Source organism: Corynebacterium jeikeium (genome assembly GCF_000738175.1).
GTDB classification, from domain to species: domain Bacteria; phylum Actinomycetota; class Actinomycetes; order Mycobacteriales; family Mycobacteriaceae; genus Corynebacterium; species Corynebacterium jeikeium_C.
The window spans coordinates 1-41,412 of record NZ_JFCH01000033.1; the positions used below are offsets into that span (position 1 = coordinate 1).

37 protein-coding genes, 3 tRNA genes and 1 pseudogene are annotated in these 41,412 nt (G+C 61.5%); 7 read left to right on the forward strand and 34 right to left on the reverse strand.

The features are described 5' to 3' along the window. The first annotated feature begins 119 nt into the window (after window positions 1-119). Window positions 120-1,358, forward strand: coding sequence for an IS256-like element IS3506 family transposase (locus tag JQ46_RS05400; RefSeq protein WP_192817224.1), 1,239 nt, complete (start codon window positions 120-122; stop codon window positions 1,356-1,358). Between the two features lie 319 nt (window positions 1,359-1,677). On the opposite strand, the gene rpsQ is transcribed toward JQ46_RS05400, so the two are convergent. The 11 genes from rpsQ to rpsJ are packed head-to-tail and all read right to left on the reverse strand — an operon-like array spanning window position 1,678 to window position 6,867. Then, the gene (gene rpsQ, locus JQ46_RS05405) at window positions 1,678-1,971 is read right to left on the reverse strand and encodes a 30S ribosomal protein S17 (RefSeq protein WP_034971073.1); all 294 of its coding nucleotides are present in this window, start codon (window positions 1,969-1,971) and stop codon (window positions 1,678-1,680) included. Continuing rightward, the gene (gene rpmC / locus JQ46_RS05410) at window positions 1,968-2,201 is read right to left on the reverse strand and encodes a 50S ribosomal protein L29 (protein WP_005291954.1); all 234 of its coding nucleotides are present in this window, start codon (window positions 2,199-2,201) and stop codon (window positions 1,968-1,970) included. Before rpmC ends, rpsQ begins: the two co-directional genes overlap by 4 nt. After that, window positions 2,201-2,617 (reverse strand): 50S ribosomal protein L16, encoded by a 417-nt coding sequence (rplP, locus tag JQ46_RS05415; RefSeq protein WP_005291957.1) that lies wholly within the window; start codon window positions 2,615-2,617, stop codon window positions 2,201-2,203. Before rplP ends, rpmC begins: the two co-directional genes overlap by 1 nt. Before the next feature lie 5 nt (window positions 2,618-2,622). Beyond that, on the reverse strand, window positions 2,623-3,366 hold the full coding sequence (gene rpsC / locus JQ46_RS05420) for a 30S ribosomal protein S3 (protein WP_005291959.1): 744 nt from the start codon (window positions 3,364-3,366) through the stop codon (window positions 2,623-2,625). Then, window positions 3,366-3,728 (reverse strand): 50S ribosomal protein L22, encoded by a 363-nt coding sequence (gene rplV / locus JQ46_RS05425; RefSeq protein ID WP_005291960.1) that lies wholly within the window; start codon window positions 3,726-3,728, stop codon window positions 3,366-3,368. The genes rpsC and rplV overlap by 1 nt, the downstream gene beginning before the upstream one ends. A gap of 2 nt (window positions 3,729-3,730) precedes the next feature. Continuing rightward, window positions 3,731-4,009 carry a 30S ribosomal protein S19 gene (gene rpsS / locus JQ46_RS05430; RefSeq protein WP_005291963.1) on the reverse strand — a complete coding sequence of 93 codons (279 nt, stop codon included), beginning with the start codon at window positions 4,007-4,009 and terminating at the stop codon, window positions 3,731-3,733. Window positions 4,010-4,025: 16 nt separating this feature from the next. Continuing rightward, window positions 4,026-4,868, reverse strand: a complete 843-nt coding sequence (rplB, locus tag JQ46_RS05435; RefSeq protein WP_034986205.1) for a 50S ribosomal protein L2 — start codon at window positions 4,866-4,868, stop codon at window positions 4,026-4,028. 38 nt (window positions 4,869-4,906) lie between these two features. Further along, window positions 4,907-5,212, reverse strand: a complete 306-nt coding sequence (gene rplW / locus JQ46_RS05440) for a 50S ribosomal protein L23 (RefSeq protein WP_011274165.1) — start codon at window positions 5,210-5,212, stop codon at window positions 4,907-4,909. After that, complete coding sequence (gene rplD / locus JQ46_RS05445) at window positions 5,209-5,862, reverse strand: 50S ribosomal protein L4 (protein WP_011274166.1); 654 nt, start codon at window positions 5,860-5,862, stop codon at window positions 5,209-5,211. The genes rplW and rplD overlap by 4 nt, the downstream gene beginning before the upstream one ends. Continuing rightward, on the reverse strand, window positions 5,859-6,515 hold the full coding sequence (rplC, locus tag JQ46_RS05450) for a 50S ribosomal protein L3 (RefSeq protein ID WP_034986206.1): 657 nt from the start codon (window positions 6,513-6,515) through the stop codon (window positions 5,859-5,861). The genes rplD and rplC overlap by 4 nt, the downstream gene beginning before the upstream one ends. Window positions 6,516-6,561: 46 nt before the next feature. Further along, complete coding sequence (rpsJ, locus tag JQ46_RS05455; RefSeq protein WP_010120790.1) at window positions 6,562-6,867, reverse strand: 30S ribosomal protein S10; 306 nt, start codon at window positions 6,865-6,867, stop codon at window positions 6,562-6,564. Between the two features lie 122 nt (window positions 6,868-6,989). Here rpsJ and JQ46_RS11255 point away from each other — a divergent pair, with 122 nt between their 5' ends. The 3 genes from JQ46_RS11255 to JQ46_RS05465 all read left to right on the forward strand — a co-directional run bounded on the left by JQ46_RS11255 (window position 6,990) and on the right by JQ46_RS05465 (window position 8,730). Then, on the forward strand, window positions 6,990-7,505 hold the full coding sequence (locus JQ46_RS11255) for a hypothetical protein (RefSeq protein WP_155271104.1): 516 nt from the start codon (window positions 6,990-6,992) through the stop codon (window positions 7,503-7,505). 118 nt (window positions 7,506-7,623) lie between these two features. Next, a complete protein-coding gene (locus tag JQ46_RS05460; protein ID WP_034986208.1) occupies window positions 7,624-7,971 on the forward strand; it encodes a hypothetical protein in 348 nt (115 codons plus the stop codon). Further along, on the forward strand, window positions 7,972-8,730 hold the full coding sequence (locus JQ46_RS05465; RefSeq protein WP_034986210.1) for a GntR family transcriptional regulator: 759 nt from the start codon (window positions 7,972-7,974) through the stop codon (window positions 8,728-8,730). A gap of 127 nt (window positions 8,731-8,857) precedes the next feature. Here the strand turns inward: JQ46_RS05465 and tuf are convergent, their stop codons facing one another. From tuf to rpsL, 4 genes are all read right to left on the reverse strand, one after another. Further along, window positions 8,858-10,048, reverse strand: coding sequence for an elongation factor Tu (gene tuf, locus JQ46_RS05470; protein ID WP_034986213.1), 1,191 nt, complete (start codon window positions 10,046-10,048; stop codon window positions 8,858-8,860). Window positions 10,049-10,511: 463 nt separating this feature from the next. After that, window positions 10,512-12,626, reverse strand: a complete 2,115-nt coding sequence (gene fusA, locus JQ46_RS05475; RefSeq protein ID WP_034986215.1) for an elongation factor G — start codon at window positions 12,624-12,626, stop codon at window positions 10,512-10,514. Between the two features lie 245 nt (window positions 12,627-12,871). Continuing rightward, window positions 12,872-13,342 (reverse strand): 30S ribosomal protein S7, encoded by a 471-nt coding sequence (gene rpsG, locus JQ46_RS05480; RefSeq protein ID WP_005291999.1) that lies wholly within the window; start codon window positions 13,340-13,342, stop codon window positions 12,872-12,874. Between the two features lie 3 nt (window positions 13,343-13,345). Then, on the reverse strand, window positions 13,346-13,717 hold the full coding sequence (gene rpsL / locus JQ46_RS05485; protein WP_034986217.1) for a 30S ribosomal protein S12: 372 nt from the start codon (window positions 13,715-13,717) through the stop codon (window positions 13,346-13,348). Window positions 13,718-14,092: 375 nt separating this feature from the next. Between rpsL and JQ46_RS05490 the strand changes: the two genes are divergently transcribed. Then, window positions 14,093-16,528: an ATP-dependent RNA helicase gene (locus tag JQ46_RS05490; protein WP_034986218.1), complete on the forward strand. Its 2,436-nt coding sequence runs from the start codon at window positions 14,093-14,095 to the stop codon at window positions 16,526-16,528. Here JQ46_RS05490 and JQ46_RS05495 read toward each other — a convergent pair. The 6 genes from JQ46_RS05495 to rplJ all read right to left on the reverse strand — a co-directional run bounded on the left by JQ46_RS05495 (window position 16,525) and on the right by rplJ (window position 27,017). Then, the gene (locus tag JQ46_RS05495) at window positions 16,525-16,719 is read right to left on the reverse strand and encodes a DUF4236 domain-containing protein (RefSeq protein ID WP_034986220.1); all 195 of its coding nucleotides are present in this window, start codon (window positions 16,717-16,719) and stop codon (window positions 16,525-16,527) included. The two genes, JQ46_RS05490 and JQ46_RS05495, sit on opposite strands and share 4 nt — an antisense overlap. Before the next feature lie 143 nt (window positions 16,720-16,862). Further along, window positions 16,863-20,834 (reverse strand): DNA-directed RNA polymerase subunit beta', encoded by a 3,972-nt coding sequence (locus JQ46_RS05500; protein WP_034986222.1) that lies wholly within the window; start codon window positions 20,832-20,834, stop codon window positions 16,863-16,865. Between the two features lie 134 nt (window positions 20,835-20,968). Then, window positions 20,969-24,481, reverse strand: a complete 3,513-nt coding sequence (locus JQ46_RS05505; RefSeq protein WP_034986240.1) for a DNA-directed RNA polymerase subunit beta — start codon at window positions 24,479-24,481, stop codon at window positions 20,969-20,971. Between the two features lie 288 nt (window positions 24,482-24,769). Then, window positions 24,770-25,825, reverse strand: coding sequence for a DUF3068 domain-containing protein (locus JQ46_RS05510; RefSeq protein WP_034986224.1), 1,056 nt, complete (start codon window positions 25,823-25,825; stop codon window positions 24,770-24,772). A 195-nt stretch (window positions 25,826-26,020) separates the two neighbouring features. Beyond that, entirely contained in the window at window positions 26,021-26,407 is a 387-nt protein-coding gene (gene rplL, locus JQ46_RS05515; RefSeq protein ID WP_011274179.1) for a 50S ribosomal protein L7/L12, read from the reverse strand. A gap of 94 nt (window positions 26,408-26,501) precedes the next feature. Further along, window positions 26,502-27,017, reverse strand: coding sequence for a 50S ribosomal protein L10 (gene rplJ / locus JQ46_RS05520; protein WP_005292022.1), 516 nt, complete (start codon window positions 27,015-27,017; stop codon window positions 26,502-26,504). Window positions 27,018-27,484: 467 nt separating this feature from the next. Between rplJ and JQ46_RS05525 the strand changes: the two genes are divergently transcribed. Continuing rightward, window positions 27,485-28,408, forward strand: coding sequence for an esterase/lipase family protein (locus JQ46_RS05525; RefSeq protein WP_034986226.1), 924 nt, complete (start codon window positions 27,485-27,487; stop codon window positions 28,406-28,408). A 37-nt stretch (window positions 28,409-28,445) separates the two neighbouring features. Here JQ46_RS05525 and JQ46_RS05530 read toward each other — a convergent pair whose 3' ends face one another. The 13 genes from JQ46_RS05530 to JQ46_RS05590 form a co-directional block, all read right to left on the reverse strand. Beyond that, the gene (locus JQ46_RS05530; protein ID WP_034986228.1) at window positions 28,446-31,190 is read right to left on the reverse strand and encodes a choice-of-anchor M domain-containing protein; all 2,745 of its coding nucleotides are present in this window, start codon (window positions 31,188-31,190) and stop codon (window positions 28,446-28,448) included. Further along, complete coding sequence (locus JQ46_RS05535) at window positions 31,183-32,061, reverse strand: anchored repeat-type ABC transporter permease subunit (RefSeq protein WP_034986230.1); 879 nt, start codon at window positions 32,059-32,061, stop codon at window positions 31,183-31,185. The genes JQ46_RS05530 and JQ46_RS05535 overlap by 8 nt, the downstream gene beginning before the upstream one ends. Further along, window positions 32,058-32,792, reverse strand: coding sequence for an anchored repeat-type ABC transporter ATP-binding subunit (locus JQ46_RS05540; RefSeq protein WP_051876262.1), 735 nt, complete (start codon window positions 32,790-32,792; stop codon window positions 32,058-32,060). Before JQ46_RS05540 ends, JQ46_RS05535 begins: the two co-directional genes overlap by 4 nt. After that, complete coding sequence (locus JQ46_RS05545) at window positions 32,774-33,829, reverse strand: choice-of-anchor M domain-containing protein (protein ID WP_034986234.1); 1,056 nt, start codon at window positions 33,827-33,829, stop codon at window positions 32,774-32,776. Before JQ46_RS05545 ends, JQ46_RS05540 begins: the two co-directional genes overlap by 19 nt. 74 nt (window positions 33,830-33,903) lie before the next feature. Next, window positions 33,904-35,355 carry an anchored repeat ABC transporter, substrate-binding protein gene (locus JQ46_RS05550; RefSeq protein WP_034986235.1) on the reverse strand — a complete coding sequence of 484 codons (1,452 nt, stop codon included), beginning with the start codon at window positions 35,353-35,355 and terminating at the stop codon, window positions 33,904-33,906. Between the two features lie 116 nt (window positions 35,356-35,471). Then, window positions 35,472-37,241: a TIGR03773 family transporter-associated surface protein gene (locus JQ46_RS05555; protein ID WP_034986237.1), complete on the reverse strand. Its 1,770-nt coding sequence runs from the start codon at window positions 37,239-37,241 to the stop codon at window positions 35,472-35,474. Window positions 37,242-37,426: 185 nt separating this feature from the next. Continuing rightward, window positions 37,427-38,137: a 50S ribosomal protein L1 gene (gene rplA, locus JQ46_RS05560; RefSeq protein ID WP_005292043.1), complete on the reverse strand. Its 711-nt coding sequence runs from the start codon at window positions 38,135-38,137 to the stop codon at window positions 37,427-37,429. 85 nt (window positions 38,138-38,222) lie between these two features. Then, the gene (gene rplK, locus JQ46_RS05565; protein WP_034986238.1) at window positions 38,223-38,663 is read right to left on the reverse strand and encodes a 50S ribosomal protein L11; all 441 of its coding nucleotides are present in this window, start codon (window positions 38,661-38,663) and stop codon (window positions 38,223-38,225) included. 155 nt (window positions 38,664-38,818) lie between these two features. Further along, the gene (gene nusG / locus JQ46_RS05570) at window positions 38,819-39,772 is read right to left on the reverse strand and encodes a transcription termination/antitermination protein NusG (RefSeq protein WP_051876263.1); all 954 of its coding nucleotides are present in this window, start codon (window positions 39,770-39,772) and stop codon (window positions 38,819-38,821) included. Between the two features lie 85 nt (window positions 39,773-39,857). Then, complete coding sequence (secE, locus tag JQ46_RS05575) at window positions 39,858-40,202, reverse strand: preprotein translocase subunit SecE (protein ID WP_034986243.1); 345 nt, start codon at window positions 40,200-40,202, stop codon at window positions 39,858-39,860. Between the two features lie 40 nt (window positions 40,203-40,242). Next, window positions 40,243-40,315: transfer RNA gene (locus JQ46_RS05580), tRNA-Trp, on the reverse strand. A gap of 306 nt (window positions 40,316-40,621) precedes the next feature. Next, window positions 40,622-40,695 (reverse strand) — tRNA-Met (locus JQ46_RS05585). A 73-nt stretch (window positions 40,696-40,768) separates the two neighbouring features. Continuing rightward, window positions 40,769-40,841 (reverse strand) — tRNA-Thr (locus JQ46_RS05590). Window positions 40,842-41,263: 422 nt separating this feature from the next. On the opposite strand from JQ46_RS05590, the pseudogene JQ46_RS11585 reads away from it, so the two are divergent. Beyond that, a pseudogene (locus JQ46_RS11585) lies at window positions 41,264-41,412 on the forward strand (IS3 family transposase); the annotation flags it as partial.

The following is a 41,412-nucleotide window of genomic DNA, read 5'->3' on the forward strand; positions in this document are numbered from 1 at the left end:
GGTTGCGTCCCTTAGTGTGGTGTAACGCTTGCTGATGGTGGGTCCCGGAAAGTAGTGGGCGGCCACCGCCAGTTAGCCTTTCGACTCAACTACCACATCTCACCGAAAGGCCTATGACGATGACCGCTGCACCGTATTCTATCGACCCGACAACCTATCTGGATGATTTGCTGGCCCAAGCGTCTCCGGATTTGATGCGCCAGATGCTGCAAGGGTTTATCAACCAGATCCTCTCCGCCCAGGCTGACACCGTCTGCGGCGCCGAATACGGAGTTGTATCCACCGAGCGGGTCAACCACCGCAACGGGTATCGCCACCGCGACCTTGACACCCGTGTCGGCACGATCGACGTGGCGGTGCCGAAACTGCGCCACGGCGCGTTCTTCCCAGACTGGCTGTTAGAGCGCCGCTCACGAGCAGAACGAGCCTTATCGACTGTGATCGCCACGTGCTACCTTAAAGGGGTTTCCACCCGCAGGATGAATGATCTGGTGGCTACGCTTGGGATTTCCAGCATGTCGAAATCGCAAGTCTCACGCATGTCAGAAGAACTCGACGACATGGTCGCAGACTTCAAAAACCGCCCACTAGACCCCGGCGGGTACGCCTTTTTATCGTGCGATGCGCTCACGATCAAAGTCCGTGAAGGCGGCCGGGTGGTCAAATGCTCAGTGCTGCTTGCCACCGGAGTCAACGCCGACGGGTATCGCGAAATGCTCGGCATGCACGTCGCCACCGCGGAATCCAACGCGTCGTGGAAAGGCTTCTTCCAGGACTTAAAAGCCCGCGGACTTACTGGGGTATTCCTTATCACAAGTGATGCCCACGAAGGCATCCAGCACGCCATTTCCGAAGTGCTGCCCAATGCGTCGTGGCAGCGGTGCCGCACCCATTTCGCGAAGAACCTCTACGAAAAGGTCCCGAAAACACAATGGCCGATGGTCTCTGCGATGTTCCAGACAATCTTCCAGCAACCTGACGCCACATCCACTTGGGCTCAAGCCCGCGAAGTTGTCGACCTACTGGAGCCGAAATTCCCTCACGTCGCGGCGTATTTGGAGGAATCACTCGATGAAGTACTGGCGTTTACCGCAGCGCCGAAACCAGTCTGGACGAAGGTGTGGTCAAACAACCCCACAGAACGGTTAAACCGTGAGATCCGCCGGCGCACCGACGTCGTCGGCATTTTCCCAAACCGTGAATCCATCATCCGGCTTGTCGGTGCGGTCCTAGCCGAGCAACACGACGACTGGATCCAACAAAAACGCTACATGTCACTGACCGCACTCGAACACACCAAGCACCTCATGCACCACCCAGGAGAACATCGTGACGACCACCACCAGCTAACCGCCTAACCAAGCCCCGAACTTCATATCGAGCCGAAAGCACAAACGGCTACACCACTACACCGGACTTGACCGTATTTGGAGACACCAAGAGCATTGGCAGCGGCAGCACAGCCCATGCCTTGCTCGAAACACTCCACCAGCTGCTCACGCTGATGCTCACTCAGCGAACTTCGTGCTCTCAATGAAAACTACTCCCCACTAGTCGGTAACTGATTTCTCAGTCCAACTAATGGGGAGCAGTTCAAGTGCGGGAGGGGGTCTAGCGCTACAGCCGCCTAAGCAGCCGTAGCTGCCATAGCAGGCTGAGCTCTCAGAGCTGCAGGGACTAGCGAGCCTTCTCGATGATCTCGGTCAGGCGGAAGTGCTTGTCCTTGGACAGCGGGCGGGTCTCCTCGATGCGAACGCGGTCGCCTACGCCGGCGGTCTCGTTCTCATCGTGGACCTTCACGCGGGAGTTACGGCGCATGATCTTGCCGTACAGTGCGTGCTGCTTGCGGTCCTCAAGCTCGACCACAATGGTCTTGTTCATCTTGGTGGAAACAACGTATCCGGAGCGAACCTTGCGGGCGCCCTTCTCGTTCTTCACAGCTGCGTTGTCATTCACGGTTGCCTCACTCATGCTGCGTCACCACCCGGGTTGGTAGACAGCCCGAGCTCGCGCTCGCGCAGGACGGTGTAGATGCGGGCGATGTCGCGCTTGACAACACCCAGACGACGGTTGTTGGTCAGCTGGCCGGTCGCAGCCTGGAAGCGAAGGTTGAACAGCTCTTCCTTCGCCTCACGCAGGCGGGTGGTCAGCTCTTCGTTGTTGAGCTCGCGGAGCTCATGTGCCGGAGTTCCGGTAGCCATTAGAACTGATCCTCCTTCTTCACGATGCGAACCTTGCAGGGCAGCTTGTTACCAGCACGGCGCAGTGCCTCCAGGGCGACCTCTTCGTTCGGGTAAGAGGCCTCGAAGAGGATACGACCCGGCTTGATGTTGGCAACCCACTTCTCCACGGGGCCCTTACCGGAACCCATACGCACGCCAAGCGGCTTCTGGGTCAGCGGACGATCCGGGAAGATGTTGATCCACACCTTGCCACCACGCTTCATGTGGCGGTTAATGGCGATACGAGCGGACTCGATCTGACGGTTGGTGATGTAGGTCGGCTCCAGGGCCTGCAGGCCGTAGTCGCCGAACGTTACGCGGTTACCGCCCTTGGACACGCCACGACGGGTCGGGCGGTGCTGGCGACGGTACTTAACGCGCTTCGGGATAAGCATGTGTCTTAGCCCTCCTGCTTCTGCTCAGCGCGCTGGCGACGTGCGCCACCGCGACGTGGACGCTCACGACGACCGCGAGACGGGCGCTCGTCGCGTGCATTCATCAGGCTCTCGCGACGGCCGCCGACGACGTCACCCTTGTAGATCCACACCTTGACGCCAATGCGTCCGAAGGTGGTGTGGGCCTCGTAGGTGCCGTAGTCGATCTCAGCGCGGAGGGTGTGCAGCGGAACGCGACCCTCGTGGTAGCGCTCGGTGCGGCCCATCTCCGCGCCGCCCAGGCGACCGGAGCAAACAACCTTGATGCCCTTGACCTGCGGCTGGCGCATTGCGCCCTGGATTGCCTTGCGCATAGCGCGACGGAAGGCAACGCGGTTGGTCAGCTGCTCAGCGATGGACTGTGCTACCAGCTGTGCGTTGGCATCGATGTTCTTGACTTCGAGGATGTTCAGCTGAACCTGCTTGCCGGTGAGCTTCTCCAGCTGGCCGCGGATGCGGTCAGCCTCGGAGCCGCGGCGGCCAATCACGATGCCCGGGCGGGCAGTGTGGATGTCAACGCGAACCCGGTCGTGGGTGCGCTCGATGACAACGTTGGCAATGCCGGCGCGGTCAAGACCCTCGGACAGGAAGTCGCGGATCTTGATGTCCTCGGCGAGGTAGTCAGCGTACTGCTTGTCGGCGTACCAGCGGGAGCGCCACTCGGAAGTGATACCCAGCCGGAGGCCGTGGGGGTGGATTTTCTGGCCCACTACTGAGCACTTCCCTTCTGGCTCTCGACGACCACAGTGATGTGGCTGGTGCGCTTGCGGACGTGGAATGCACGACCCTGGGCGCGGGGGCGGAAACGGCGCATGGTCGGGCCCTCGTCGGCGTAAGCCTCAGAGACGACCAGCGTCTGCGGGTCCAAGCCGAAGTTGTTCTCGGCGTTGGCGGCGGCCGAAGCAACGACCTTCGCGACCGGCTCGGAAGCGGCCTGCGGAGCGTACTTCAGGATCGCCAGTGCGTCCTCGACGGACTTGCCACGGATCGTGTCGATCACGCGGCGTGCCTTCATCGGAGTGACGCGGACGAAACGCGCGGTAGCGCGTGCGGTGGTTACGGTGTCAGACATGATTATCGACGACCCTTCTTGTCGTCCTTGACGTGACCCTTGAAGGTCTTCGTAGGAGCGAACTCACCTAGCTTGTGACCGACCATGGAATCATCGATGAACACCGGCACGTGCTTGCGACCGTCGTGGACGGCGAAAGTGTGGCCGATGAAATCGGGGAGAATGGTCGAGCGACGGGACCACGTCTTGATGACGTTCTTGTTGCCCTTTTCGTTCTGAGCGTCCACCTTCGCAAGGAGGTGTTCGTCGACGAATGGGCCCTTCTTCAGGCTGCGTGGCATTCTCTACTACCTCCTCTTAGCGCTTCTTGTTCTTGTTGGAGCGACGACGGCGAACGATCATCCGGTCGCTGGGACGGTTCGGCTTGCGGGTGCGTCCCTCAGGCTGACCCCAAGGAGACACAGGGTGACGACCACCGGAGGTCTTACCCTCACCACCACCGTGCGGGTGGTCAACCGGGTTCATAACAACACCGCGGACGGTCGGGCGTACGCCCTTCCAGCGCATACGGCCGGCCTTGCCCCAGCGGATGTTGATCTGCTCCTGGTTGCCGACCTCGCCGATGGTGGCGCGGCAGCGAATGTCTACGCGACGGATCTCGGAAGACGGCATACGCAGAACTGCGTACTTGCCTTCCTTACCCAGCAGCTGGATGGAGGCACCAGCGGAACGAGCCATCTTGGCGCCGCCGCCCGGCTTCAGCTCCACAGCGTGGATGGTGGTACCGGTCGGGATGTTGCGCAGTGGCAGGTTGTTGCCAACCTTGATGTCGGCGTTCGGGCCGGACTCCAGCAGCGTGCCCTGCTTCAGGCCGCGGGGGGCGATGATGTAACGCTTCTCGCCATCGCGGTAGTGCAGCAGCGCAATGTTAGCGGTGCGGTTCGGGTCGTACTCGATGTGAGCGACCTTGGCGATCACGCCGTCCTTGTCGTTACGACGGAAGTCGATAACGCGGTAGCGGCGCTTGTGGCCGCCACCCTTGTGACGGGTCGTGATGTGGCCGTGAACGTTACGGCCACCGGTCTTCGACAGCGGGCGCAGCAGAGACTTCTCGGGAGTCGAACGGGTAATTTCCGCGAACTCGGAGACAGAACTCTGGCGGCGACCCGGCGTAGTCGGCTTGTACTTACGAATAGCCATACTTTTGCTTCCTCTTTACCTTTCGGTGTCCGGCCGCCTTAGGCGGTCGCACCACCGAAGATGTCGATCGGATCGCTGCCGGCGACCAGGGTCACCATGGCGCGCTTGGTTGCCTTGCGCTGGCCGTAGCCGGTGCGGGTGCGCTTACGCTTGCCCTCACGGTTAACGGTGTTAACGCTGGCGACCTTCACACCAAAGATCTGCTCGACGGCAATCTTGATTTGGGTCTTGTTAGAGCTGGGGTGAACCAGGAACGTGTAGACGTTCTGCTCCATCAGGCCGTAGGACTTCTCAGATACGACCGGGGCGATGATGATATCGCGAGGATCAGCTACAGTGCTCACTTTGCCTCCTCCTTGGTCTTATCAGCGGCGTTGATGAAAGCGTTCAGTGCCTCCACGGAGAACACAACGTCGTCCGCGTTCAGAACGTCGTAGGTGTTCAGCTGGTCGTTGACCAGGGTGTGCACCTGCGGCAGGTTGTTCACGGACTTCCATGCGGTGACGTCTTCGCGGGTCAGGACGACCAGCACGGACTTGCGGTCCGTCAGACGCTCGATGAAGGCGCGTGCAGCCTTGGTGGACGGGGTCTGGCCCGGGACCAGCTCCTCAACCACGTGGATACGGTCGTGACGCACGCGATCGGTCAGCGCGCCGCGCAGAGCAGCGGCCTTCATCTTCTTCGGAGTGCGCTGGGAGTAGTCACGCGGCTGCGGGCCGTGGACCGTGCCACCACCGGTGAAGTGGGGAGCGCGGATGGAGCCCTGACGTGCGCGACCGGTGCCCTTCTGGCGGAACGGCTTACGGCCACCGCCGGACACCATGCCACGAGTCTTCGTAGCGTGGGTACCCTGACGCTTTGCTGCGAGCTGAGCGGTAACAACCTGGTGCATCAGTGCGACGCTGGCCTCTGCATCGAAGATGGATGCGGGCAGCTCGACCGTGCCGTTGGTCTTACCGTCAGCGGTGTGGACATCAAGCTTTAGATTGCTCATGCGTGTGCACCGCCCTTCACTGCGGTCTTGACAACGACGAGGCCGCCGTTGACACCCGGAACTGCACCCTTGATCAGGAGCAGGTTGGACTCTGCGTCGACCTTGGCCAGCTTCAGGTTCTGCTGGGTAACGCGGTTGTTACCCATGCGGCCTGCCATGCGCTTGCCCTTGAACACGCGGCCGGGGGTGGCTGCCTGTCCGATGGAGCCCACGCGGCGGTGAGCGGCCTGGTTACCGTGAGCAGCACCCTGGCCGGCGAAGCCGTGGCGCTTCATGCCGCCGGCGTAGCCCTTGCCCTTGGTGGTGCCCGTCACGTCGACGAACTTGACATCGTTGAAGATGTCTACGGTGACGTCCTGGCCAACCTCGTAGCTGGATGCGTCTGCAACGCGGATCTCAGCAACGTGGCGGCGCGGAGTCACGCCAGCCTTCTTGAAGTGACCAGCTGCAGGCTTGTTTACCTTGCGCGGGTCGATCTCGCCGAAGGCGATCTGTACGGCCTCGTAGCCGTCGGTTTCCTTGGAACGCACCTGGGTTACGACACAGGGCCCAGCCTCGACGACGGTAACCGGTACAACACGGTTTTCCTCGTCGAAGATCTGAGTCATGCCGAGCTTCTTGCCCAGGATGCCCTTGATCTCAATATCACTCATAGTTTCTCTTCCGCTGCCGTTTCAGTAGTTCAGACTCGTTTGCCGCTTACTGAATGTTGACGTCGACGCTGGCCGGAAGATCGATGCGCATGAGGGCGTCAACGGTCTTCGGGGTTGGGTCGAGAATGTCGATCAGACGCTTGTGCGTACGCATCTCAAAGTGCTCGCGCGAGTCCTTGTACTTGTGCGGAGAGCGGATGACGCAGTACACGTTCTTTTCAGTTGGCAGTGGCACTGGGCCGACAACACGAGCGCCGGTACGGGTAACCGTCTCGACGATCTTCTTGGCAGAAGCGTCGATAGCCTCGTGATCGTAGGCCTTGAGCCTAATGCGGATCTTCTGTCCCGCCACGCTTGTCCTCTTCCTTCAAAGCGCTTCCCTGCTATTTAAAACAGCTGGTAGTCACGCTTCTTATCTGTCTTAGTCTTAACGCTGTCCGGCCTTGGGGCCTGGTCCAGTCGCCAGTGTCGCTTGTGTCTTACATTTACTTGTTTGTGCCATCGACGGATAGCGGGTCATTCGGTTTTAATGAACACACGCCATACGCACTTGGTTTATCAAGTGATGTAACAACACCCGGTTCCCGCCCCTTTAGCTTGCTCCATGGCCGGATTCGTTTTACCGAGGCCTTATATACGAAATATATGGAGTACAAGCTTGGAAACGTGTTCCGCGCCTTGTCGGAAGGGAATCCCTTCGCTTACTGCCGCTGTTCATTTACCATGCCCCATCCTCCGGCACCCGCGGTCGGGCGTGTCGCCTTTCCGCTTTTAAGTACCGCACAGCAAAGCAGCCCCGCTGTGACCTTTGCGGATCACTTTCGCGAGGTTCTTCACCGACGATGGATCATGCTCACTTCACCATCGACACCTTCTTGGTCCAGCCTCGCTGCTGCGCTGCTGGCCTCATGTGCCGTGTTAAAGCAACGTCAAGTATTCAACCACACCGGGCGCGCCGAAACCAAATCACTTCTGTCTTTTTCTTTTTGACGCCCCTACGCGCCGGTTACCTATTACTTCCGTAGCCCTTTGAGCACTAGAATCGCCACGTAAGTACAGACTTCACATGCATGGCCTTGAGGTGGCGTCACCTAAAGAAGGAACAGCAATGAGCGACTACCGCAACAATCCCGAGTACCAGCGGCAACGGCGCGCCCTGGTGCGGAAACACCACCCCGACGCGGGAGGGACGGACGCCGAGCTGATCGACGCTCTGCGCGCCCTAGACGAAGCCTGGGATCGGCGCGCTCGCCTGCGCCGCCAAGTCCGCGAGCACCGGCCTAGCTTCATCCCCGAGGACAAGGCCGAGCAGGCGATGGATGTCGCCGAGCAAGCCATGGGGGTGGCTGAGAACTTCGCCCGCAACGCCGGGCGCTTCGCCGGCAACCTACGCAACACGTTGCTCCATAAGTTGCCGCAAGAGTTTCGGCGAGGGTACCGCGAGGGAGACAAATAAATGTCCACCCGTTACGAGCAAATCGCCCGGCAACTGCGCGAGGACATTCGCAACGGGCGTTTCCAGGTTGGCGAGGCCATACCTAGCGAAAGGGTCCTGGCCGAACGCTTCGACGTCGCCCCCGGAACCATGCGACAGGCGCTCAATCAGCTGGTGGACGAAGGCACCTTAAGTTCCAAGCGGGGTGCGCGGAAGGTCGTGCTGCGCATGCCCGCCCGCTTCCCCGAGATCTCGAAGTTTCGCAGTTTCGCCCAGTGGGCCTACGGTCGCGGGCGTACCCCAGGCGGCCACGTGATCCACCAGGAATGGGTCGAGCAGACGGAGAAAGATGTCGAGCTGCTGCGCGTGCCCGCGGGAGAGAAAGTCCTGAAAGTGCTGCGCGTGCGCACCATCGACGGCTCCCCCATCATGCTGGAGCGCACCCGCTACCCCGCCTGGGTCGGCGCCAAGGTCCAGCCGATGGATCCCACCTGCCCGTCCGTGACCAACGAGCTGGCAGCCCGGCACCATATTCACTTCTTCGCCGCCGACAACGTGTTTTCCGCTGCGAAAGCCGGGGAGGTCGATGCGCGGTGGCTACCCCTCGAGACCGGCGACCCTGTTCTGGTGCACCGGCGCCTCTCGCGCGATGCGAAGGGCACGCCGTTGGAGATGAGTGAGGATCGCTATATTGCGGACGCCCTCAGTATCGCCGTGCCCACTTCTGGCAAGAACAACGTTCTCAGCTGGACTACGTTGAATCGCTTCCCCTGGGGATAGTTCCAGGACCAGTCCGGGGGCTAGCTCTCCAGGACATGCAGAAGGCCCCGGGCTCCTTGAAGGAACCCGGGGCCTTGAACCGTTTAGCGCCTAAAGCGCTAAGCGGTGATCATGTGAGTAGTTAAAACTACTTGTTGATCTTGGTAACGCGACCAGCGCCAACGGTGCGGCCACCCTCACGGATAGCGAAGCGCAGGCCCTCGTCCATAGCAACCGGCTGGATCAGGGTGACGGACATGTCAACGTTGTCGCCCGGCATAACCATCTCGGTGCCCTCCGGCAGCTTCACAACACCGGTAACGTCGGTGGTGCGGAAGTAGAACTGCGGACGGTAGTTGTCGAAGAACGGGGTGTGGCGGCCACCCTCGTCCTTGGACAGAACGTAGACGGAGCCCTCGAACTCGGTGTGCGGGGTGTACTCGCCCGGCTTAGCAACGATCTGACCACGCTCAACGTCTTCGCGCTTCAGGCCACGCAGCAGCAGTGCGGCGTTGTCGCCAGCCTCTGCGGTGTCCAGCAGCTTGTTGAACATCTCGATGGAGGTAACGGTGGTCTTGGTGGACTTCTCGCGGATGCCCAGGATCTCGACCTCGTCGTTCAGGTTCAGGACGCCACGCTCAACACGGCCGGTAACAACGGTACCGCGGCCGGTAATGGTGAAGATGTCCTCAACCGGCATCAGGAACGGCTTGTCGGTCTCGCGCTCCGGATCCGGGATGGAGTCGTCGCAGGCCTGCATGAGCTCCAGGATCTGCTTAGCCCACTTCTCGTCGCCCTCCAGGGCCTTCAGTGCGGAGATGTGAACAACAGGTGCTTCCTCGTCGAAGTCCTGCTCAGCCAGCAGCTCGCGGACCTCCATCTCGACGAGCTCCAGCAGCTCCTCATCGTCAACCATGTCGCACTTGTTCAGTGCAACCAGGATGTACGGAACGCCAACCTGGCGAGCCAGCAGAACGTGCTCGCGGGTCTGCGGCATCGGGCCATCGGTTGCAGCAACAACCAGGATGGCGCCGTCCATCTGAGCAGCACCGGTGATCATGTTCTTGATGTAGTCAGCGTGGCCCGGAGCGTCAACGTGAGCGTAGTGGCGCTTCTCGGTCTCGTACTCAACGTGGGAGATGTTGATCGTGATGCCACGCTCCTTCTCCTCCGGCGCCTTATCGATGGCGTCGAAAGCGAAGGACTTGTTGGCCTCGGGGAATGCGTCAGCCAGAACCTTGGTGATCGCGGCAGTGGTGGTGGTCTTGCCGTGGTCGACGTGACCAATGGTGCCGATGTTTACGTGCGGCTTGGAACGCTCGAACTTAGCCTTCGCCACTTTGTGTCCTCCTGGACTGCTCGGTGGCTACGACTCTCGCAGCCACATTAACTTTTATTGCCAACCAGTTGCTTCCCCGCAGTTTACGGGTCGCCCACTGGCTAGTTTTCTTACTTCTTGCCGAATATCAGATTATCCGTGTAACGAACATCTTCGCCTCGACTTTGTGCTTCGAGGCCAGTCGCGCTACACGCGAACTGGGTAACGGCCAGCACACCGCATCCTACGTCACTTTTGCCATCTAGAAAAATTTGCCTCTGGGAGCAAACCTAAAACCCCACGAACATTGGGGTAATCAAGTTTTCTATGTGGTTGTTTATTGACGCAGGGCTACGCCGTGCTGACCCCTACCCCGCAAGGCCCTTGGGCCCGTGATGTTCCCGCGACAGGCGCCCGGGGTGGTGGGCGCCTGAGGGGGCGTCACAAAGCTAAAGAAACCTTGCTTGGGGTCTTGCTTTAAGGGTTAAGCGTTGCCGCCAGTGCGCTCCGCGATGATCTCGGATGCGACGTTGGTCGGAACCTCGCCGTAGGAGTCGAAGATCATGGAGAAGTTTGCACGGCCGGCGGTGCGGGAACGCAGGTCGCCGATGTAGCCGAACATCTCGGACAGCGGCACCTTAGCCTTGACGATCTTGGCGCCAGCGCGGTCGTCCATGGAGGAAACCTGGCCACGGCGAGAGTTGATGTCGCCGATGACATCGCCCATGTACTCCTCAGGCGTGATGACCTCAACGGCCATCAGCGGCTCCAGCAGAACCGGCTTTGCCTTAGCAACGGCCTCCTTCAGAGCCTGAGAGCCGGCCAGCTTGAAGGCCATCTCGGAGGAGTCGACCTCGTGGTAAGCACCATCCAGCAGGGTGGCCTTGATGTTCACCAGCGGGAAGCCCGCCAGGTAGCCGTACTGCATAGCGTCCTGAATACCAGCGTCGACGGACGGGATGTACTCCTTCGGCACGCGGCCACCGGTGACCTCGTTGACGAACTCGTAGGTCTCCTCGGAGCCCTCCTCCGGCTGGTAAGGCTCGATCGCGACGATAACGCGAGCGAACTGACCGGAACCACCAGTCTGCTTCTTGTGGGTGTATTCCAGCTTCTCCACCGGCTTGCGGATGGTCTCGCGGTAAGCAACCTGCGGGTTACCGATGTTTGCCTCGACCTTGAACTCACGCTTCATACGGTCCACCAGGACGTCCAGGTGCAGCTCGCCCATACCGCCGATAACGGTCTGGCCGGTCTCCTCGTCCAGCTTAACGGTGAAGGTCGGGTCCTCTTCTGCCAGCTTCTGGATGGCGGTACCCAGCTTCTCCTGGTCGGACTTGGTCTTCGGCTCGATGGCCACCTCGATAACCGGATCCGGGAAGTCCATGGACTCCAGGATCACCGGATCCTGTGCGTCACACAGGGTGTCGCCCGTGGTCGTATCCTTCAGACCGATGAAGGCGTAGATGTGACCCGCGGAAGCGCGATCCACCGGCTGCTCCTTGTTGGAGTGCATCTGGAACAGCTTACCGATGCGCTCCTTCTTCTCCTTGGTGGAGTTCGTGACCTGCGCACCGGACTCGACGGAGCCGGAGTACACGCGGACGTAGGTCAGCTTGCCGAAGAACGGGTGAACAGCCACCTTGAAAGCCAGAGCGGAGAACGGCTCGTCCTTGGACGGCTTGCGCAGCTTCTCGGCCTCCGGCTCCTTCGGATCGTGGCCGACGATGGAGCCAACGTCCATCGGGTTCGGCAGGAAGTCGATCACAGCGTCCAGCATCGGCTGGATACCCTTGTTCTTGTAGGCGGAGCCACAGTACACCGGGTAGACCTCGGAGTTGATGGTCAGCTTACGGATCTGAGCCTTCAGCTCGTCGACGGTGATTTCCTCACCGGCGAAGTAGCGCTCCATGAGCTCCTCGTCGGACTCTGCAACAGTCTCGATGAGCTTCTCGCGGTACTCCTCAGCCTTCTCCTTCAGATCCTCCGGGATCTCCTCGTAGGTCGGCTCGGTACCGATCTCGACCTTGCCGCGCCAGGTCAGGGCGCGCATGTTCAACAGGTCGACGATGCCGTCAAAGTCGTCCTCAGCACCGATCGGCAGAGCCATCACCAGCGGCTTTGCGCCCAGGCGGTCAACGATGGTCTGCACGGTGTAGTAGAAGTCCGCACCCAGCTTGTCCATCTTGTTGACGAAGCAGATACGCGGAACGTCGTACTTGGTTGCCTGGCGCCAGACCTGCTCGGACTGCGGCTCCACGCCTTCCTTGGCGTCGAACACAGCGACGGCACCGTCCAGAACACGCAGGGAACGCTCCACCTCAACGGTGAAGTCCACGTGACCCGGGGTGTCGATGATGTTGATCTGGTTGCCTTCCCAGAAACAGGTGGTAGCGGCGGACGTAATGGTAATTCCGCGCTCCTTCTCCTGCTCCATCCAGTCCATCGTGGAGGCGCCATCGTGGGTCTCACCGACCTTACGGTTGATGCCGGTGTAGAAAAGGATGCGCTCCGTGGTGGTCGTCTTACCAGCATCGATGTGCGCCATGATGCCGATGTTGCGGACCTTTTTCAGGTCGGTCAACGCTTCAAGTGCCACTGGGTTACCCCGCTCATTTCGTTGTTGAGCGACTTGGCCGGAACTTCCATGTTGTTCACATTGTTGTTCTTCAAGTGCTTTAAAAAAGCCCCGCAAGCCGCAGGCGATTATGTACTCGTTCTATTGTGCCAGCTTTGTGCTGTCACGTCGCGTCGAGGGGTTCTTGACGCCCTCACGCGGTCAATAAAAACTATAGCCCCACTACCCGGATATGAAGTTTGGGCGGTGAGGCTATAGAGCCGCTGCTACCAGCGGTAGTGGGCGAAGGCGCGGTTGGCCTCTGCCATCTTGTGGGTGTCTTCGCGACGCTTCACGGATGCACCCAGGCCGTTGGATGCGTCCAGGATCTCGTTGGCGAGACGCTCGGTCATAGTGTTCTCACGACGCTGACGGGTGAAGGTCACCAGCCAACGCAGTGCCAGAGTGGTGGAACGGCCGGGGCGAACCTCAACCGGCACCTGGTAGGTAGCGCCACCAACACGGCGGGAGCGAACCTCAAGAGCCGGCTTGACGTTGTCGAGAGCCTTCTTCAGGGTGAGGATCGGATCGGTACCGGTCTTCTCGCGGCACTGCTCCAGTGCGCCGTAGACGATGCGCTCTGCGGTGGACTTCTTACCGTCAAGGAGAACCTTGTTCACCAGCTGGGAGACGAGAACGTCGCCGTAAACTGGATCCTTGACTAGCTGTCGGGAAGGTGCTGGACCCTTACGTGGCATTGTTTACTTCTCCTTCTTAGCGCCGTAGCGGGAACGTGCCTGCTTGCGGTCCTTGACACCCTGGGTGTCGAGGGAACCACGCACGATCTTGTAACGAACACCCGGGAGGTCCTTCACACGACCACCGCGGACGAGCACCATGGAGTGCTCCTGCAGGTTGTGGCCCTCACCCGGGATGTAGGCGGAAACCTCGATACCGGAGGTCAGGCGAACACGGGCAACCTTACGCAGTGCGGAGTTCGGCTTCTTCGGGGTGGTGGTGTACACGCGGGTGCACACGCCACGGCGCTGCGGGGAGCCCTTCAGGGCTGCCGTGGCAACCTCGGACTTCTTGCTGTGGCGGCCCTTGCGGACCAGCTGCTGAATAGTTGGCATAGATGAACTTTCTTTCGGTTCTTTTCGGTGCAGTTGCGCAGTGCCGCAACTTCGGAAGTGGCTGCCCTGCGGGTTGAGCATCTGTAGCTTGAGGATCTCAAAAGGATCTGCACACACGAAAAATAAGGGGCTCTTCCTTACGGGGCCTCTTCCGTGGTGTATCACCCCACGCAATAACGTGGAGATCCCTGCATCGCACCCCAGCTGCACAACCGGCCTGCGCTAACTCGGTTAGCTTGTGGCCGCCACTGCACCAGCGGAGACAATACAATCTACGTTCGTAGAGCTTAATACACCTTGCCTGCGCTACCAAATTCCCGGTTGAACAGCGTCCTCAGTCCCTCCCTGGCTGGCACCGTGCTTACAATTATCCCGATGCCTTCCCACCAGTTTGACCTCGCAACCATAGGAGCGGGCCTGCCCGCCGCCGAGCTTCTACCGCGCATCCCGGAGCGCGGCCCACTGGTGGTGGAGGCTCCCCCTGGAACCGGTAAGACAACCCTCCTGCCGCCCGCACTGTCCAATATTCTGTCAAGTACAGCCGACGAAGTCGCGGCGCCCTCAAAAGCCTCCACGACCACCTCGGCCACCCCGCCGAAAGTCCTGGTCACCGCGCCTCGCCGCGTGGCCGTCCGCGCCGCCGCCCGGCGCCTCGCCCACCTCGACGGCTCCCGCGTAGGCGACCGCGTCGGCTACAGCATCCGTGGAGAACACCACCCCGGCAGCCTCGTGGAATTCGTCACCCCCGGCGTGCTCCTCAACCGCCTCCTGGCCGACCCCGCACTCGAAGGCGTGGGTTCGGTCCTCATCGACGAAGTCCACGAGCGCCAACTGGATTCTGACCTCGTGCTCGCCATGTGCCAGGAAGTCGCCCTGCTGCGCGAAGGCGACCCCGCCGGGGAGCTCTACCTCTGCGCAATGTCCGCCACCGTCGACACGCAGAAGCTCGCCGACTATATGGGCGCGCAGATCGTCTCCACCCCAGCGGTCACCCATCCGCTCGAGGTCACATACCACCCGCACCCCGAGCGCGCCCAGGGCTCGCCCGCGTTCTACCGCCACGTCGCGAACCTCGCCCTGCAGGCTCACTCGCACCATCTTGATTCCGGCCATCCTGACCACCGCACGCTGGTCTTCGTGCCCGGCCGCAAGGAGATCGACTGGGTGAGCTCTCACCTGCCCGATTCCGCCCCGCTCCACGGCGGCCTGGATTCACGCGAACAAGATGCCGCCCTGACCGGCCGCTCCCCCATCGTCGTCGCCACCTCCATCGCCGAGTCCTCGCTGACCGTCCCCGGCGTGCACGCGGTCATCGACGCTGGTCTTTCCCGTACACCCCGCCGTGATCAAGCCCGCGGGATGACGGGTCTGGTCACCACCTCCACTTCCAAGGCCAGCGCCGATCAGCGTGCCGGCCGCGCCGGTCGCCTCGGCCCCGGCCAGGTCTATCGCGCCTACTCCGCAGCCGACTATTCCCACTTCGCACCGGACATCACCCCGGAGATCCTCTCGTCGGACCTCGTCGCCGCCGCCCTAACCCTCGCTGCTTGGGGGTCGCCCGATATTTCTCTTCTGGACGCCCCTCCGGCCGCTACCCTCACCGAAGCCAACCGGGAACTGCACGCCTTGGGCGCGCTGGACGGGAACGGCACGATTACCGAGACGGGTCAGAAGCTCGCGCGCATTCCCGCCGACCCACGCCTCGGGGCGGCACTGCTGGCGCACGGCTCAGGCGCTGCCGAGGTTGTGGCCGCGCTGTCGACCGGCCTGCAGGGGGATCTCGCCGAGGCGAAGCCGCAGGCCTCCGAGGTGCGCCGCTTCGCGCGGATGGTGGACGACCGCGGCCCGGCCACTTCCGGCGAGGTTGTAGCCTCCGCATACCCCGACCGCGTTGCGAAGCTGGTGGATAGCGGCAGCCGCAGCGCTGGCAACGCCAGAGGTAGCGGCGAGGATGCCGAGTATTTACTGGCCTCCGGCACCCGCGCCACCCTCGCGCCGGAGCTACGCCGCCCGCTCGGCGGCTCCGAATGGCTGGCGGTTGCGGAGGTCCAGCTTGGCCGAACTCCCCTGATCCGCGCGGCCGCCCGGCTAGACGAACCCGACCTAGCGCAAGTGCGGGAGGACGTCACTGCGCGCATCGCCGACGGTAAGCTCCGTGCGCGGCGTACCCGCCACCTCGGAGCCATCGAGCTATCCAGCACCCCAGTATCCATAAATCAGCTGGGTGCAGAAGAGACAACCCAGGCCATCGCGGCCTTGGCTGCCAAGGGGCTTGGGTGGCTACAGATGACGGAGGGGGCGTCAAGAATAAAAGAAAGAGTCGACTACCTCCGTGAGCAGCTCGGCGAACCGTGGCCGGACCTGGCGGCAGGCGACTACACGCCCGAGGCCGAACGGGTTGTGGCGGGCGAAAGGATCGCCGACATCAGCGCTTACCAGGCGATCATGCGGCAACTGCCGTGGCCCGAGGCAGGGCAGATGGACGAGCTCGCGCCGGAACGGCTGGAAGTCCCCAGCGGATCAGCTCCGAAGGTTCACTACGAAACCGGGCGGCCGATTGTGCGCGTCAAGCTGCAGGAATGCTTTGGCCTAGCGGGCTCCCCCACCATCGCAGGGCAAAAAGTTCTGTTCCACCTACTATCGCCAGCGGGACGCGAGCTGGCCGTCACCGACGATCTGAAGAGCTTCTGGGACGGCCCCTACCAGGGCGTGCGCAAGGACATGCGCGGGCGCTATCCGAAGCACCCGTGGCCCGAGGATCCGTGGTCGGCAACGGCAACGAAGAAGACGAAGCGGGCGCTAGGTAGTTAGCGGCGCTTGCTGCCGAAAGTCTTAGTGAAGTTCAGGCCGCGGATCGGGGTGCGGATCGTCACGGACTGGCGGCCATCAGCACGCTGCGTAATGCGCATCGGCCCAACGCGAGTGGATCCACCTACGCCCCCGGAAGAGGTGTTAATGCGGAACGGACCGAAGTTCTTGGAATTGCGAAACATCATACCCATGCAGCACATCATAGAGCACCGCATGCCGTAGACACGCAAAAGCGGACGCCTCCCCAAGTACAAAGTCACTGGTACAAGGGGAAGCGCCCGCTAAAGGCTGCTGGCCGCCCGCCAGTTGCGGGCAACCACTAAGCAAATCCGAACTACATCAGATCAATGTCGTCCAGCGGCACGGCAGCGCCGGTGAACTCGCCGTAAGTGTCGTCGGCGTAGAAGCCATCACCGAAGGAGGACGGCAGGGAGTAAGCCGCTGCGCGAGCCTCCTCCGTCGGCTCCACACTGATGTTGCGGTAGCGGGAAATACCCGTACCGGCCGGGATCAGCTTACCGATGATCACGTTCTCCTTCAGGCCGATCAGCTTGTCAGAACGCTTGTTGATAGCAGCGTCCGTGAGCACGCGAGTGGTCTCCTGGAACGAGGCGGCGGACAGCCAGGACTCGGTGGCCAGGGAGGCCTTGGTGATACCCATGATCTCCGCACGAACCTCTACCGGACGGCCGCCAGCCTTCACGGCTTCCTTGGACGCTGCCACTGCATCGGCGTGATCCACCAGGGAGCCCGGCAGGAACTCGGTCGAACCGGAGTCGATGACCGTCACGCGGCGTAGCATCTGGCGCACGATGATCTCGATGTGCTTATCGTGAATAGCCACACCCTGATCGCGGTAGACCTTCTGCACCTCGTTGATGAGGTGCTGCTGCACGCCACGGCGACCGAGCACACGCAGGACCTCGTGCGGATCCGCAGCGCCCTTCAGCAGCTGCTGCCCCATCTTCACGTGGTCGCCATCGCGGATCGGGCGCTCTGCACCACCGTTATTCAGCGTTGCCAGACCCTGACGCTTCGACAGCTTCTCGTACACCACATCGTCGGAGCCGTCGTCCGGCTCGATGGTGAGGGTGAAGAAGTTGTCGTCGTCCTCGATGCGAACCTTGCCGTCCACCGAAGCGATCGGGGACTTCGCCTTCGGCACGCGAGCCTCGAACAGCTCCTGAACACGCGGCAGACCACCGGTAATGTCGCCACCGACACCACCGAGGTGGAAGGTACGCATCGTCAGCTGCGTGCCCGGCTCACCAATGGACTGAGCTGCAACAATACCGACAGCCTCGCCGATCTCCACCTTCTTGCCGGTCGCCATGGAACGGCCGTAGCAGGTGGAGCACACGCCGGTGTTGGTAGCACAGGTCATCACGGAGCGGACCTTTACTTCCTCCACGCCGGCCTCGAGGAGAGCCTGCAACTCGCCCTCGCCAACGACATCGCCCTCGGCGACGATAACGGTGCCGTCGGAGGCGGTGGCGTCACTAGCCAGGTAACGACCCAGAACAGACGTTTCGACGAAGTCCGCCGCGGTGTAGTTACCGGTCGGCTTACCCTCGGCGTCCAGAACCGGAACGGCCACCGGCACAACAGCGCCCTGCTTGGTGCCACAGTCGTCCTCGCGCACGATGACGTCCTGCGCCACGTCCACCAGACGACGGGTCAGGTAACCCGAGTCCGCGGTACGCAGAGCGGTATCGGCCAGGCCCTTACGGGAACCGTGGGAGTTGTTGAAGTACTCGAGCACGGACAGGCCCTCGCGGAAGGAGGTCTTAATCGGACGGGTGATGTACTCACCGCGCGAGTTCGTAACCATGCCCTTCATGCCGGCCAGGGTCCAGATCTGACGCATGTTACCGGCAGCACCCGACTTCACGATCATCGGAATCGGGTTGTCATCCGGGTACAGGTCCTCGACGGACTGACCGACGTAGTCGGTAGCTTCCTTCCACAGGTCAACCAGGGACTGGTAACGCTCGGCCTCGTTGATCTTGCCGCGTGCCATCTTCTTCTCGATAACGCGGGCCTTGGCCTCGTAGTTATCCAGGACTTCCTGCTTATTCGGCAGAACCAGCACGTCGTGCATGGTGATGGTCACACCGGAGCGGGTTGCCCAGTAGAAGCCGGCATCCTTCAGCTTGTCCACCGTCTGCGCCACGGTGATCATCGGGTACTTCGCCGCGAGATCGTTAATGACGGAAGCCTGTGGCTTCTTCGCCATGACGCCCTCTACGTATGGGTAGTTCCACGGCAGCAGCTCGTTGAACAGCACGCGACCCAGGGTGGTTTCCGCCAGCCAGGTCTGGCCTCGCTGCCAACCATCCGGGAACAGTTCGGCCTCGATCTCCGCGGTCGGGCGCAGGTGGCTGATACGCACGTGGATCGGAGCCTGCAGGCCCAGCACGCCACGGTCGTAAGCCATGATCGCCTCGGCCAGGGAGGAGTACACGCCCTGTGCCGGGCCTTCCTCGGTGGCTGGTGCGTAGGCGCCCTGGCCACCAAACTCCTCCGGCTTCTTCAGCAGGGTCAGGTAGTACAGGCCGGTCACCATGTCCAGGCGCGGCATAGCCAGTGGCTTACCGGATGCCGGAGACAGAATGTTGTTGGAAGCCAGCATCAGGATGCGGGCCTCGGCCTGCGCCTCTGCGGACAGCGGCAGGTGAACAGCCATCTGGTCACCGTCGAAGTCCGCGTTGAAGGCCTCACAGGCCAGCGGGTGCAGCTGGATGGCCTTACCCTCAACCAGGATCGGCTCGAAGGCCTGAATACCCAGGCGGTGCAGGGTCGGTGCACGGTTCAGCATCACCGGGTGCTCGGCGATGGCCTCTTCCAGCACGTCCCACACCTCGGGGCGTTGACGCTCCACCATGCGCTTGGCGGACTTGATGTTCTGCGCGTAGGACTTCTCCACCAGGCGCTTCATAACGAACGGCTTGAACAGCTCCAGGGCCATCAGCTTCGGCAGACCACACTGGTGCAGCTTCAGCTGCGGACCGACGATAATCACGGAACGGCCGGAGTAGTCCACACGCTTACCCAGCAGGTTCTGGCGGAAGCGGCCCTGCTTACCCTTCAGCAGGTCAGACAGGGACTTCAGCGGACGGTTGCCCGGGCCGGTAACCGGACGGCCGCGACGACCGTTGTCGAACAGTGCGTCGACGGACTCCTGCAGCATGCGCTTCTCGTTGTTCACGATGATCTCAGGCGCGCCGAGATCCAGCATGCGCTTCAGGCGGTTGTTGCGGTTGATTACGCGGCGGTACAGGTCGTTCAGGTCGGAGGTCGCAAAGCGGCCGCCGTCCAGCTGCACCATCGGACGCAGCTCCGGCGGGATAACCGGGATGCAGTCCAGAACCATGCCTGCCGGGTCGTTGCCGGAACGCAGGAATGCGGCGACGACCTTCAGGCGCTTCAGAGCGCGCAGCTTCTTCTGGCCCTTGCCGTCACGGATGACCTCGCGCAGGGACTCGGCCTCGGCCTCGAGGTCGAAGCTACGGATCAGGGTCTGGATAGCCTCTGCGCCCATGCCGCCGGTGAAGTAATCCTCGTAACGGTCGACCAGCTCGTTGTAGATGTTCTCATCCACGATCATCTGCTTCGGAGCCAGCTTGACGAAGGTGTTCCAGATCTCGTCCAGGCGGTCGATCTCACGCTCGGCGCGCTCGCGGATGTGGCGCATCTCGCGATCGGCTGCGTTCTGGACCTTCTTCTTGGCGTCACTCTTGGCGCCGGCTGCCTCCAGCTCCGCCAGGTCGTCCTCGAGAGTCTTGGCACGGTCAGCCAGCTCCGCGTCGCGCTCCTGCTCGACTTCCTTCTTCTCCAGCAGCATCTCTGCCTCGAGGGTGGACTGGTCGTTGTGGCGACCCTCCTCGTCCACAGAGGTGATGATGTTGGCGGCGAAGTAGATGATCTTTTCCAGATCCTTCGGAGCCAGGTCCAGCAGGTAGCCCAGGCGAGAGGGCACGCCCTTGAAGTACCAGATGTGGGTAACAGGCGCGGCCAGCTCGATGTGGCCCATGCGCTCACGGCGAACCTTGGACTTGGTCACCTCAACGCCACAGCGCTCACAGATGATGCCCTTGTAGCGCACACGCTTGTACTTGCCACAGCCACATTCCCAGTCGCGGGTGGGACCGAAAATGCGCTCGCAGAACAGGCCGTCCTTCTCCGGCTTCAGGGTGCGGTAGTTAATGGTTTCAGGCTTCTTGACCTCGCCACGGGACCAGCGACGGATGTCGTCCGCAGTCGCTAGGCCGATGCGAAGCTCATCGAAAAAGTTGACGTCCAGCACGTGGACTTCCTTTCCCCTCCTCTTTCCGGAGGGCTTTGGGTAGTTACGGCGTCTTAAGCTGTGTTGTTTGTCGGGCTCAGACGCCGAAAATACGGCGAATGTACGAAAGTCAGATGTTTAGGGTCGTCAACGCCCTAGCTGACGTCCATGTCAGCATCCGGACGCTCGTCACGGGACAGGTTGATGCCCAGAGCCGCGTTAGCGTTCTCCAGTTCATCGTCATCGTCGGAGGACAGCTCCATCGGGGTGCCGTCGGCGGCCAGAACCTCAACGTTCAGGCACAGCGACTGCAGCTCCTTCAGAAGGACCTTGAAGGACTCTGGGATACCAGGATCCGGAATGTTCTCGCCCTTCACGATCGCCTCGTACACCTTCACACGACCAACCACGTCGTCGGACTTGATGGTCAGGAGCTCCTGCAGGGTGTAGGCGGCACCGTATGCCTGCATTGCCCACACCTCCATCTCACCGAAGCGCTGGCCACCGAACTGTGCCTTACCACCCAGCGGCTGCTGGGTAATCATGGAGTAAGGACCAGTGGAGCGAGCGTGGATCTTCTCGTCGACCAGGTGGTGCAGCTTCAGCATGTACATGTAGCCCACTGCAACCGGGTACGGGAAGGGCTCGCCGGAGCGGCCGTCGATCAGGTTGGACTTACCGAAGTCGTCGACCTGGCGCTCGCCGTCGCGGTTCGGCAGCGAGGAACGCAGCAGGCCAGACAGCTCCGCGTTGGAAGCACCGTCGAACACTGGGGTGGCGGTCAGGGAGTCCGCCGGAATCTCGTACAGCTCCTCCGGCAGGGTCTCCAGCATCTTCTGGATCTTCGGATCCTGGGAGTCCGGGTCGACCTTCCAGCCGGCCTTAGCCAGCCAGCCCAGGTGCACCTCAAGAACCTGACCAATGTTCATACGGCGCGGCACGCCGTGGGTGTTCAGGATGATGTCGATCGGAGTACCGTCCGGCAGGAACGGCATGTCCTCCTGCGGCAGGATCTTGCCGACAACACCCTTGTTGCCGTGACGACCGGCGAGCTTATCGCCGTCCTGGATCTTGCGCTTCTGGGCAACGTAGACGCGAACCATCTCGTTCACACCTGCGGCCAGGTCGTCGTCATCCTCACGGGAGAACACGCGAACGCCGATGACCTTACCGGTCTCGCCGTGCGGCACCTTCATGGAGGTATCGCGAACCTCGCGGGCCTTCTCACCGAAGATGGCGCGCAGCAGGCGCTCTTCCGGAGTCAGCTCGGTTTCACCCTTCGGGGTGACCTTACCGACCAGGATGTCGCCGTCGCGGACGTCCGCGCCGATGCGGACGATACCGCGTTCGTCCAGGTCAGCCAGGACGTCCTCGCCCACGTTAGGAATGTCGCGGGTGATCTCCTCCGGGCCCAGCTTGGTGTCGCGGGCGTCAATCTCGTACTCCTCGATGTGGATCGAGGTCAGAACGTCCTCCTCAACCATGCGCTGGTTCAGGATGATGGCGTCCTCGTAGTTGTGGCCTTCCCACGGCATGAAGGCAACCAGCAGGTTCTTACCCAGTGCCATCTCACCGTTGTCGGTGCCCGGGCCGTCGGCGAGAACCTGGCCAGCCTCAACGCGGTCGCCTTCGTCCACCAGCGGCGTCTGGTTGTAGCAGGTGCCCTGGTTGGTGCGCTCGAACTTGCGCAGCATGAAGGTATCGCGCACACCCTCGTCGTCCATGACGGTGATGTAGTCGGCGGAGACGTACTCGACCACGCCTGCCTTCGGCGCGATGATCATGTCGCCGGCGTCATAAGCAGCGCGCAGCTCCATACCGGTGCCCACGAAAGGAGCCTCGGAGCGCAGCAGCGGCACAGCCTGACGCTGCATGTTGGCACCCATCAGTGCACGGTTAGCATCGTCGTGCTCGAGGAACGGAATCATAGCGGTTGCCACGGAAACCATCTGTCGCGGCGACACGTCCATGTAGTCCACCTCGGTGTACGGGACGACCTCCACGTCGCCGCCGCGCAGGCGAACCTCAATGCGCTCCTCGGTAAACCGGTGATTCTCGTCGAACGGGGTGTTCGCCTGAGCAATCACGTGGCGGTCCTCTTCGTCCGCAGTGAAGTAGTAAACCTCGTCGGTGATCTGCCCGTCCACAACCTTGCGGTACGGGGTCTCGATGAAGCCGAACGGGTTCACGCGAGCGTAGGAGGACAGGGAACCGATCAGACCAATGTTCGGACCCTCAGGAGTCTCAATCGGGCACATGCGGCCGTAGTGAGACGGGTGAACGTCGCGGACCTCCAGGCCAGCGCGCTCACGGGACAGGCCGCCCGGACCCAGCGCAGACAGGCGGCGCTTGTGGGTCAGGCCGGACAGGGAGTTGTTCTGGTCCAGGAACTGGGACAGCTGGGAGGTGCCGAAGAACTCGCGGATAGCCGCAGAGACCGGGCGAACGTTGATCAGGGAGGTCGGGGTGATGGACTCCGCATCCTGCGTAGTCATACGCTCACGCACAACGCGCTCCATGCGGGACAGACCCACGCGAACCTGGTTCTGGATCAGCTCGCCGACGGTACGCAGACGACGGTTGCCGAAGTGGTCGATGTCGTCGGTATCAATCGGGATTTCGGTGCCGTCCGGGGAGGTCATGGACTTCTCACCGGCGTGCAGGCGCACCAGGTACTCGATGGTGGTCAGGATGTCCTCTTCCGTGAGGGTCATCACGCCATCGGTGTCGCCACCCAGGCCCAGCTTGCGGTTGACCTTGTAGCGGCCGACCTTGGCCAGGTCGTAGCGCTTCGCCTTGAAGAAGGAGTTCTCCAGCAGAGCCTGCGCGGAGTCGCGCGTCGGGGACTCGCCCGGGCGCTGCTTGCGGTAGATCTCCAGCAGAGCCTCATCGGTGTTGTCCACGCCGTCCTTTTCGAGGGTGGACATCATCAGCTCGGAGAAGCCGAAACGGTCGGTGATCTCCTGCGTGGTCAGGCCCAGGGCCTTCAGCAGCACGGTGACCGGCTGACGGCGCTTACGGTCGATGCGCACGCCGACGGTGTCGCGCTTATCCACGTCGAACTCCAGCCATGCACCGCGGGAAGGGATCACCTTCACGGAGTGCAGGGGACGCTCGGTAGAGGCGTCGATGGAGGCATCGAAGTACACGCCCGGGGAACGGACAAGCTGGGAGACAACGACACGCTCGGTGCCGTTGATGATGAACGTGCCCTTGTCGGTCATCATCGGGAAGTCACCGATGAAGACCGTCTGGGACTTGATCTCACCAGACATGGAGTTGGTGAATTCCGCGGTCACGTACAGCGGTGCCGCGTAGTTGATGTCCTTATCCTTCGCCTCGTCGATGGTGGACTTAACGTCATCGAAGCGGGGCTCGGACAGGGTGAGGGACATGTTCTCGGAGTAGTCCTCGATCGGAGAGAGCTCCTCGAGAATCTCCTCGAGTCCGCTCATGATGCGGACATCCTCCCCTGCCTCTGCTTGGGCGCGGGCACGCCACTCAGGCGTGCCAACGAGCCAAGCGAAGGACTCTCGTTGGAGGTCAAGAAGGCCTGGAACCTCGATCGGAGCGTCGATCTTCGCAAAGCTGTGTCGCTGCGGAGCTCCGGGAATTCCGGCCACTGAGCTGGTCTGGCGGGAGACTGCCAAGATGGGTCCTTCCAGCACAACATCGGTCGACACTACGTGGTGGAGCTGTAGTGTGCGATCGTGATTGTGTGTGTACGGTCTCGTGATGGTCGATTTAGTTGGATTTTCCCTGCCAAACTATCCCCACGCAGAAACGACTAAACGACCTTGTCAAATGGCCTTTTTGGCTCGTTTGGCAAAGTCTGCTTCATGTGTAATGTCTTCACATCACTTCTGCGTAGCTTTGTAGTCGTTTCGTTGTAGCCGATAGCTCAACAAATCAAATCCAGCGCAACGAACTATCCTATAGCATCGCTGCGCGAATGTCTAGGCTTCCTCTGCCGGGCTCTCAGGCTGCTTCTCTGCCCGGCTCTCATTCCGGCGCTCCGCCCTACGCTTAGCGCGCCGCCACAGAACCAACACCACGGATGCTGCTGCCACAATAACACCCGCGACAATCAATGCAACCCCCCATTTATCGGTGTGGCGCTGCCCGCTAACCTCCATGGCCTGATCCAGCATGGACTGCGTCACCCGCTGCGGAGTCTTGCCGTGGAACTGCAGCAGGTTCTGCACGTCCTTACCGGAGCCATCCCGGTACGTGTCCTTCACGTTCTCTTCCACACTCACCAGCAGGCCGGACTTCGGCTCTACCGTCAGCTCGCGCCAACCTTCGTGGAACAACTGGGCGCGCTGCGGCTTGCCGTCCTCCCCTTCAACGGTGATGGTGTTGCGCACTCCCGCGTACTCCTTGGCCACCGAGGTTGCCGGGATCTCTTGGCGGAAGACGTACAGCTCGTGCTCGCGCCCGTCAGCGGTGGTGACATTGCGAGTACCGGTGAACTCCGCAGGCAGTGCGCGACGTAGCGTCATATCGAAATAGTCATAAGAGCGCTGCTCAGTGCCCTGAGGGAACTTGGCCCAATAACCGGCGATCTCGCCGTCGGTGGCCGGGGTAGCGGGAGTGTCCGAGACCTTCGCATCCCCCTTCGCCTCGCCTGTTCGGCGATCCACGGTAAAGCTCCAGACCTGTGCGTCCAGCAGCGATTCCAGGTCGTCCTCCACGTCCGTGCGAGCGGTGGTCACACCGACGCGCGCGCTGGCTTCATCGTCGGTGGCGGGCTCCTCGAGCGTGATCTTGAACTGGCGGTTGACCGGCGCCGTCACATCCTCTTTACCGTCAAGCCCTTGGTAGTTCGGACCGATCACCGCGGCGGGGTCGTTCAATGTAAGCGTTGTCGCGGCCAGGTCTAGAGGCACGGCCTTGTCGTTCGATACAACCTTTGGGAGCATGACGCCCACAGTGATCAACGCTACGCCAATCAGTGCACCGAGCGCACCCAGGATGTAGAGGCCTTTGCCGGAGCCCTTATTATTCGTCACTTCTCTGCCACCATCTGCATTTAGATCAGTTTTAGCTACCCGTACGCCCGGAGGGCTGGGCACACGATTCGATATTGGTCACTTAAGCGTAGCAAGACAACAAAAAACCGCCGGAAATCACGAAATGTGATTCCCAGCGGCTTTGTTTTGCCTGCGCATTCGGCGCCAGGCCGAAGCGCGGAAAGTAAGGCGAGCTTACTTGAGGGAGACCTTTGCGCCAGCCTCTTCCAGCTTGGTCTTAGCAGCCTCAGCGTCGTCCTTGGAAGCACCCTCCAGGATAGCCTTCGGAGCACCCTCAACCAGCTCCTTAGCCTCCTTCAGGCCCAGGCCGGAGACGATCTCGCGGACAACCTTAATAACGCCGATCTTCTTAGCGCCTGCGTCCTCCAGAACGACGTCGAACTCGTCCTTCTCCTCAGCAGCAGCGCCGCCCTCAGCGCCCGGAGCAGCAGCAACGGCAGCAACCGGAGCAGCAGCGGTGACGTCGAAGACCTCTTCGAATTCCTTAACGAACTCAGACAGTTCGATGAGGGTCATTTCCTTGAAAGCCTCGATGAGCTCGTCCTTGGTGAGCTTAGCCATGATGGCATCCTTTCGTAGTTGTGCCGGTGGGCCGGAAAGTGTTGGTGGCCCGGCCGGCAAAGTGTTTTATGTCTTATGTATGAGCGGAGGGAACTTACTGTTCCTTCTTCTCCTGCAGTGCAGCGGCCAGGCGTGCAACCTGGGATGCTGGTGCGTTGAACAGGCCTGCGGCCTTTGCCAAGGAACCCTGCATGGCACCGGCCAGCTTGGCCAGCGTGGTTTCGCGATTGTCCAGCTCGGCGATTGCCTCAACCTGAGCTGCATCAATCGTGGCACCGTCCATGTAGCCACCCTTGATCACGAAGTTCTTGTGATCCTTGCCGAAGTCCTTCATAGCCTTCGCAGCGTCCACGGCTTCGCCGTTGACGAATGCGATTGCGGTAGGACCGGTCAGCAGGGACTCATCAAGCTCAATGCCGGCTTCGCGTGCAGCCAGCTTGATCATGGTGTTCTTGGCGACGGAGTAGGTAACGTCCGAACCCAGTGCGCGACGCAGCTCGGTGGTCTCAGCCACGGACAGGCCACGGTACTCGGTCAACAGAGTGGACTGTGCCTGCTCGAAGCGTGCCTTGAGCTCTTCCAGCGAAGCGGTGTTCTTCGGATTAGCCATACTCTCGCCTCCTTCCTGATGTTTACGGTGTACGTTTTTGCAGTACGTCCACCGACGATCATTGTTGAAGGGCAACACTGTACATAAACGACAAAGCGCCTCGCGTTTCCGGCGTTTTACGCAAGAAGCACAAGGCGCATTCGTAGGATCCCCGGCTTTCTAGGGCTGGAATCCGATCCGAACGTCTAATCGTGTTACCTGCGTGGGCCGTCATCTATGACGATGATCCTTCAATCTCCTGCCCACTCTCCCCAGTTAAGGTTCGCGCGGACGGTGATGACCGACGGTCTTCGGTGAAAACTTGACGTTGCTGATCTCGTTGTTGATCTAGTCAAACTTCCTCGAAGGAGGTTACACCCCTGCCTCCCTTTCCTCCAAATCGCTGTTTTTCTTTCTGACGCCACCCTGCGCGAGAAATTATTTCGTTTCCAAAACTGGGGCTGCGGATTTGATTAGCCTTGGGGTTCATGGACGCATTCATCCCGAAGTTCCTATCCAGCCTGCGACGCGACAATCCACTGCCGGAGGGCGTCAATAAGTTCGACACACCGCTAGACGGCAAGACACCGACGGTGCTGATCCACGGCACGTGGCTCAACGCATATAACACGTGGGACTACGTGGCCAAGCACCTCATTGCGGCAGGTCATCCAGTATTTGCCGTGAACTACGGCAAAGACCGGTCTGCCTTTACAGGCAAGGCGCCGGGCGTGTACGCCAACAACTTCCTGCGCACCTCCCAGAAGGAGGTGGCGGCCTTCATCGACGAGGTGATCGAGCGCACGGGTGCGAAGAAGGTGAACCTGGTCGGCCACTCGCAAGGCGTGGCGCAGGCGCGGCTATACCTTTCCGATTCCGGCGGCGCCGACCGGGCGGATGTGGCGCGTAACAAGGTGGACCGGCTGGTGGGCGTGGGACCTGCGCACCACGGCACTACCCTCTCGGGCATCTCGACTCTGGGCGACAAGATCGACCCGAACAACAAGCTCGCGGGATTCCTGGAGAAGTTCCTGGGCGGCGCGGCGATCGACCAGCGCCTAGGCAGTGAGTTTGGCGAGCACCTGAACCGCGATGGTGATACTACGCCGGGTGTGGACTACACGATGATCACTGCGAAGTACGACGGTATTGCGACTCCTCGCTTGAAGCAGGTGATGGTCGCCGGGGAAGGCGCGCGGGTGCGCAACCTGAGTGTGCAGGACGACAATCCGTTTGATCTTTCGGGTCACTTGGCGATGCTGTACTCGCCGCGTGTGGTCGATCTGATTCTAGAGGCCCTGGAACCGGGAGAAGACGGCCCGGCTACTTACCGCGCCGCCCACCCGATGAAGCGCGGGTTGGTGCTGCCGATGATGGGCGAGTTCCGGCTGCCGGGGCGGCGGAAAGCCTAGCGAGGCTCCTCGCCGTCCCAAACTTCTCTAGCCTTCCTTAGTCCTCCTCGGCGGGGAGGTCTTCTGCGTAGGCGCTCTCCGCATAGGCCTGTTCCGCACGGTCACGACTGATTTCCCGGTAGGCCTGCAGCAGCTGCAGGGTGTGGGCGCGCTGCATGTTGCGGGCCGCTACGAAGAAGAGGAGTGCTCCGCCGAGCAGCCCCATCAGCCCCAGCCCCAGCAGGAAGCCAGTCGTCCAGCCACCGCCGGTAAGGGAATCCATAAAGGACTCTACGGCGGTTTTCTCGGTTGCTATGTTCTGCGCGTCATCCGTATTGTCGGCCCCTTCGGCATTCTTCTGCCCTTGGGCTGCGTTGATGCGATGGATGCCACCGGCGCCGCCCTCGGCGTCTACTTCGCCACCATCTGCGGCCGCACCGTCAGCGGAAGCTCCGTCCACTGTGCCAGCAGAACCTGTATCCGCGGCGCCAGCAGAGACGCCACCATTTGCGACCGCAGCACCGTCGGCAGACCCAGATGAACTGCCGGAGCTATTCGAACCGGCAGAATCACTGGAACTAGCTCCCGCGGATTCGGCCTCACTAGCAGCGCTGTGGTTATCCGATGCGTTGTTGGTGCTGGAGGGGGATCCACCAGAACTCTTGCCGGCAGAGTTGTTGCTAGTGGCGCCTGCCGCCGAGGAATCACTGGTGCCGGCACCGCCAGCTCCCCCGGTGGAAGGACTCTGCTGTGCCTTGCGGTTTCCGCGCAGCGCCTCGATGCCACCGACGATTTCATCCATGTACTTGCCTAGCTTCGCGTTTTCGCTATCCAGGTGCTTCTGAAACTCCTGCAACTCTTCGAGACCGGACTTTTCTCCACTTGTGTCGGTGTCGGAAGGATCAGTGCTGTCCCCAGGATCAGTGCTATCCCCGGGATCAGTGCCGTCCCCGGGATCAGTGCTATCCCCGGGATCAGTGCTATCCCCGGGCCCACCGGCACTGTCGCCACATGCATCCTTGATGACGAAGAATGTCTCCAGCTCCTTGTCGAACTTCTTGCCGTCCACCGCGGTGCCCTGATAGCGGAAAACTACGCGGTAAGCGCCCGGCTTGGTGAAGAGGAACTGCTGGTGATCGTGCGCTCCAACCGCATAGCTGACCTTGTGCTCACGGTGCTCGGAATCCAGGCGCAGGCTCGCACTACCCAGCCCATTGTCCGACAGGGTCACCATTCGGCCGGGCCCCTCAAAGTCCTTAATGGTCACGTCCACGCCCTTCTTTGCCGAGTTCAGATGCTCGGTGGAAAAGCCCAGCCACGGGACGTCCGGGTTCTCCTGCTGTGCCTGCGGGAGTGCGTATGCGGTCTCCCCCAGTTCCTCCCGGTAGCCTTCCGGAATTCCGACTTTCGCCTTCGGGCTGTTGACTAGGAAAATAAAGCTTCCAGACTCGCGCTCCTGCACATTCGCCGGGTCCGCGCCGTCCTTCAGGAAGGTATGCGGATCCGAGTCCGATTCATCCGTCGTGCCCACGCCCATGTCCATGTGCCCCTTTGGGATTACGGCTCGCTCGGATTCCTGCCCCTCTCCGAAGGCATCGTTGACCTCGCTGCGGACCTCGTCGTCGGAGATCTCCTGCGGGGCTTCGCAGGTCGGCGCGGGAGTGTCGGTGCCATCGCTCGGATCTTCCTCGTCGCCTGGCGTTTCATTCTCGCCTGGCTCGGGCTCTCCTGGCTGCTCAGGGTCTTCGGGCTGCTCGGGCTCTTCAGGCTGATCTTGATCTCCCGGCGTGCCCGGCTCCAGCGGCGCGATAGGCTCCTTGATCTCATTCAGCCCCGTGGTCGTGCCCTCCGGCAGCCCCACCTGCTTATCGCTGCCGACCAGCCAGTTGATGGTGCGCTCCACGGACTTGAGCGTGCTGCCGTCCTTCTTTTTGACGTCCCACTGCATCGTCAGCTGATACAGCCCCGGCTTAGAGAACGTCCAGCCGAAGTGCCCGTGCCCACCGACCTCATAGTCGTAGTCCTTCAGACCGCCCTTGGTGGACAGCACGCGCTCCGGAGTAGGTGTACCGGAGTTGTGGAAGAAGACCTCCATGTCGCCGGGACCAGCGAATTTCTTCATATGGAAGTGCAGGTTCGGCTCCGCAAAGTCTGTCGGCGCTTTAAGCTCATGCGCCGGGTCAAAAGCCCCCAGCCCCGCCCAGATCGGGCGCCATTGGTTAGTGAAGTCCGCATTCTGCGGGGCGTACCAAAGCACCGTGCCGGGCTTTCCTAGGAAGGACAGCGCCTTCTTGTTCGGCACCTTGATGCGGGAGGCTTCCTTGCCATCAATCGCGTCGGGCGCCAGTCGCAGACAGACGTTATCGGCGGGCACGGGCTGCTGCCCGTCGACGACCATCACGTCGGGCTTGCCCTTGTTATAGGTGCCGTACACCGCATCCACGTGCGCGTTGTACAGCAGTTTTCTGCCCGCACACACGTGAGCTTTCCCGGTTGCCGGATCCTTAACGTCCTTGCCGACGGTCGGTCCGTCGCTGGTCGTTCCAGGCTTATGCCCTGTCGGTGTTGCTTGCGCTCGCTGCAACACCTCGGCGGTGCGGTGGTCGCTGGTAAGTGGTGACGCCGCATTCCAGGCGCCGGCCACCACCGTTAGCACCAGCACACCCAATACCGCCAGGGTGGACTTGGCTGCCCATAGCATCCGATCGGCCTTATTCTGGCTGTGTTTGAGCTGCTTAAGCAGTTTAGGCTCAGCCAACTGCCGCTTGGCCAGCTTCTGAAAGAGTTCATCTTTTTTATGCATCAGTAGCTACCACCTGTGAGGGTTTGTTGGATTGCCGGGCGGCGCGAATGGGCGTCGCCACAAAGAAGGAAAAGAGAAAAACAACGGTGAGGACCAGGACGATCGTGGCGCCCGTAGGCACATCGATCGCCCAAGACACGTACACGCCGAGGAAGGAACCGACCATGCCGATCACGGCGCTCAGAGCCATCATCACGACCAGTCGGTCGGTCCAGAGTCGCGCGGCGGCGGCCGGAGTGATCAGCAGCGCGAGCACCAGAATGTTGCCGACGGTGCGAACAGACATCACCACGGCGGCGGTGACGGCGAGGTAGAGAACCACGTCGATCAGCAGTACACGGATGCCCATGGCAGCGGCGGTTTCGCGGTCGACGGAAACCGCCACGATCTCCTTGTGCAGCGCCGCCACGGCCAGGATCACGACCGCGCCGACGACAGCGCTGAAGATGATGTCGGAATTGGATACGCCCGTGATCGAGCCGAAAAGGAAGCTATTCAGGCTGGCTGTATAGCCCTGAACCTTCGAGATCACCACCAAGCCCAAGGCGAAGGCGGCGGCGAAGAAGATGCCGATGATCGTGTCTTCCTTCACACGCCTACGCTGCGAAAATAGGGCGATCAGAAGGGCCACCACGGCGCCGGCCAACGCCCCACCGGCGATCACGGAGAACTGCAAGGCGAAGGCAATGGCCAGGCCCGGGAACACGGCATGCGCCACCGCATCGCCGATGAACGCCATGCCTCGCAATACCACGTGGGTGCCGATCACACCGCATACCAGGGCGGAGAGAACAGCCACCAGCAGTGCCTTCGGCAGGAAGGCCAGGGCGGGGTTCGTCAGGTCGGCGAGGAACTGGGAAAAGGAAATCACGATACCAACCCCACTCCCCGCAACAGCGGCGAATCCGGGCGAACGTCGAAAGTCTCCATCCACGGTTCGGGGTTCTGCAGCTGGTCCGGGGCGCCGTCGGCGACCACGCGACCGTTCAGCAGCACCACACGATCGCAGACGTGCACCGCCTGCGCCAGATCGTGGGTCACCATCAGGATGCTCATGCCATCGGCTGCCAGGGACTGCAGGATCTCCACCAGCGACTCGATGCTGGGGAAATCCATGCCCGTGAAGGGCTCGTCCAGCAACAGCAAAGTGGGCTCCACTGCCAGGGCGCGTGCCACCAACACTCGCTGGCGCTGCCCGCCGGAGAGCTGACCGATGGGACGGTCCGCCAAGTGCTGAAGGTTCACGCGCTTTAACGCATGCGCAGTGGCCGCAAAGTCTGCCCGGCGCGACCGACGGAACGGACCAATCAGCCCCGCGCGACCGTTCAGCACGGTGTGGCGAACGTCGATGGGATAATCCCACGCGAACTCGTGGCGCTGAGGAACATAACCCACGCTCGCGGCTTTAATGCTGCCCTTGGTGCGCGGAATGAGGCCCAGAACGCTGCGCATCAGGGTGGTCTTGCCCGCGCCGTTGGGGCCGAGCAAGCCAATTAGCTCGCCAGGGTGTGCCTCGAGATTTACGTCGGTGAGGATCTGCCGCCCAGCTAGTCGGACATTCAGATCCGCGATCTGCAGCGCGGTCACTTCAGCTGACCCCATAGTTCATCCTCGACGCGCTTGCGCTCCTTGGCGCCCTTCCGCAGAGAGAGGAAGCCAAAGGCCAGCAGCGCGACGACAACCACGCCAATGCCGCCCAGGATCCACGGCAGGGCAGAGTTGCCGCCATCGGAGCCTTCCTCGGAGTTGTCGGCATTCGCATCTGTACCGTTGGCGGAATTGTTGGGGTTGGAACTGTTGGCGTCACCAGAAGAACCGGCAGCACCTGCCTTCGGCAGCTCACCCTCCCAGCTGGAGTTCTGTGCCTCGGAAGGGTCCACCCCCACGGCAAAGTTAAGAACCTTCGTGGTGGTCTTCTCGGAGCCATCCTTCAACTTCACCCGCACACCCATGGCCACGCGGTGCACGCCCGGCTCGGTGAACACCCAATTGGCGTGTGTGTGCGTGTTCAGATCCACCCACAGGTCCTGCGGAGTGGGCTGCGCGGAGTTCCACAGCTCCTGGGGCTGTTCAAAGCCGCCGGCCTGCAGAAACATGCTCATTTGGCCGGGACCCTGGTGGCCCAGATACTCCATGGTCACGCCGCGGCTGGCCTGGGCGATCAGTGCCGGGGACTGTGTGTTCCAGCCCAGCCATGGCACGCCTTGTACCTCGGTCTGCGGCAGCACCCATACTTCCTGGCCGGACTGCGCGCCGGTGAACTCGTAGCCACTGTCGGCTGGCAGTTGCTGCTTGGCCTTGTCGGAGACGTCGAAGACCACGTCGTCCAGCACACGCCAGATGGGCTTTTCCTCCGCATCGTCGCGCAGCTGCACGTCCAACTCGCCACCGTCCAGGCGCATGCCGAGGTCCGCGTGGCCGCGGCTAAACACGTGCGAAGTCCCCGCGGGAGCGTGCTGCTCTTTGTCTGTCACGGTCTGCTGCAGCGCCGGGTCCTGTGCTTGGCCCTGTGCTTGGCTCTGCGCCTGCGCCACTGCTACCGGCGGGGCCACCGGCACTCCCGCCACTACTACTCCCCCGGCCAGCAGTGCGGCGGCCGCGGGAGCTAGACAGGACTTCCTGATCCGTGTGTTTCGCATGTTCTGTTTGATCCTTTTTCTTCTTTTTCTTCTTAGTTCTTGAAACGTCGTTGTCGTTCCTGCGCGCCAGTGGTCTATGCGCCACTCAGGCAGTTCGCCATCGATTCCGCATTGGTCCGCATCAGGTCCACATACGTCGGCGCAGTGTCGTCGAGGGTGTCGCTGCGTATCTGGCACACACTCACGCCCAGCCGGTCGGCGATCTGTTGTAGCTCGCGCGTACGCCCCGCCATCGTCGGCTCGATAAACACCGCCGGAACCTTCAGGTTTTCTAGGGTGCGGGTCAGGCTCACAAGGTCCCGTGTACTCGGCTCGATTTCTGGGTTCGGGGTGACGAAGCCGGCTACGTCCAGGCCGTAGGCGTCAGCTAAATAGGCGTAGCCGTCGTGGGCCGTCACCAGGTGCCGACGAGCCTCGGGAATAGTGCCGACCTGGCGCTTGATCTCTCGGTCAAGGCGGTCGAGCTCGTCCAGATAAGCTGCAGCGTTCTGCTGGTAGTCGGCGGCGTGCTCAGGGTCTACGGCGATGAGCTTGTCGCGGATGACCTTCACGTAAGCCATCGCGTTTTTCGCGTTGTGCCACAGGTGCGGATCCAGCTCGCCGTGGACGTGCTTGCCCAGCACCGCTTGGGGCAGCAGGTAGGTCTCGTCGCCCGCCGTGCCGAGAAAGCGGAAGTTCGGGTCGCCCGGGATCGGCTGCAAGGTCTGGTTAGGCACGCTAACCACGGCATTTTTGGGGTCGATCGTGCCGCCATCGCCGACGAGGTTGATGCTGTTGTCGTCGGCGTTCACCGCAATGTCGTAGTGCCCGCTGTCTATCTTTTTTGACGCCCCGTCTTCCGTGCCCACATTGAAACGCACGGTCTGGTCCGCAATGTGCTCTGGCGGTTTTCCCTCGTCCGGCACCAAGGATGCGCTTAAGTGCAGGGAGTACGTGCCGGGTTTGGAAAAGGACCAGCTCATGTGGGTGTGTGCGTCGACCGGCAGCGTAGCCGTATCGCCCTCGTACCCGCGGGAGGCATCGAAGCCATCGCGGGAATTGAAGAAGATCTCCGGCTGGCCGAAGGTACCGGTGATGTATGCCGCCGCATCGCCCGGCCCCTCCACATCAGTCACACTGAGGTGCACTTCGGAGTGCGCGGAGCCGCCGTGCCGGGCGCCGATCCCCTGGGCGCGCAGACCCAACCAGACGGTATCGAGCGCCATGTTCTCCACCAACGGGATGACGGTGGCTCCCTGGTTGGCGGCCACGTCGGCCAGAGCCACGACCTCCGTGCCGGGCAGCACTCCGTTATCCATGGTGCGCAGCACCGACTGCTGCTCCAGCAGCAGCCCGTTGTTGAACGCGATGTCCGCGTTCGCAAGGTTGCGCACATCCCGCAAAGTGAGCTCGTAGGTATGCGGATCAGCAGTGTTGGGAATCAGGGCGGTCACGCGGGCGGCGTCGCCCGCGACGTGGCGGGCGAGGTCGGCGATGATCGGCGTGGAGGCTACGACATCCGTGATGCCGTCATCCCTGCTGGGCAAGCTCGCACCACCTGCCGCGGCGCACCCAGTTAAGCCCGCTGCGAGCAGCACCGTACAGACATTCGCGCACAAGGATTTGGCAAGCCCCCGCCGCGATGAAGCTGCGTGCCCCATCCCTAAGACTTTGCGCCCGGGGATCGAGGTGGCGTCATCGAACGAAGAGCCGCCACCGAATCAGCAGACAGAGAGTTCGTGCGCAACATGTAGACCACGCCTGCGCCGAGAGCGATTAGACCCGCGCCGGCGATGGCCAGGGCCAACATCGCGGAAGTCGATCCGGTATCGGCAAGGGAGCCGTCGGCGCCGGATGCAGTGCCGGCATCTCCACCGGCTGCGCCCCCGCCTGCTCCTGCTGCGCCGGAACCGCCTTCTGCACCGGAGGCGCAGTCGCCGTCAGTGGTGACGGTCGCGCCGAAGTCGAAGTGTCCGCTGTTAGCGTTGCCGCTGCCGCCGACGGTGAAGGTCAGCGTGGCGGGAGCGCTGATCTTCTTGCCCTGCTTGGTGGTGGCGGTCTGGGTTATGCCGACCTTGTACGTTCCGGGCTTAGAGAAAACCCAGTTCGGGTGCACGTGCGAGTTGCGCGGCACCACGTGAGCGCCGGATGCATTCCCGCCGCTGGCCTTGAACCACTCCTTGCCCACAACCTGGCCCAGGTTGCCTTGTTCGAAGACGTACATGCTGCCCGGTCCGCTGAAGGACGTCAGCTTGAAGGTGACATCACCTTGCGTATTCGCCAGGAGGTCCGGGTGCATGGTGTTGACGCCCACCCACGGCACTCCGTTGGACTGGGTAGCACCGATCATCCAGGCGGTACCAGCTCCAACAGGGCCGAGAGACTGTGGAAGGTTCGTCTTCGCGGCGGATCCTAGACCGAAGTTCAGCGCACTGGGGCTGGTCCACTTGGCTGGCTGCTGACGGTCATCCTTAATTTGCGGGCGGAGGGCAGGTTCGCCCTTCTTGCAGGTGGCCGAGCCTTGTGTTCCCGCGGAGCCGGTGGAACTGGCAGTGCTGCTGGAAGAGCTGGACTTTCCTGCCGGGCTCGACTTACCCGTGGCGCCAGCCTTGCCCGCAGAACCGGCCTTGTTCCCAGTGCCGGCGCCAGCGGAACCACCGCCAGTAGCGCCGCCGCTGGCGTTACCACCGCTGTTCGAGTTGTCCGATGCCCCGGCGCCAGTGTCTGTGTCCTCGCCTCCGCACGGGGTGGCCCCCTCGGCGGGTTCGTCGGCGTTGGAATCCTGGTCGGACTTACCGACGACCCAGGTGTAGGTCTTCACTTCCGATTCAGCACCGTCAGCGGTGGCCTGCACCTGCATGGAGTAGCGGCCGGGGCGCTCGAAGCCCCAGTTGGCGTGGACGTGGCTGGGGTTAGCCTGGTTGATGCTGTTGCCGGACTTGACTTCTACCCCGTCGGAGAGCAGCGGGGTGGCGCCGCCGCCGAACGCCTGGCTCCACATGAACACTCGGCCCGGGCCGCACACGCGATTGAAGTTGATCTTTACGCCCTGGTAGTGCGGTGCGACGCCTTGCGTATCCCAGCCCGGCCAAATCAGGTCCTGCTCTTGGGTCTGCGGCAGGAAGTAGGTCGGCACCCCGACCTCTGCCACATCTTTGGTGCGGGGCTCGTAGGCGTGCGCCCCGACCTCCAAGGTGACGTTGTTCGGATCGTGGGCCACGTGGGATCCAGTGACATCCTCGGTCAGATCGAGCTTAAGGTTGCCTTTACCTGAGGAGGTGACGTGGAAGGCGTCAATATGCCCTTGATTCAGGGTGACAGAATCGGCCTTTGCCTCAGGTAGGGACTGCGGGCCGAGGCTACCAATGCCGAGGAAGGCTGCGAAGCCTGCGAGAAGAGCGACTGAGAGTGCCGCGAGGGGTGATGTGCGCACCAGATTAAGTCCTTTAAAACACAATGGGTCTAGTTTTCATTTAGGACTATAGTGAAGTGGGAACCATTTTCAAACAACGGGTGTGGCAGCTCCCTCCCGCGCTACCCCACCGGCACCTGAACCATCCTCAGGCAAAAGAAAACACCCCCGCCGCCCGAAGGCAACGAGGGTGCGAAAAACGAGGCTTAGGCCTCTTCGGTGAAGTCCTTCACGATGGTGTTGTCCACCGGAACGCCGGGGCCGTTGGTGGAGGACATGGTGACCTTCTTGAAGTAGCGGCCCTTGGAGGAGGAAGGCTTCAGACGCAGCAGCTCGTCGATCAGAGCGCCGTAGTTCTCAGCCAGCTGCTTCTCGGTGAAGGAAGCCTTGCCCAGGATGGCGTGCAGGTTAGCAGCCTTGTCCACGCGGAAGGAGATCTTACCGCCCTTGATCTCGGCGACAGCCTTAGCAACGTCAGTGGTGACGGTGCCGGTCTTCGGGTTCGGCATCAGGCCACGGGGGCCCAGGACGCGAGCCACACGACCAACCTTGGCCATCTGGTCCGGGGTAGCGATCGCAGCGTCGAAGTCGGTCCAGCCGCCCTGGATCTTCTCGATCAGCTCGGCGGTGCCAACAACGTCAGCGCCAGCCTCTTCGGCGGCGGTAGCGTTCGGACCCTCGGCGAAGACGACAACGCGAACTTCCTTACCCGTGCCGTTCGGCAGGGAAACAGTGCCGCGAACCAGCTGGTCGGCCTTGCGCGGGTCAACGCCCAGGCGGATAGCAACATCGACGGTAGCGTCGAAGTTCTTGGAAGAGGTCTCCTTGACAGCCTTAGCGGCTGCCAGCGGGGTGTACAGGCGGCCAGCGTCGATCTTCTCCGCTGCCGCGCGGTATGCCTTAGAGGTCTTGCTCATAGTGAATCCAATCTTTAGTTTCGTTGGAGTTGTGGTGCAGGCCAAGCAAGCAGCCTTGCCACGGTTTGTGAATCCGGTTAGGGAATTACTTCTGCGGAGCGTCCTTGACGGTGATGCCCATGGAGCGAGCAGTACCGGCGATGATGGCAGCGCCAGCCTCAACGTCGTTAGCGTTCAGGTCTTCCTTCTTGGTGGTTGCAATCTCCTTGCACTGATCCCAAGTAACGGAGCCGACCTTGTCGGTGTGCGGAACGCCGGAGCCCTTCTGAATGCCCGCAGCCTTCAGCAGCAGCTTCGCTGCCGGCGGGGTCTTCAGCTTGAAGTCGAAGGAACGGTCTTCGTAGACGGTGATCTCAACCGGAACGATGTTGCCGCGCTGAGCCTCGGTAGCAGCGTTGTACGCCTTGGTGAACTCAACAATGTTCACGCCGTGCGCACCCAGAGCCGGGCCAACCGGCGGTGCCGGAGTAGCCTGACCAGCCTGGATCTGCAGCTTAATAAGGCCAGTAACCTTCTTCTTAGCCATCTTAAAACCTACTTTCTGTTATCAACGCGATCCCGTAGCACAGGTAAGCACGGGATAATCGCATCGACCGGATGCCGGGATTTCACCAGCCACCGGAAATGGAAAAATTTGCGTGTCGCGCCGTGAACATAAGCCCACGGACAACCTGCATAACTCTAGTTCAGCTTCTCTACCTGATCAAATTCCAGCTCAACCGGGGTCTCACGGCCGAAGATGGAGACCATGGCCTTCAGGCGGTTGTTCTCGGCATCGATCTCGCTGATGGTTGCAGAAACGGAAGCGAACGGGCCAGACAGGATGATGACGGACTCGCCTTCCTCGTAATCCACCACAACCTGCTCGCTGGCCGGCTTCGGCGGGGTGGCCACACCCGTTGCGGATACGTCCACACCGGTTGCTGCCTCTTCGCCATCCTCGGACTCCTGCGGCTTCGCGGTCTCCGGCGGCAACAGGAACTTCGCAACCTCGCGGATCTTCACCGGGGTGGGCTTGCCCTCGTTACCAACGAAGCTGGTCACGCCAGGGGTATCGCGAACAACGGACCAGGAGGCGTCATCCAGAGACATACGCACCAGCACGTAGCCCGGCAGCAGCTTGCGCTTCACCAGCTTGCGCTTGCCGTCGCGTAGCTCCACAACTTCCTCGATAGGCACGACAACCTCGTGGATCTGCTCGTCCACGCCCAGGGTCTGGGCGCGCATCTCCAGGTTGGTCTTCACCTTGTTCTCGTAGCCGGAGTAGCACTGGATGATGTACCACTCGCCCGGCAGCTTCTTCAGCGCACGCATGAACTGGCGTAGGCGAGCCTTGTAGGCGGCCATCGCAGCGTCCTCTGCGGACTGCTCGGCCTCACCTTCAGCGCTCTCGCCGCCCTCGGCTGCTGCTGAAGCCTCGGAGGCCTCAGCGCCGTCGGCGCTTGCCGTTTCTTCGGCCCCTTCGGTGGTTGGTGCTGCGGCGTCATCATTCGTGACGCCCTCAGCCTCAGCACCCGCAGCGTCCTGGTGCGCCTCAGCAACAGCCTGCTGTACGTCTTCTTGAGCGGCCGCGGCCAGGCTCTCTGCGCTAACGGCCTCGCTGGTCTGGTTGTTGTTCTGGTTCTCTTCGGTCATGGAAGCACCCTCCATCATTAAAAATCCGCCTATCGCCGGGCGGCGAAGGCGGTATATAAGTTGATGTTCGCTAGCTTAACACAAGTTAGCGCATGATCTGACGCAGACCCCAGCTAGCAGCCCAGTCGGTGCCGGCCACAAGGGCGCAGACGAAGATCAGGAACAGTAGGACGATGATGGTGTAGTTCACCATCTCGCGACCCGTGGGCCAGATAACCTTGCCCATTTCGGCAATCACGCCGCGGATGTAATCCACGATGGCGCTGAAGGGGTTCTTGCGGGTCTTTACAACTTCCGGAGCCTTGGAATTGGAGTTCGCGACCGCGCGGGACGTGGTGGCCTGACCGGCCACCTGACGCTTGCCGGACGGACGAAGGCTGCCGCCATTGCCGGATTTACCGGCTGCGGTCTTTTTGCTCTCGTCGCTCACGTCTAAGTTCTCCTTAAAGGTACCTGCAAGGAAGATCGTGCAGGGGCGACAGGACTTGAACCTGCAACCTGCGGTTTTGGAGACCGCTGCTCTGCCAATTGAGCCACGCCCCTAATCGAAGTTCTGGTTCACGAGTGTACGCGACCAGATCAACATAGGTGAAGCAACATCCTGATAGCGAGGAAACACAGTGCCCATTTGCAGGGCTCGTAGCTTCCATGCCACACATTCAGTGCAACGTTCAAAAACAATAGCAGGATAACGACCGCGCGACCAAATAGGGCGCGGGTGCTGGGGCTTGCGGAGTCGGGACACGCAGGTTTAGGGCAGGCGGGTTAAGGCGAGACACAGAGCGTAGCGACAGCAAAAGCAAAACCACCCGGCGACTTACATCACCGGGTGGTCTTGGTCTTAATTTGTAGCGGTGGAGGGACTCGATCCCTCGACCTCACGATTATGAGTCGTGCGCTCTAACCAGCTGAGCTACACCGCCATCGTCGCCACTTTGCTACGGACCGCCAACGGTCTGTGTCTAACGTCGCGTGACGGGGCGCATAAAATGACAGAGCCCCCTGACGGAATCGAACCGTCGACCTTTTCCTTACCATGGAAACGCTCTGCCGACTGAGCTAAGGGGGCATCACTCCATTAACGCTGCGGATTTAATTTAACCGCATCGCTTGAAGCCTGAGTTAGCTTAACCACCCGGCGATACTTTACACAAATCGGCAGTTCAGGGGCGGGTTTTATACCTTCCAAACACTCTGCATCCCAACGTCTTCAATGCGCTTAGGCCAGCCTCTCGCCAACTTAGCCTCCAGCCCCTCAACAGCCCACTGAATGTCGCTATCCGTTGGTTTGAGTGTCGCTAGAACGGGAATTCGTTAGTGCACATCGTTCTCACCTTCACATACACACAGGTCAGAGATTTGACCTATGCACGGTCTTGCAAGACTTGGTGACGTTTTCCCGATCTAACGACATCCCACCGTGCGGCCTCCCCGCTGCCTCAGGGTTAAGGGTCAAAAGGGGATGCGGACGGAATCTTGGAGGATTCCATCATGAACCGCTCATACACCAAGGAGCAGCGACGCAGAGCTCTGCAGGTTTACAAGCGCACTCAATCGGTGACCAAGACCGTCCGTGAACTTGGTTATCCAGGGCGATGGACGCTGTACAAATGGTTGCGTGAACCCGCCAAACCTGGTCG

Coding starts and splice junctions, on each gene's coding strand:
- JQ46_RS05465 (WP_034986210.1), top strand. CDS start 7,972: ATGTCCACCCGTTACGAGCAAATCGCCCGGCAACTGCGCGAGGACATT.
- rpsL (WP_034986217.1), bottom strand. CDS start 13,717: ATGCCAACTATTCAGCAGCTGGTCCGCAAGGGCCGCCACAGCAAGAAG.
- rplB (WP_034986205.1), bottom strand. CDS start 4,868: ATGGCTATTCGTAAGTACAAGCCGACTACGCCGGGTCGCCGCCAGAGT.
- rplA (WP_005292043.1), bottom strand. CDS start 38,137: ATGAGCAAGACCTCTAAGGCATACCGCGCGGCAGCGGAGAAGATCGAC.
- rplD (WP_011274166.1), bottom strand. CDS start 5,862: ATGAGCAATCTAAAGCTTGATGTCCACACCGCTGACGGTAAGACCAAC.
- rpmC (WP_005291954.1), bottom strand. CDS start 2,201: ATGGCTACCGGAACTCCGGCACATGAGCTCCGCGAGCTCAACAACGAA.
- rpsG (WP_005291999.1), bottom strand. CDS start 13,342: ATGCCACGTAAGGGTCCAGCACCTTCCCGACAGCTAGTCAAGGATCCA.
- JQ46_RS05545 (WP_034986234.1), bottom strand. CDS start 33,829: ATGCGAAACACACGGATCAGGAAGTCCTGTCTAGCTCCCGCGGCCGCC.
- rplK (WP_034986238.1), bottom strand. CDS start 38,663: ATGGCTAAGAAGAAGGTTACTGGCCTTATTAAGCTGCAGATCCAGGCT.
- rplV (WP_005291960.1), bottom strand. CDS start 3,728: ATGTCTGACACCGTAACCACCGCACGCGCTACCGCGCGTTTCGTCCGC.
- rplC (WP_034986206.1), bottom strand. CDS start 6,515: ATGAGTGATATTGAGATCAAGGGCATCCTGGGCAAGAAGCTCGGCATG.
- JQ46_RS05530 (WP_034986228.1), bottom strand. CDS start 31,190: ATGCATAAAAAAGATGAACTCTTTCAGAAGCTGGCCAAGCGGCAGTTG.
- JQ46_RS05540 (WP_051876262.1), bottom strand. CDS start 32,792: ATGGGGTCAGCTGAAGTGACCGCGCTGCAGATCGCGGATCTGAATGTC.
- JQ46_RS05490 (WP_034986218.1), top strand. CDS start 14,093: ATGCCTTCCCACCAGTTTGACCTCGCAACCATAGGAGCGGGCCTGCCC.
- JQ46_RS05495 (WP_034986220.1), bottom strand. CDS start 16,719: ATGGGTATGATGTTTCGCAATTCCAAGAACTTCGGTCCGTTCCGCATT.
- rplP (WP_005291957.1), bottom strand. CDS start 2,617: ATGCTTATCCCGAAGCGCGTTAAGTACCGTCGCCAGCACCGCCCGACC.
- JQ46_RS05525 (WP_034986226.1), top strand. CDS start 27,485: ATGGACGCATTCATCCCGAAGTTCCTATCCAGCCTGCGACGCGACAAT.
- rpsQ (WP_034971073.1), bottom strand. CDS start 1,971: ATGAGTGAGGCAACCGTGAATGACAACGCAGCTGTGAAGAACGAGAAG.
- nusG (WP_051876263.1), bottom strand. CDS start 39,772: ATGACCGAAGAGAACCAGAACAACAACCAGACCAGCGAGGCCGTTAGC.
- JQ46_RS05400 (WP_192817224.1), top strand. CDS start 120: ATGACCGCTGCACCGTATTCTATCGACCCGACAACCTATCTGGATGAT.
- rplL (WP_011274179.1), bottom strand. CDS start 26,407: ATGGCTAAGCTCACCAAGGACGAGCTCATCGAGGCTTTCAAGGAAATG.
- JQ46_RS05460 (WP_034986208.1), top strand. CDS start 7,624: ATGAGCGACTACCGCAACAATCCCGAGTACCAGCGGCAACGGCGCGCC.
- rpsS (WP_005291963.1), bottom strand. CDS start 4,009: ATGCCACGCAGCCTGAAGAAGGGCCCATTCGTCGACGAACACCTCCTT.
- rplJ (WP_005292022.1), bottom strand. CDS start 27,017: ATGGCTAATCCGAAGAACACCGCTTCGCTGGAAGAGCTCAAGGCACGC.